51 protein-coding genes and 7 pseudogenes (1 of these 58 running past the window's edge) are annotated in these 57,671 nt (G+C 60.2%); 40 read left to right on the top strand and 18 right to left on the bottom strand.

From position 1 onward, the window contains the following. Both argG and ACV229_RS15720 read left to right on the top strand, forming a co-directional pair. Positions 1-1,074 carry the 3' portion of an argininosuccinate synthase gene (argG, locus tag ACV229_RS15725; RefSeq protein WP_448084030.1) on the top strand. Its footprint begins 261 nt before the window's first position, so only the last 1,074 of its 1,335 coding nucleotides appear in the window; the start codon falls outside the window, past its left edge; its stop codon occupies positions 1,072-1,074. Between the two features lie 204 nt (positions 1,075-1,278). Then, the gene (locus ACV229_RS15720; RefSeq protein WP_448084029.1) at positions 1,279-1,779 is read left to right on the top strand and encodes an Lrp/AsnC family transcriptional regulator; all 501 of its coding nucleotides are present in this window, start codon (positions 1,279-1,281) and stop codon (positions 1,777-1,779) included. A 111-nt stretch (positions 1,780-1,890) separates the two neighbouring features. On the opposite strand, the gene ACV229_RS15715 is transcribed toward ACV229_RS15720, so the two are convergent. The 8 genes from ACV229_RS15715 to ACV229_RS15680 form a co-directional block, all read right to left on the bottom strand. Further along, on the bottom strand, positions 1,891-2,955 hold the full coding sequence (locus tag ACV229_RS15715) for a GlxA family transcriptional regulator (RefSeq protein ID WP_448084028.1): 1,065 nt from the start codon (positions 2,953-2,955) through the stop codon (positions 1,891-1,893). 425 nt (positions 2,956-3,380) lie between these two features. After that, positions 3,381-4,187, bottom strand: a complete 807-nt coding sequence (locus ACV229_RS15710; RefSeq protein WP_448084027.1) for a transporter substrate-binding domain-containing protein — start codon at positions 4,185-4,187, stop codon at positions 3,381-3,383. 644 nt (positions 4,188-4,831) lie between these two features. Beyond that, on the bottom strand, positions 4,832-5,995 hold the full coding sequence (locus tag ACV229_RS15705; RefSeq protein WP_448084026.1) for a pyridoxal phosphate-dependent aminotransferase: 1,164 nt from the start codon (positions 5,993-5,995) through the stop codon (positions 4,832-4,834). A gap of 199 nt (positions 5,996-6,194) precedes the next feature. Further along, entirely contained in the window at positions 6,195-7,118 is a 924-nt protein-coding gene (locus ACV229_RS15700; RefSeq protein WP_448084025.1) for a GlxA family transcriptional regulator, read from the bottom strand. Between the two features lie 446 nt (positions 7,119-7,564). Further along, positions 7,565-8,464 (bottom strand): 4-hydroxy-tetrahydrodipicolinate synthase, encoded by a 900-nt coding sequence (gene dapA / locus ACV229_RS15695; protein WP_448084024.1) that lies wholly within the window; start codon positions 8,462-8,464, stop codon positions 7,565-7,567. Positions 8,465-8,493: 29 nt separating this feature from the next. Further along, positions 8,494-8,844: a RidA family protein gene (locus tag ACV229_RS15690; RefSeq protein WP_448084023.1), complete on the bottom strand. Its 351-nt coding sequence runs from the start codon at positions 8,842-8,844 to the stop codon at positions 8,494-8,496. A 67-nt stretch (positions 8,845-8,911) separates the two neighbouring features. Continuing rightward, positions 8,912-10,219, bottom strand: coding sequence for an NAD(P)/FAD-dependent oxidoreductase (locus ACV229_RS15685; RefSeq protein ID WP_448084022.1), 1,308 nt, complete (start codon positions 10,217-10,219; stop codon positions 8,912-8,914). A 35-nt stretch (positions 10,220-10,254) separates the two neighbouring features. Further along, on the bottom strand, positions 10,255-11,628 hold the full coding sequence (locus ACV229_RS15680) for an MFS transporter (RefSeq protein WP_448084021.1): 1,374 nt from the start codon (positions 11,626-11,628) through the stop codon (positions 10,255-10,257). Between the two features lie 694 nt (positions 11,629-12,322). Between ACV229_RS15680 and ACV229_RS15675 the strand changes: the two genes are divergently transcribed. The 5 genes and pseudogenes from ACV229_RS15675 to ACV229_RS15655 all read left to right on the top strand — a co-directional run. Beyond that, entirely contained in the window at positions 12,323-12,490 is a 168-nt protein-coding gene (locus ACV229_RS15675; RefSeq protein WP_448084020.1) for a hypothetical protein, read from the top strand. A gap of 741 nt (positions 12,491-13,231) precedes the next feature. Further along, positions 13,232-14,779 carry a carboxylesterase/lipase family protein gene (locus tag ACV229_RS15670; RefSeq protein ID WP_448084019.1) on the top strand — a complete coding sequence of 516 codons (1,548 nt, stop codon included), beginning with the start codon at positions 13,232-13,234 and terminating at the stop codon, positions 14,777-14,779. A 251-nt stretch (positions 14,780-15,030) separates the two neighbouring features. Beyond that, entirely contained in the window at positions 15,031-15,909 is an 879-nt protein-coding gene (locus tag ACV229_RS15665) for a tyrosine-type recombinase/integrase (protein WP_448084018.1), read from the top strand. A gap of 8 nt (positions 15,910-15,917) precedes the next feature. Continuing rightward, positions 15,918-17,123 (top strand): IS91 family transposase, encoded by a 1,206-nt coding sequence (locus ACV229_RS15660; protein ID WP_448084017.1) that lies wholly within the window; start codon positions 15,918-15,920, stop codon positions 17,121-17,123. Positions 17,124-17,786: 663 nt separating this feature from the next. Then, a pseudogene (locus tag ACV229_RS15655) lies at positions 17,787-18,002 on the top strand (tyrosine-type recombinase/integrase); the annotation flags it as partial. Here the strand turns inward: ACV229_RS15655 and ACV229_RS15650 are convergent. From ACV229_RS15650 to ACV229_RS15640, 3 genes and pseudogenes are all read right to left on the bottom strand, one after another. Next, positions 18,003-18,697, bottom strand: a pseudogene (locus ACV229_RS15650) (IS66 family transposase); the annotation flags it as partial. Between the two features lie 41 nt (positions 18,698-18,738). Continuing rightward, positions 18,739-18,846, bottom strand: coding sequence for a hypothetical protein (locus ACV229_RS15645; RefSeq protein WP_448084179.1), 108 nt, complete (start codon positions 18,844-18,846; stop codon positions 18,739-18,741). Positions 18,847-19,225: 379 nt separating this feature from the next. Continuing rightward, complete coding sequence (locus tag ACV229_RS15640) at positions 19,226-19,780, bottom strand: hypothetical protein (RefSeq protein ID WP_448084016.1); 555 nt, start codon at positions 19,778-19,780, stop codon at positions 19,226-19,228. Between ACV229_RS15640 and ACV229_RS15635 the strand changes: the two genes are divergently transcribed. From ACV229_RS15635 to ACV229_RS15570, 14 genes and pseudogenes are all read left to right on the top strand, one after another. Then, positions 19,767-20,792, top strand: coding sequence for an IS110 family transposase (locus ACV229_RS15635; RefSeq protein WP_448084015.1), 1,026 nt, complete (start codon positions 19,767-19,769; stop codon positions 20,790-20,792). The genes ACV229_RS15640 and ACV229_RS15635 overlap by 14 nt on opposite strands. A gap of 855 nt (positions 20,793-21,647) precedes the next feature. Next, positions 21,648-22,772, top strand: a complete 1,125-nt coding sequence (locus ACV229_RS15630) for an ABC transporter ATP-binding protein (RefSeq protein WP_448084014.1) — start codon at positions 21,648-21,650, stop codon at positions 22,770-22,772. Next, the gene (locus tag ACV229_RS15625) at positions 22,769-24,562 is read left to right on the top strand and encodes an ABC transporter permease subunit (protein ID WP_448084013.1); all 1,794 of its coding nucleotides are present in this window, start codon (positions 22,769-22,771) and stop codon (positions 24,560-24,562) included. The genes ACV229_RS15630 and ACV229_RS15625 overlap by 4 nt, the downstream gene beginning before the upstream one ends. Next, entirely contained in the window at positions 24,559-25,824 is a 1,266-nt protein-coding gene (locus ACV229_RS15620) for an NAD(P)/FAD-dependent oxidoreductase (RefSeq protein ID WP_448084012.1), read from the top strand. The genes ACV229_RS15625 and ACV229_RS15620 overlap by 4 nt, the downstream gene beginning before the upstream one ends. A gap of 105 nt (positions 25,825-25,929) precedes the next feature. Continuing rightward, a complete protein-coding gene (locus ACV229_RS15615) occupies positions 25,930-26,271 on the top strand; it encodes a RidA family protein (protein ID WP_448084011.1) in 342 nt (113 codons plus the stop codon). 14 nt (positions 26,272-26,285) lie between these two features. Then, positions 26,286-27,068, top strand: coding sequence for an HpcH/HpaI aldolase family protein (locus tag ACV229_RS15610; protein WP_448084010.1), 783 nt, complete (start codon positions 26,286-26,288; stop codon positions 27,066-27,068). A 110-nt stretch (positions 27,069-27,178) separates the two neighbouring features. Then, positions 27,179-28,246, top strand: coding sequence for an ABC transporter substrate-binding protein (locus ACV229_RS15605; protein ID WP_448084009.1), 1,068 nt, complete (start codon positions 27,179-27,181; stop codon positions 28,244-28,246). A 111-nt stretch (positions 28,247-28,357) separates the two neighbouring features. Then, positions 28,358-28,486: pseudogene (locus tag ACV229_RS15600) on the top strand (transposase); the annotation flags it as partial. Positions 28,487-28,545: 59 nt separating this feature from the next. Beyond that, positions 28,546-29,754, top strand: a complete 1,209-nt coding sequence (locus tag ACV229_RS15595; protein ID WP_448084008.1) for an NAD(P)/FAD-dependent oxidoreductase — start codon at positions 28,546-28,548, stop codon at positions 29,752-29,754. A gap of 22 nt (positions 29,755-29,776) precedes the next feature. Continuing rightward, positions 29,777-30,013, top strand: a complete 237-nt coding sequence (locus ACV229_RS15590; protein ID WP_448084007.1) for a 2Fe-2S iron-sulfur cluster-binding protein — start codon at positions 29,777-29,779, stop codon at positions 30,011-30,013. A gap of 1 nt (position 30,014) precedes the next feature. Beyond that, a complete protein-coding gene (locus ACV229_RS15585) occupies positions 30,015-31,373 on the top strand; it encodes an FAD-dependent oxidoreductase (protein WP_448084006.1) in 1,359 nt (452 codons plus the stop codon). 40 nt (positions 31,374-31,413) lie between these two features. Further along, on the top strand, positions 31,414-32,310 hold the full coding sequence (gene dapA, locus ACV229_RS15580) for a 4-hydroxy-tetrahydrodipicolinate synthase (RefSeq protein ID WP_448084005.1): 897 nt from the start codon (positions 31,414-31,416) through the stop codon (positions 32,308-32,310). A 4-nt stretch (positions 32,311-32,314) separates the two neighbouring features. Continuing rightward, complete coding sequence (locus ACV229_RS15575) at positions 32,315-33,043, top strand: aspartate/glutamate racemase family protein (protein WP_448084004.1); 729 nt, start codon at positions 32,315-32,317, stop codon at positions 33,041-33,043. A gap of 363 nt (positions 33,044-33,406) precedes the next feature. Then, complete coding sequence (locus ACV229_RS15570; RefSeq protein ID WP_448084003.1) at positions 33,407-34,327, top strand: LysR family transcriptional regulator; 921 nt, start codon at positions 33,407-33,409, stop codon at positions 34,325-34,327. Positions 34,328-34,846: 519 nt separating this feature from the next. Here the strand turns inward: ACV229_RS15570 and ACV229_RS15565 are convergent. Beyond that, a complete protein-coding gene (locus tag ACV229_RS15565; RefSeq protein WP_448084002.1) occupies positions 34,847-35,590 on the bottom strand; it encodes a type IV toxin-antitoxin system AbiEi family antitoxin domain-containing protein in 744 nt (247 codons plus the stop codon). 876 nt (positions 35,591-36,466) lie between these two features. Between ACV229_RS15565 and ACV229_RS15560 the strand changes: the two are divergent. After that, positions 36,467-36,682: pseudogene (locus tag ACV229_RS15560) on the top strand (nitroreductase); the annotation flags it as partial. 302 nt (positions 36,683-36,984) lie between these two features. Continuing rightward, a pseudogene (locus ACV229_RS15555) lies at positions 36,985-37,632 on the top strand (ISKra4-like element ISBusp5 family transposase); the annotation flags it as partial. Positions 37,633-37,730: 98 nt separating this feature from the next. On the opposite strand, the gene ACV229_RS15550 reads toward ACV229_RS15555, so the two are convergent. Both ACV229_RS15550 and ACV229_RS15545 read right to left on the bottom strand, forming a co-directional pair. Next, on the bottom strand, positions 37,731-38,531 hold the full coding sequence (locus tag ACV229_RS15550) for a GntR family transcriptional regulator (RefSeq protein ID WP_448084001.1): 801 nt from the start codon (positions 38,529-38,531) through the stop codon (positions 37,731-37,733). 405 nt (positions 38,532-38,936) lie between these two features. Next, positions 38,937-39,737: a GntR family transcriptional regulator gene (locus ACV229_RS15545; RefSeq protein WP_448084000.1), complete on the bottom strand. Its 801-nt coding sequence runs from the start codon at positions 39,735-39,737 to the stop codon at positions 38,937-38,939. A gap of 110 nt (positions 39,738-39,847) precedes the next feature. Between ACV229_RS15545 and ACV229_RS15540 the strand changes: the two genes are divergently transcribed. The 15 genes and pseudogenes from ACV229_RS15540 (at position 39,848) to ACV229_RS15470 (ending at position 52,650) form a co-directional block, all read left to right on the top strand. Continuing rightward, positions 39,848-40,069 carry a hypothetical protein gene (locus tag ACV229_RS15540; RefSeq protein ID WP_448083999.1) on the top strand — a complete coding sequence of 74 codons (222 nt, stop codon included), beginning with the start codon at positions 39,848-39,850 and terminating at the stop codon, positions 40,067-40,069. Positions 40,070-40,108: 39 nt separating this feature from the next. Beyond that, positions 40,109-40,621, top strand: a complete 513-nt coding sequence (locus ACV229_RS15535; RefSeq protein ID WP_448083998.1) for a DUF6644 family protein — start codon at positions 40,109-40,111, stop codon at positions 40,619-40,621. Further along, the gene (locus tag ACV229_RS15530) at positions 40,578-41,165 is read left to right on the top strand and encodes a DUF6644 family protein (RefSeq protein ID WP_448083997.1); all 588 of its coding nucleotides are present in this window, start codon (positions 40,578-40,580) and stop codon (positions 41,163-41,165) included. Before ACV229_RS15535 ends, ACV229_RS15530 begins: the two co-directional genes overlap by 44 nt. A gap of 53 nt (positions 41,166-41,218) precedes the next feature. Continuing rightward, on the top strand, positions 41,219-42,445 hold the full coding sequence (locus ACV229_RS15525; protein ID WP_448083996.1) for an MFS transporter: 1,227 nt from the start codon (positions 41,219-41,221) through the stop codon (positions 42,443-42,445). Positions 42,446-42,585: 140 nt separating this feature from the next. Next, positions 42,586-43,152 (top strand): annotated as a pseudogene (locus ACV229_RS15520) (YceI family protein); the annotation flags it as partial. A 145-nt stretch (positions 43,153-43,297) separates the two neighbouring features. Next, on the top strand, positions 43,298-43,933 hold the full coding sequence (locus tag ACV229_RS15515; protein WP_448083995.1) for a hypothetical protein: 636 nt from the start codon (positions 43,298-43,300) through the stop codon (positions 43,931-43,933). A gap of 44 nt (positions 43,934-43,977) precedes the next feature. Further along, positions 43,978-44,433, top strand: coding sequence for a DUF6152 family protein (locus tag ACV229_RS15510; protein WP_448083994.1), 456 nt, complete (start codon positions 43,978-43,980; stop codon positions 44,431-44,433). A 45-nt stretch (positions 44,434-44,478) separates the two neighbouring features. Next, positions 44,479-45,375, top strand: coding sequence for a hypothetical protein (locus ACV229_RS15505; RefSeq protein ID WP_448083993.1), 897 nt, complete (start codon positions 44,479-44,481; stop codon positions 45,373-45,375). Positions 45,376-45,386: 11 nt separating this feature from the next. Next, positions 45,387-46,142: a hypothetical protein gene (locus tag ACV229_RS15500; protein WP_448083992.1), complete on the top strand. Its 756-nt coding sequence runs from the start codon at positions 45,387-45,389 to the stop codon at positions 46,140-46,142. A 151-nt stretch (positions 46,143-46,293) separates the two neighbouring features. Next, complete coding sequence (locus ACV229_RS15495) at positions 46,294-46,551, top strand: carboxymuconolactone decarboxylase family protein (RefSeq protein ID WP_448083991.1); 258 nt, start codon at positions 46,294-46,296, stop codon at positions 46,549-46,551. Between the two features lie 291 nt (positions 46,552-46,842). Next, entirely contained in the window at positions 46,843-49,434 is a 2,592-nt protein-coding gene (locus ACV229_RS15490) for a TonB-dependent receptor (RefSeq protein ID WP_448083990.1), read from the top strand. 602 nt (positions 49,435-50,036) lie between these two features. Next, positions 50,037-50,777, top strand: coding sequence for a hypothetical protein (locus tag ACV229_RS15485; protein ID WP_448083989.1), 741 nt, complete (start codon positions 50,037-50,039; stop codon positions 50,775-50,777). Continuing rightward, positions 50,774-51,514, top strand: a complete 741-nt coding sequence (locus tag ACV229_RS15480) for a hypothetical protein (protein WP_448083988.1) — start codon at positions 50,774-50,776, stop codon at positions 51,512-51,514. Before ACV229_RS15485 ends, ACV229_RS15480 begins: the two co-directional genes overlap by 4 nt. A 21-nt stretch (positions 51,515-51,535) precedes the next feature. Continuing rightward, complete coding sequence (locus tag ACV229_RS15475) at positions 51,536-52,165, top strand: nuclear transport factor 2 family protein (RefSeq protein WP_448083987.1); 630 nt, start codon at positions 51,536-51,538, stop codon at positions 52,163-52,165. A gap of 74 nt (positions 52,166-52,239) precedes the next feature. Next, positions 52,240-52,650 (top strand): carboxymuconolactone decarboxylase family protein, encoded by a 411-nt coding sequence (locus ACV229_RS15470; RefSeq protein ID WP_448083986.1) that lies wholly within the window; start codon positions 52,240-52,242, stop codon positions 52,648-52,650. A 324-nt stretch (positions 52,651-52,974) separates the two neighbouring features. Here the strand turns inward: ACV229_RS15470 and ACV229_RS15465 are convergent. Next, positions 52,975-54,061, bottom strand: a pseudogene (locus ACV229_RS15465) (IS3 family transposase). Here ACV229_RS15465 and ACV229_RS15460 point away from each other — a divergent pair. Further along, the gene (locus ACV229_RS15460; RefSeq protein ID WP_448083985.1) at positions 54,035-54,625 is read left to right on the top strand and encodes an SDR family oxidoreductase; all 591 of its coding nucleotides are present in this window, start codon (positions 54,035-54,037) and stop codon (positions 54,623-54,625) included. The pseudogene ACV229_RS15465 and the gene ACV229_RS15460 overlap by 27 nt on opposite strands. A 35-nt stretch (positions 54,626-54,660) precedes the next feature. On the opposite strand, the gene ACV229_RS15455 is transcribed toward ACV229_RS15460, so the two are convergent. Both ACV229_RS15455 and ACV229_RS15450 read right to left on the bottom strand, forming a co-directional pair. Further along, on the bottom strand, positions 54,661-55,212 hold the full coding sequence (locus tag ACV229_RS15455; RefSeq protein ID WP_448083984.1) for a YceI family protein: 552 nt from the start codon (positions 55,210-55,212) through the stop codon (positions 54,661-54,663). Continuing rightward, entirely contained in the window at positions 55,209-55,811 is a 603-nt protein-coding gene (locus ACV229_RS15450) for a cytochrome b (RefSeq protein WP_448084178.1), read from the bottom strand. Before ACV229_RS15450 ends, ACV229_RS15455 begins: the two co-directional genes overlap by 4 nt. 170 nt (positions 55,812-55,981) lie before the next feature. Between ACV229_RS15450 and ACV229_RS15445 the strand changes: the two genes are divergently transcribed. Continuing rightward, positions 55,982-56,767, top strand: coding sequence for a hypothetical protein (locus tag ACV229_RS15445; RefSeq protein ID WP_448083983.1), 786 nt, complete (start codon positions 55,982-55,984; stop codon positions 56,765-56,767). Between the two features lie 125 nt (positions 56,768-56,892). Here ACV229_RS15445 and ACV229_RS15440 read toward each other — a convergent pair. Next, positions 56,893-57,671 (bottom strand): hypothetical protein (locus ACV229_RS15440; protein WP_448083982.1); only part of this gene is annotated, 779 nt, incomplete at its 5' end.

Genomic DNA, 57,671 nt, shown 5'->3' with positions numbered 1-57,671 from the left:
GGTGCGTTCCATGTTTCGACGGCGGGCACCGTCTATTTCAGCACCACGCCGATCGGCCGCGCCGTGACGGGCACGATGCTCGTCGCCGCGATGAAGGAAGACGGCGTCAACATCTGGGGCGACGGCAGCACGTACAAGGGCAACGACATCGAGCGCTTCTACCGCTACGGCCTGCTCGTGAACCCGGACCTGAAGATCTACAAGCCGTGGCTCGACCAGACATTCATCGACGAGCTCGGCGGCCGCGCGGAAATGTCGGAATTCATGCGCCAGGCGGGCTTCGCGTACAAGATGTCGGCCGAGAAGGCGTATTCGACCGACTCGAACATGCTTGGTGCGACGCACGAGGCGAAGGATCTGGAAAGCCTCGACAGCAGCATCAAGATCGTGAACCCGATCATGGGCGTCGCGTTCTGGCGCGACGACGTGAAGATCGCCGCGGAAGAAGTGACGGTGCGCTTCGAAGCCGGCCAGCCGGTCGCGCTGAACGGCGTCGAGTTCAAGGATCAAGTCGAGCTGCTGCTCGAGGCGAACCGCATCGGCGGCCGCCACGGCCTCGGCATGAGCGACCAGATCGAGAACCGGATCATCGAGGCGAAGAGCCGCGGCATCTACGAAGCCCCGGGGCTCGCGCTGCTGTACATCGCATACGAGCGTCTCGTCACCGGCATCCATAACGAAGACACGATCGAGCAGTACCGCGAGAACGGCCGCCGTCTCGGCCGCCTGCTGTACCAGGGCCGCTGGTTCGATCCGCAGGCGATCATGCTGCGCGAAACGGCGCAGCGCTGGGTCGCGCGCGCGATCACCGGCGAAGTGAAGGTCGAACTGCGCCGCGGCAACGACTACTCGATCCTGAGCACGAAGTCGCCGAACCTCACGTACCAGCCGGAGCGCCTGTCGATGGAGAAGGTTGCGTCGACGTTCTCGCCGCGCGACCGGATCGGCCAGCTCACGATGCGCAACCTCGACATCACCGACACGCGCGACAAGCTGCGTCTGTACACGCAGGTTGGGCTGCTGACGCTGAGTGAATCGTCGGCGCTGCCGCAATTGGCTGGCGACAAAGAGTGATCTCTGCTTGGCGCAGGCGCATATGCCATAGGCCGGCGTGCCTGCGCACCGCATTGACCCTAAATTTTACCGACACGCCGTCGATTTCCAGGATTGGGTATCCGGTTACGCTATAGAGTGACCGACTGATAGCATCTTATGCTAATTTAGGCTCATTCGACATTCCAAACGAAACTGACCACTCTTGGTGCATTGGAGGCTTCCATGACAAAAGCTGCGCCCCTTCAAACTGGACACACACTCGACCGGATAGACCGCAAACTGATTTCCCTTCTCCAGAGGGAAGGGCGCCTTTCGAATGCCGACCTGGCGAAGGCAGTTCACTTGACGCCGACCCCGTGCTTGCGGCGCGTACGTGAGTTGGAAAACAGTCAACTGATTCGCGGATACAAGGCAGTTGTCGATCGGCGCAAGGTCGGGTTTGGATTGCGTGCGTTCGTCGGCATCACGCGCGATCGAGATGTCGAGCCGCATGAGATGTGGAAGCGCATCGAGGTGTTTCCCGAGATTATTGGATGCTATGTCGTAAGCGGCGAGTTTGACTTGCTTCTGGATATCGTGGCCGAGGATCTTGATACCTATTCCAACGTCTTGATCGAGAAACTGCTGTCGATTCCGGGTGTAAAGCAAACCCGAAGCATCTTCGTCCTCCGGGAAATCCGATCGGAAGCACCACTCCCGATCGAAGCGTTGAGATCCTTGTAGAGGTCTCCCGGAGCGGGTGGGCGAACGGCCACCCGGCGCGCATCAAGGAATGGCTGTTGTTCGGAACGCAGATTGAACCTGTCGCAAAGCAAATTGGCCTTTGGCGTAGATCTACCGCTCCTCCGTCGGAACGTGACCAAACCTCGTGCGGTAGACTCGCGCGAAGTGGCTGCTGTTCGTGAAGCCCGTCGCCTTAGCGACTTCAGCAATGGAAAGCTCGCTCTGGCGCAGCAGGGATCTTGCCTGCTCGAGTCTCATCGCCAGATAGTGTTCGTGGACCGATCGGCCGAGTTCCGAACGAAACAGACGTTCGAGCTGCCGCACGGAGAGCTCGACAATCGACGCGATCTCATCACGGCCGATCGGGTCGTCGATATGCTGTTCGACGAGCTCAAGTGCACGCAGGAGTTTTGGATGCTTGACCTGATAGCGTTGTTGCATGCTGAGCCGCTGCGAGCGCTCACCCAAGCGCATTTCCGTTCTCAGGAGCCAGTCGCCGAGCTTGGCAGCAAGAGCATGGCCATGATCTCGTTCGATCATATCGAACAGGAGATCTAGTGCCGCGATTCCTCCCGCGCATGACCAACGGTCACGATCCATCTCGAATAGCGTTCGACGCACGTCTATCTCAGGAAATTCCTCACGAAAGATTGGCAAGTGTTCCCAATGGATCGTGCACCGATATCCTTTGAGCAAACCCGCTCGCGCAAGCATGTATGTGCCGCCTGAAACGCCGCCGATGATTGTCGGTGTATGTGCAAGCCGCCTGAGCCAGTTGTCGAGCTTCTTTTCGTGGAACGCGGCGGGATTGCCGCCGGCGCAAATCAGGAGGATGTCGAGTTCGACGGCGTCGCCGACCTGGAACGTGGCCTCGACCTCTGCACCGGACGAGGATACTGCGTGCTCGCCATCCAACGTTCCGTACTGGACGCTGTACAGGTTCTTTCCCGACAGGCGGTTCGACGCTCGTAGCGCCTCGACTACACAAGCGAACGAGACCATTGGAAAGCCGGGGATCAATAGTAGGCCGACACGTCGCGCGGGAGCGCGGTATTGCGCCTGCCGATTGTCGGGCGCTACCCCAGGGCCGCTCTGTAATATTTTGGTCGGACGGGAGCTGGACGAAGCATTCGGTTTCGAGTGGCCGGAGCGGCGGGGTGGTGTAAGGGCAGACATTCCGGTCGAGTGAAGGTCCTTTTGCTGTGTCAGCAGGCTGCAGGTGCCTCGCGGTATCCTGATCGTCAGCTGCGTCCACGCGAATTGTACGAGTATCGTAGTATTCGCCAAGCAGTTTGCACAGTCTGGATTCGTTCGGCAATTTTGATTCGATCGCCGTCGTAAGTCAGCTGCGCATTTGGGGTTGGTCAACTGTTGACTGTAATAGTGGCACGCCGGTTAGGCGGCGACGGTGGCGGAGCGTCTTCAAGATAAGGGTCGTGCTTTTTACTGAGTTTTCGTGTAGCAACGACCACCAAGTCTGCGCGGGAAGACCTCGTCAAAGCAGACCGGGAAGGTCAGTGATGGCGCAAACGGCATGATGGGCGAGTACGGCTGGGCCGACTCACCCGCCTCCCTGGTCGAGATCGTCTCGGCAGGTATGCTCAGTTGGTCGGCGGCGTGGTGGTATCTACGCCGAACCACTTTATGGCGATCTTCTTCAAGGTGCCGTCTTGTTGCATCGAAGTCAGCGCACCGTCGATCGACGAGGCGAACTTGGGATTGCCCTTGCGGAACGGGAATCCCATCTCGTATCGTCCCTGCGCGAGAGCAACGCCCGGTCGCAGGGGAAGATGCGACGTCCTGATCAAGTATGGAATGACCAAACGATCGTTGATCACCGCGTCGATGCGACCCGAAACCAGGTCGCTCAAGGACGTCGCCGTATCGGGGTAGTTTCTGGCATCCAGACCCGGCTCGCCCTTCGCGATATCTTGAAATGCGCTGCCGGTCACGACACCGACCTTCAATCCCTGGGCTTTCATGTCGGCAAGGGACTTTAAATCCCGCTTGTCGTCCGCTCGCTGGATCAACTGTGCCGACGAATAGACATACGGTTGGCTGAAGTCCACCGATTGCTTGCGCGCCGGCGTAATGGCGACCTCGTTTGCGATCGTGTCGAATTTCCCGGCCTGCAGGCCGCCGAAGATTCCGCTCCACTCGGTGGCGACAAAGTTCGGTTTTACGTGGAGACGATCAGCGACAGCCTTGGCAACGTCGACGTCGAAACCCGCGAGCGCCCCGTCGCTGTCGCGGTATCCGAAGGGCGGGTAAGTACCTTCCAGACCGACCTGAATCACTCCCGCCTGCTTGACAGAATCAAGCAGGTCGGCGGCACTCGCGGAGGCCGCAGTGACGCAGAGCACAGTTGCTGCCAAACCCGCCATGAGAATTGGCTTAAGCGCTTTCATTTTTCATCTCCATCCAGTGAACTCTCGTCTCTCTGATTTCCCCATTAGGGGCCCCGGTACGTGGCATCTCGGAAAGAACTTCTATTAATTAACCCACCGCTGCTTGGCGGTCAGAAGAATTGTTGCCGTCTAAAAATGCCGACGGTCATTCCATTTGCGACCTTCGCTATTCTGGATGCGCGCTCCGGGACGACCGCATTGAGGATCATAGCGACGTCTGGTTGTCGGATAAGCCTGCGTAGTGCGCCCGGTGCCAGCGAGACGGCTTCGCGATACGTTCGGACAGGCGGGTGGGCTGCGGAGTGCGCTGCGAGCTTTCGGCGGAAACGTCGGGATCAACGCACCCTGACGATAACGATGCGGCCGACACGTCATATACCGAGGTTGAGGTCATGCCGCAGTTCCGGCACTGGCAGCGTCGAATCGCGCGTCTTCCTCAGCCAATGATGGAGACTTCCCCTTCGATTTCGCGAGCCAGGCAAAAAAAAAGAACGGAGGGCGTGAGGTCACCCGCAGCGCGGTAACGCTTCCACGGGTGTTGCGCAGGGAAATTGTGCCCTTGGAATATTCGCGCGGGCGCACGCTCTGACACCGCTACTGACCGTGTCGCGGATTGTGGGGATGAGTGTACCGTCTTACTACCGTCAACGAAGGAGCTTGCCGATACGGCGAACGGCTTCCTCTAGTTCGCTCATTCCGGTGCAATAAGAGAGTCGCAACATTTGGTGTCCGCGGCTCGAGTCGCCGAAATCGGTGCCCGGTAACGTGGAGACGCCGGCATCTCGAAGAAGCCGGTAGGCGAAGGTTGCGCTGTCGGTATCCAGGTTTCCGATGTCCGCATAGATATAGAACGCGCCGTCGGGTTTCGCAGGGATCGAGAAACCCAACTCCTCCAACGCCGGCACGAGAAAGTCACGCCGCTTGCGAAAAGCTTCGCGACGATCCGCATAGACGGCCATCGACTCGGGTTCAAAACACGCTAACGCCGCATGTTGCGCCAATGTCGGCGCGCAGATGGCCAGGCACGAAGCAATCGGTTCGATCCGACTGACCATGTCTTCCGGGACGATCATCCATCCGAGACGCCAGCCGGTCATGTGGAAGAATTTGGAGAAGCTATTGATTACGATGATGTCGTCGTCGAGGGTCAGCGCCGACCGCGGGTTCCCATCGTACGAAAGTCCGAGGTAGATCTCGTCCATGATGGTGAACCCTTGCCGTGAGCGCACCTCGGCGAGCAGCGCACGCAACTTCTCGGACTCAATCGACGTTCCGGTCGGGTTGCTCGGAGACGAGATGAGAATGCCGCGGGTGTCTGCGTTCCAGTGTTGTCGCACGTCGTCGGCGGACATCTGAAATCGATTCTCCGCGGTCGTCGGTACGAATGTGGGACGGCCACCACTCGCGATAATGAAGCTGCTGTTGCCGGAGTACGACGGAGCGGGGAGTAGAACTTCAGCTCCGCTGTCGACCAGCGCCGCACATGCCAGGGTCAACGCCCCCGATGCACCGGCGGTGACGATGACGCGCGAGGGGGAGAGTTGGGTTCCGAAGTGCTCATCATAGTACCGCGCGATAGCTTCGCGCAGGGGAGTGATTCCTGCAGGGGCGGTGTAGGCGCTCAATCCCGCTTGTGCGGCACGGCCGAGTGCCTCCAAGACGGCAGGCGGTGCGGTGAAGTCCGGCTCGCCGATACCCATATTGATGATGTGATGCCCCGCCGCGGCTAGTGCGAGTCTTTCCTTGAACAAGGAAACGGAATTGAACTTCGGGAAAGCTTCGGAGCGTTTGGCAAGCCGGGCAGTCATTACACCCACCTATATGAATTGAACGTACGAGGTTTGCAATGTGCGTCTCTGTCGGGGAGGCGCGTATTGTAGATTTTCCTTCAACTACCGATGTGACTGTCACTCCAATTGCGACATTCTTAGTTCCATTTGCGCGATTTTCGCAAAAATGGGGTGCGATATTGCGAGGGATGCATCAGGAGCATCCGAGCGGTGTACTTTATTCGCAAAGAGCTCGCCGCTCGTCGGTGGGGGGGCGGCCGTAGCGCTTGCGATAGACGCGCGAAAAATGGCTGCTGTTCGCGAATCCAGTTGATACCGCCACGTCCGATACCGATGAGGTACCTCGGCGGAGTAACAGCCTGGCTCGCTCCAGCCGCAAAGACAGATAGTGCTCGTGAATCGTCACGCCGAGGTTGGTTCGAAACAGGTGTTCCAACTGCCGAACCGACAGCTCGACGATCATTGCTATTTCTTGGCGACCGATAGGATCAGCTATGTGTTGCTCGATAAGTTCCAGGGCGCGCAAGAGCTTTGGATGACGACATTGATAGCGATGCTCGATGCTTGCTCGTTGCGGAGATGTGCCCTGACGCACTTCAATCTGGAGGAGCCAGTCGCCAGCCGCCACCGCCATGGACGGGCCGTGATCACGTTCGATCATCGCGAACATCAGGTCGAGAGACGAGATTCCACCTGCACACGTCCAACGATCTCGGTCCATCTCGAACAACGTCGCCCGTACGTCCAGATCGGCAAAATCTTCACGAAATCGTGGCAGATGATCCCAGTGAATCGTACATCGATGTCCTTTGAGCAGTCCGGCACGAGCGAGCATGTATGTGCCACCGGAAATGCCTCCGACCGTAACCGACTTTCGGGCTTGGCGACGCAACCATGAGTCCAGTTTCTTGCTATGAAAGTCGGCGGGATTCCCGCCAGCAAGGACGAAGACCACGTCGAGGTCGATCGCTTCTCCAACGCGAAAGGTCGGTCTTATGATCGTGCCAGATGAGGAGACGGCTTTTTCGCCGTCGATGGTTCCGTACTCGACTCGGTACAGTTCCTTTCCCGACAATGTGTTGGCCGCGCGGAGCGGCTCGACCACGCACGCGTAGGACATGACCGTGAACCCGGGGATCATCACTACGCCAATCCGGCGTGGCCGGTCATTGACCGGGAAATCAACACTCGTATCGTTTGTGGATGGCGAATTTGCGCGCATTGGCTAAGCGAGGCTCCAGAAACTTGCAGCTTCTTTGCCGTGTACGTTTGGCAGCAAAGATAGCACGTCGCGTCGTACCGGCTCAATGTGCCGCATTTTCGTGTATGGGCGCGCCACGTAAGCGCTCAATGAGCTCCGAGTCACCGATACTTTACCGCGATCTCGCGACTCTCCGAATCAAGTTCGAACCAACGCACTGTTGCCCACGCAAAACCTTGTTCCTGCACGGAGCTCGATGCAGGCTTCGCTCCGAACCGGGCGCCGCATCGAGCCAACCGACTATTCGCTCGATGTGTCTACGTACTGCGGGTCCGGCTTCCCCGCACAAGACGGTTTCCGCAAGATCGCGGGAAGATTGGGCATGGTCAGGGAAGCAATCCGGCGTCTTGCATCGCGGAGAGGAGGGCGTGGTGGTGCCTTTTCTCGAGTTCCGTGAGAGGTAGCCGGATACCTGCTTCGATTTTCCCGAGGGCTCGTAGCGCCCATTTGACCGGGATCGGGTTGGCTTCGCAGAAGAGCTGGCTATGCAGTGCGAGCAGTTTGAAATGATACCGGCGAGCTGATATTGCATCGCCGTCAAGTGCAGCGCGGCAGAGCCTACTCATTGCGTTGGGCGCGACGTTTGCAGTTACGGAGATATTGCCCTGGCCACCGAGCAACATGAGCGCAATTGCGGTGAGATCGTCACCGCTATAGACGGCGAAGTGTGCGGGCGCATGCTTGATAAGATATGCTGCGCGGTCGATATTGCCAGTCGCGTCCTTCACACCGATGATGCCGGGAATTCCAGCAAGGCGAAAGATGGTCTCGTTGGTGGCGTCCACAACCGTGCGCCCCGGCACGTTGTACAGGATCATCGGCAAGTCGACCGATTCAGCTACTTTTCGGAAGTGCCGATTGATGCCCTCCTGAGAGGGCTTGTTGTAGTATGGAACCACTTGCAAGGTAGCGTCGGCGCCGACTTGCTTCGAGAGCGCCGACAATTCGATCGCTTCGGCCGTAGAGTTCGCGCCGGCACCAGCAATAACGAATATTCGCTTCGCGGCCTGGCGGACCGCCACTTCAACCATCCGAATGTGCTCGTTGACAGTCAGCGTTGTCGACTCGCCACTTGTACCAACAACGACGAGACCATGCGATCCCTGCTCGATGTGCCAGTCGATGAGTTTGCGAAATGCGGGTAGATCGAGGCTGCCGTCCTCGTGCATTGGGGTGACGATAGCTGGAATGCTGCCGCGAATCGGTCTCGCCGTCTCCGTATTCATCTACGTTGGATCCCTATGTTGTTCGGGGCTTAGATAGCCGCGGTAATCATGATTTCGACGAGCAGCCGTGGATCGGCCATTTCGACCTGACCGCAGCACCGGGCGGGTGCGCCGGCGCCCTCGAGCCACGCATCCCAGACAGCGTTCATGGCCGCGTAGTCAGCCATCGTCTTGAGCCAGATCGTCGCGTTCAGAATTTTCTTTCGGTTGGTGCCGGCCAAAGCCAGCAGCCGATCCACCTGTTCGAGAGCTTGTTGCGTCTGAACCGTGACGTCGGCATCACGATCCGTTGGGAGTTGCCCGGCGAGATAGACGGTGTTCCCATGGATTACCGCACGGCTCAGACGTGCGCTCTCTTCAAGACGGATGATGTCGGACATTGTCGTTCCTTTAGATGTTGGAGTTAGAGATAGTGAGCTCCATCGATCAGTGCATTGGGACGGGTGACTAGCGCTCCACGCCCGACGTCGCAGAGTGATAAAGGATGGCCGACATGACGCCTATCCTGCGAAATGGCTCTGGCGGGAGCCAAGTTGGCTTTTCGCTTTCCAGGACGTCGTGAAGCTCGTTCGAGTCGATTCCGAGAGCCAGCTCCCCGAGCAACCTTCCGAACATTGATCCCTTCAGGATGCCGACGCCGTTGCAACCGGCCGAAATATAGAGGTTGGGGCGGAGTTCGCCAAAGAAGGTCGCGCCGTTTCGCGTCAGTGCCGTAACGCCGGCCCAAAGGTGTTCGAAGGAATGATGCGCCATCTCGGGATATCGGCGGCGATAGCTTTCGGTCAGAAGCTTGAGGATGGTGTCGCCGTCGACCTCATGTTCGTATGACAGCGCGCTCCGGATCAGGAGTCGTCCATCAATCGTCTTCCGAAGCGTCGATCCGATGCGGTTAGCGGGGACAACGCCCCATTGAGGAAGTTGTCCGAGTTTGCTGAGTTCCGCAACGTTCAACTGCGGAGTGATCGCCGCGTAGGTGAACATCGTGATTAGGCGATCGCGCAATAATCCCAGTCTTTTGGCAAACCCGTTGTTTGCGACGATGACTTTTTCCGCGACGAATTCACATCGCTTCGTTGTAACGCGGAACGGCGAATGCTCGGAGATGTTGAGAACGGGCGTTTCTTCCACGACGGTGACATTTGGCGGTAGCGTATCGGCCATTCCCCGAATCAGCGCCGCCGGTTGTACAAACACATTCGCCATCGAATGGAATCCGTACCTGTAGTACGAAGTTCCGATCTCCGATTTGAGGCCGTCTCGGTCGTATTCCGTGAACGGGAATCCCCAGTCGCGATATTGGTTGAGAGACGACCTGAGCTTCTGCTCTCCGCCGTCTGTTGCCGCGGCATAGAACTTCCCAACGGGGCTCCACGAGCAATCGATCGAATGCTCACGTACAAGCTTCTCCAGCCACGACAGACCAGCGTTATAGAGTCGGATTTGGCGTTGGGCCGACGCTCGCGCATCGGCATCGTCGCCAAGCTTGATGTTGTGCGGAAGATTGATCACGAAACCGGAGTTCCGGCCCGCCGAACCTTCAGCAATGATTCCGCCCTCGAGGACGAGAATCTGCTGGCCGGGGCGCTCTTCCGCAATGCGTCGAGCAGCAGCAAGACCGGTATATCCGGCACCGACGATAACGACGTCATACGTGCGGTCGAGGGGCAGCTCCGTCGACGGCTTACGCTGGGGAAGAAGAGCATTCCAGCCACTTCGTCTTTGATAGACGGGGTACAAATTTTCAAAGGAGTTCATGCGCGTGAGGGTGGCGCTTGGGTGTCGAGGAGTTGTCAGTGGGTTTGATTCGCACGCTGATTGCTGAGTCGGTCAGATCTCGCGACATGAGTTTCCTGTCGCAGCACCGGTCCACCCAGTTTCTTGTTCCTGGTTTCCGGTGCCAGCATTTGGCAGATAAGGCCACCGAAAGCGAGCGTGCCCACGCAAACGAGAAGAGCAGCTTGAATACTAAGATGTTGGACGGCCAGCGGGAGTAGAAAAGTTGCCGCTGCTGATCCGAACCGACTGCAGGCGATAACGAAGCCCGAGCCGGTCGCTCTAAGTTCCGTTGGGAACAGTTCGGCTGTGTACACGTACTCAAGGTTTGTGGAGGCTGCGAGAATGCAGGCGAAGATTCCAAACAGAGCGATGGTGATGCCTGTCCCCTCACGCATGGTCGCGAGAAGTGCGAGAACGAGCGCGCCGGAGTAAAAGGAGCAGATCAGAAAGGTTCGGCGCGGAATGCGGTCGATCAGCGCGACACCGATCAATGTGCCAGCAATGAGGAGCGCGTTGTAGACGACTGCTCCGAGCGGCCCGTTCTTCACGTGCAAAGCCTGGAGAATCGTCGGTGAAAAGGTGCCCAGAGCGAAGTACGGAATAACCTGACAAGTGAAGAACACGCAACCTACAAACGTGTTCCTGCGAAGCTTCGGAGAGAAGAGCGCTGCCCAGCCACCGTCGGTGCTCTGCGGAGTAGCGCCGCCATAAAAGTCCGTCGTTACATTCTGACCAAAGGTATTCCGGATGATGATCAGAGACTCCTGCGTCCGTCCCTTCTTTGCAAGCCACAACGGCGATTCCGGTATGCCCATCCGAAAAGGGAGAATAAGCAGGGCCGGGAGTCCGCTGAGTGCGAGCATCACGCGCCACGCGCCCGGGGAGATACTGTCAATTGCGAAGCCTGCACAGTACGCGGCGACATAGCCGCCGGCCCACGCGACGGCAAAGAGACTGATCATCCGCCCACGGTGCTGGCGCGGAAGATACTCGATGACCAACGATTTGCCGACGGCGTAGTCTGCGCCGAGAACGATGCCGAGTACGATCCGGAAGGTGAGAAGCTGCCATGGTGAATTGACGAAGAACTGTGCCGCCGAAATCGCCGCGAACACGATCATGTCATAGGCAAAAATTCCGCGTCGGCCAAACCGATCAGCTATCGGTCCCGCAAAGAGACTCCCGAGGAAGAGTCCCGCAAGAGACGCGGCGCCGATCAATCCCATCCATGCAGCATTCAGACCAAGTGGTGTCGCAGCCACGCTCGCTGCGATACCGATGATGCCCATGATGAAGCCGTCGCTGAATTGCCCGCCCGAGCCGGCCATCACCACGCGGAAATGAAATTTCCGGAGGGGCAAGTCCTCCATCAAAGATGTCTCACGCATATAGTTATCCTTAGTATATGGAGATAGTTGCGGAAGGTTCATTCCGAACACAACTTTATGTTGGCCAGATAATCCGGCATTGCGAGTTTCAAAGTTCGGATCGGAACACCGAGCGATCGGCAGGAAGGATTGCTGGAAGAAGCAACTGACTTCCGCCTAACCGGGTTCGACGAGATTCGGACATTCACAATTATTCGCCCTGCATACACGCTTGCGCCTGAAAATAATCTTTTGGAGCCATCGCTGCGTCGAAACAATCTTAGCTTAGACGTCGCGGCACCTTAGACCCAGATGCGACAACCTATCGCCCATTCGCGCGGTCGCGACGAGAGTGCGCGGCCGAACGTCCCAGACGGAGTTCAATCTGTTTCAGGCGACTGCACGTTCGGGAATAGGAGGCGGGCCAACTATGGGCGGTCGAGTGCCCCGAAATGAGGAATCGGACGGTGCCAGCCCATCCGACCACGTCCGATGGACCGCGGCTTCGCTTGAGGTGCAAGCCGTGCATGCCTAAGACGTCCCCTTGATCCGGGGTGGCGATCCGTTATCGCGTCGCTCACAGGGCTACCAGCAACTGCAGCCTGTATCTCGTGCACCAAATGTATGCGCAGATGTTCGCCAGCGCGATCGGCGCGACGACACAGGCGTACCCGAAGGGCTGACGCTCTTTCGCTGTCTCCCCAATCAGATGACGATGCAGACCCGCCGCCATTTCCTCGCGTCCGCTTTCGTGCTCGCGGTGACGAGCGCGGCCAGCATGCCCGGCTTCGCGAGCGACGCCTCCGTTTCCGACGCCGAACTTCGGCGCCAGATGCTCGGCACGCTAACGAACGAACGCGACGACCATCGACGAAATCGGTAACCTGTTCGACACCTTCTTCTCGTGGGCGCCGCTGACCGTCGACGCCGGCCGGACCGGCACGATTGCCCATTCAGATTCGGAGCCGCGCGCCGACGCCCGGCACCGTATCGGTGCCGGGCCCCGTGAACGAAGCGATTGCAGACGCTGTGTTCTCGCTCCGACAGAAGATTGCGGCACCTGGCCCGGCCGCCGATCTCGGTTCAACTTCATTTCCATGTCGAATTCTCGAGCGACCCGTGAATCGCATGGTTGCGCGGCCTGATCTGCGAAATGTTCCATCGACCGCAAGCGTGATCGCGCGGCGCCACGCAATCGAGCGCTTCATTTGACCCTGCATCGCCATCTCACTTCATTGCGCTCGCCGCGCTGTCCTGGCCCGTTTGTCTCTTCCGCACGCGGGGCGTCCATGCTCACACCAACATGAAACCGGTGCATACCGGTCATTATTGGCGTCGATTTGACCGAAGAAAATGACGATCCAATACTGAATCCCGGTTGACGCGCCCGTCTTTCGGACACGTCCCGCCCGTCTGCCGAAGCACAACGACGTTCAACGAATCATTGCGAGACAACCCCATCATGAATATCTTGAAGTACGATATATCTGACAAATCCGGAGCGTGCATTGATCGAATCAGCCTCCTTTCTTCAATACGTTTCGGATTCCTATGGTCATTGACTGCAGCCATCGCATTCTCCATCGCTGGATGTGGGGGGGATGACCCAACCAGCGACGCGACGATGGCAACGATCGATAGCGGCACGCTGCAAGGTGCCGCGACCGACGATGTCGTTTCGTTCAAGGGCATTCCGTATGCTGCTCCGCCTGTCGGCCAATTGCGCTGGCGGCCGCCGCAGCCTGTCGCACGATGGACGGGCGTTCGTCAGGCCACGGCGTTCGGTCACGATTGCATGCAGATGACGTCAACAGGTTCGTCCGCGCTGGGTACGACGCCGTCCGAGGACTGCCTGTATCTGAATGTCTGGCGCCCCAAAACGGCCACCTCCGGATCGAAGCTGCCGGTCATGGTATGGATTTATGGCGGCGCATACGTGGTCGGCGGCACGTCCATGCCGGTCTACGACGGCACCCAATTCGCGAAAGACGGTGTCATCCTCGTCAGTCTCAATTACCGGCTCGGCCGTTTCGGCTTCTTTGCGCATCCAGCGCTGACCGCAGCGCAATCCAGCGAGCAACTGGGCAACTACGGAGTGATGGATCAGATTGCGGCGCTCAAGTGGGTACAGCAGAACATCGGCGCATTCGGCGGCGACCCCGGCAACGTGACCGTGTTTGGCGAATCGGCTGGTGGCGAATCGATCGCCGACCTGCTCACTACGCATCTGACCGACGGACTGTTTCAGAGAGCGTTGATCGAATCGGGTAACGGCCGCGTAAATCAGACCTTCGGCCGATACCTGCAACGCACGTCAAAGAGCGTCGTGGCGTCGGGCGAGGAGCAAGGGACGACATGGGCGCAATCGCACGGTATCACCGGCAGCGATTCGACTGCGCTCGCAAAATTGCGCGCGCTATCGGCAAACGACGTGCTGGACGGGCTCGGCGTTGCCACGATGAGTTCTGCAACAGGCGTCGCAACATTCTCCGGCGGCCCGATGATCGACGGCACCGTGGTGACCGACGAGCCGGAGGTACGCTTCGAGAACGGGAACTTCCAGAAGGTTTCGTTGATGATCGGCACCAACAACAAGGATCTGGGCTTTTCAACCGCCGTCACGTCGAAGGACGACGCATACGCGCTGTTCGGCGCGAGCAATCTCGCGGCCGCCCGCGCGGCGTTCGATCCCAACGGGACAGCGACAGTATCGGACGTGGAGAGCGAGATTTCGCGTGTGATCACGATGTTTGAACCGGCGCGGTTCGTCGCGCGGATGTTCGCTTCGAGCAGCCTTGCCGCATATCAATACCGGTTCTCGTACGTCGCGCAATCCAAGCAGTCGACGTCGATGGGCGCGGTGCACGGCGACGAAATCCCCTATGTGTTCAATACACTTGGCGCGAGTTACGGCACGGCGGTCACCGCTCAAGATCAACAGGTCGCGGATCTCGTGCACGGCTACGTTGTGTCGTTCGCGAAGACGGGGAATCCGAATGGCGGTAATCGCGCAACCTGGGCTGCGTATAACACCGGAAACGACAATCTGCTCGAGTTCACGTCAGCCGCCACCGTCCAGGCACATCAGCCGGATTGGCTCAAATCTCAGCTCGACCTCGTGGAGCCGTTGAACGAAGCCAATACGACGGTGAATCGTCAGTTTGCCCAGTGATCGTGTAGTCGAGGGCAGGACGTGCGCCGCCGATGAGGGGGGAGCCCGGGAATCGTGAATATGCGAAGCTTCGCATATTCACGATTGTACTAAACCGCTGGCGCGGTAGGGGGTGGGGAACGCGCGCCGATGGCTGACGTTCATCGAGGAGGGTGATCTGACGCAGGATCCCAGCGAGGGGATGCGAACGCCTCCAGGAGCAGTATGTGGATGCCCAATCGGGCTTCACCACTGTTTCCAGGAGGTTCCCCATGACGCCACTGCGTCAACGCATGTTGCACGACATGCAGATCAGAAATCTCGCCGAGAATACCCAGAAGTCCTATCTGTATCAGGTTTCGAGTTTCGCCCGGCACTTCCAGCGCTCGCCCGAGCTGCTTGGTGCAGAGGAGATACGAGTCTGGCTCGTCTACCTCTTGGAGGATCGCAAGCTGGCTCCCGCCAGTCTCGGCACGGCGATCGGCGCGCTGCGCTTCCTTTACCGTGTGACGCTCAAACGCGACTGGAGCGACGACGACTTTCCGTTACCGAAGAAACCGGTGAGGTTACCGGTCATCCTGAGCTTCGACGAGGTGGCAACCTTCTTCGACGCCATCCCCAGCCTGAAGCAGCGAACCATACTGATGATTGCCTATGCTGCTGGACTGCGCGTGTCGGAGGTGGTCCACCTGAAGGTCACGGACATCGACAGCAAACGCATGGTCATCCGTGTGAACCAGGGCAAAGGCCGCAAGGATCGCTACGTGATGCTCTCGCCACGGCTGCTGGCGATCCTGCGCACGTACTGGCTCGACGCTCATCCTCGCGACTGGCTTTTTCCCGGCGATATTCCCGGGCATCCCATCAGCCGGTCCGCTGTCGGGCTCGCCTGTAGCCTGGCGCGACGGCGCAGCGGCATCCCGAAGCCAATCACACCCCATTCTTTGAGGCACGCATTCGCCACGCATCTGCTGGAAACCGGTACTGACGTGCGCAGGATCCAGCTGCTCATGGGTCATAGGTCCCTTGCGACTACCTCGAAATACTTACGAATTGCGACCAGCACCGTGTGTGCCACCGCGAGTCCCTTCGACCTGCTCCCGCACCCCGAACCCATCCTGTCTCCGCCCGCTGCGCCCGAGTACTTCTGAACGCAGTCATGCGGCCGGCGCTCGAAGTGGCGGATATCTTTCGCCGCTGCGGCCCGCAGTATCGGCAAACCCATGCCGAGCGGCTCAGTCGTGTCCAACGGCGCGTGATGAGCGCCATCGAGCTGTGTCGTACCGCCGCGCTTGGCGCCCATCTCGAGCAGTGCGACGCGTGCGGCCATCAACGCATCGCCTACGACTCATGTCGCAACAGGCACTGTCCGAAGTGCCAGTCGCTCGCGCGCGCGCAATGGCTCGAACGCCGGCAAGCCGAACTCCTCTCCCCGGTGGAGTATTTCCATGTCGTCTTCACGCTTCCCGAATCCATCGCCGCGCTCGCCTTGCAGAACAAGAGGACGCTCTACGATCTGCTGTTTCGCGCCAGCGCCGAAACGTTGCGCACGATCGCCGCCGATCCGAAGCACCTGGGTGCCGAGATCGGCTTCATCACAATCCTGCATACGTGGGGGCAGAATCTGCAGCATCATCCCCATGTGCATTGCGTCGTGCCGGGCGGCGGCATCGCCCCGGACGGCGAGCGCTGGATCGCCTGCCGTCCCGGCTTCTTCCTGCCCGTGCGGGTCCTGTCACGGCTCTTTCGCCGCCTGTTTCTCGAACAGCTGCGTCGCGCTTACGACGCCGGCGTGCTGCGCTTGCACGGCCAGTTCGAATCCCTGAGGGATCCCAGAGAATTCGCTGCCTGGCTGGTGCCTGTCGCACAGGCGGAGTGGGTGGTCTACGCCAAGCCTCCCTTTGGCGGCGCCGAACACGTGCTCGATTACCTGGGCCGCTACACCCATCGTGTCGCCATCTCCAACAACCGGCTGCTCGCCTTCGACGGGCACACCGTGCAGTTCCGCTGGAAGGACTACCGGCACAAGGCCAGGCAAAGGACCATGACGCTCTCGGCCGACGAGTTCATCCGCCGCTTCCTGCTACACGTGCTGCCTGACGGCTTCAAGCGCATCCGCAGCTACGGGTGGCTCGCCAACTGCCACCGTGCCGACAAGCTCACTACCTGCCGGCAACTGCTCGGTGTCGAGGCTCCCGCCACTGCGCCAGCCGAGCCCAGGGAAGACTACCGTGACCGCTACCAGCGACTGACCGGCAAGTCACTACGCGACTGCCCCGTGTGCGGCAAGGGACACATGCTCCGCATCGAAGAGATGCCCGGCAGCCTCCCACGCGCCCCGCCAGGTTCCGACCATGCGCGCTAGTTGCCATTGCTCCGGTTTCCGGACACGTTTGCCTTTCCCAACGAGGCCAACGCGGCCAGCCACGCGCCTTCGATCCGCAACCGCGCCAGAATATGCCAAAACTGCGGGTTATTTGCCTGTTGACGCTCACTTTCCAGCGTCTTTCGCCCGTGAGGTTTCCCACGATCGCTGGAAATCCGGTTGCGATAGCCCGTGCCGGACATCACAAATTACTGCAGCGGTCATTCAATGCCCATAGCGGCCACCGCCTGTGGAGCGGTTTAGCACAACCATTTTTTTGATTACCGGTCGCGGATTAAGTCCGCGCGGCATGGCGATGCGCTGGCTGCCGCAACCGCTAACCCAAAAAACCTCTGCCGTATGCTCAGCACAGGATTATGCGCGGCCGCGGCCGGAACGCATTGAGTGACGCATGTCTTGGACCGCCAGGCTATCGAAGAACGCCGTTACCTTGGCGGTTGCACTAAAGCCGCGGTACGGACTGTACTGCAGGCTGAAGCCGATTCAGCGCCTTCTTTTCTTCCGTGCGAGATCGGCTTCCATGTAGATGGCGTCGTGTCGAGATGCTCATGGCCGAGCCAAAATGTGATCACGCTCATGTGGACACCCGACTGCAATAAATGCATGGCCATCGTGTGCCGGTTATATTGTTGGGTAGATTATCGGCATACGACCGCGATGCACTTGCTCCAATCAGGCGTCGACATCACGGTCATTGCCCTTTGGCTAGGGCACGAGAGCCCTTTGACGACTCACGGCTATGTTGAAGCGGACCTGGCAATGAAAGAGCGTGCCCTGGCCGCGATCACACCGCTCAAGTCCAGGCGTATCCGGTATCGTCCGCCAGACTCACTCCTCAAGTTCCTGGAGGCGCTTTGATTATGCCCAGCTCGAAGTAGCGAGCCACCGTTGCTGGCGCGGCTCGCTTCGACTACACAACATAATCTCGGAGTGCACATAACGGCGGCCGATCGCCACACCGCGCAAGGCGCGCTCGACTGGCAGGTTATCGATTTCCAGACGCCCGTCGTCACAGTAGCGCGTGAGCGCCTCCCACCGATTCAGCGCATAGAGGATGGCCCGGCTCGTGTCGGATTTGCGCGAGATTGCTTCGAACATGACACTTAGCCACATATGGAGTTGATCGAGCAAGGGGCTGGCATGTGTTCGCTTGTACACCCGTCGTTCATCAGGCGGCTTGCCCCGGATCGCTTCCTCGATCTTGTATAACGCGCCGATACGTTCCAGCGCCTCGGTGTTCAAGGCATTCGGGCGCGAGGCGTGCAGTTCGTAGAACTGCCGCCGGGCATGAACCCAGCAAGCTGCCTCCGTGACGCGCCCGGTTTCGTAGATGACCTGGTAACCACCGTATGCGTCGGCTTGCTGTGTGCCGTTGAACGTTTCGAGGTGTTGCCGCTGATGGATATCATTGCGATCCGGCGTATAGGCGAACCGCATCGCCGGTGGCGTCACGTCGGCCGATGCGCGATCATCGCGCACGTACACCCGCAAGCGGCCGGTTTTCGTGTTGCCGTTGCCCGTGCAAGCACTGGAACTGGTGTGTCGTCGGTGTGTAGTTTCGTTGCCGACATCGCGTGAGCACGCAGTGTTTCAACTAGCGGCCGCAGCAGCGTTCGCCGCGTGACCGACCCACTGCAAGCAGCGAGCGATCACGCTCGACGCCTTCTCGCGCGTACATGACCGACTGCCGGTACAGCGGCACGGGATCTGCGAACTTCGAGACCAGCACGTGCCAGCAGCCCTGAACCGGCGAGACCGCGTTCGATGGGACGACTCGGCGCAGGCACCTAAGAGACGTGGTCGCAACACACGCACGCAAACCTCGGGCGCCCGGGGGGTCTCGATTCACTCGACACAGTCTATCGAGCTAACAGCTCGATCGTCGCAGGCTCGGTTCCGCTTCACGCCCCACCAAGCGTAGCTCACATAACGGCCCCAACAGATTGCAGACGCGGTGATGATCGTCGGTGAGCGTCTCGGATACGCTGGCTGCTTGACTTGCCGGTGGCCTGTCCACGAGGTCGTCAAGCATCTTGCAACATAGTTGGGACGCTCCTGCGCCATACGCTTGCTATCCTGGATCAGTGCCCTGATCTCGAGCAGTTGCTGCCGTTATTCGATAACAGAGCATGCCTACCGGACCGTCGTGCGGTCGTAACCTTCTCAAGGGTTTCAATGAGTGTCGTGGGGCTGCGTCGCGCCGGCGGCATCTTCAGCCATTCGGGAACGCCCATGCCGAAGGTGCCATGCTGCGCAGAGGGCACAGCACCTGCGTGCACCAGCAGCGTTTCCATGACCGTTGCCTCGACAAGTGCGAGCAGACCATGTTCAACGTCCATCCAGATCGAACTGCCGCGATCCGGCAGCTTCCGGTCGGCGGGTATCAGGACGCGGCGCTCATGCAGCCAGGAATGGGCGTGCTGGAGCGGCTCGTCCAGGGGTGAATGATTCGGCGGCGTCCCGTTTCGCAGGTGATTTTTTGACCTCCTGACAACAGTCGGAGCCGATGGCAGCTTTATAAATAAATGCTCTGCGAAGGAACCACCAGATTTTACTGAGATGGACCCGACGCCCCGCTTCGGAGCACACTGACGGACTTCACCGGACGTCTGGAGGTTCATCATGGAAATCGACATGCTCGGTATTGATCTAGCGAAGCAGGTGTTCCAGCTCCACGGCGCCGACCGTCGCGGCCGAGCCGTGCATCGGGCGAAGGTTTCGCGCAGCACGCTGCTCGAATCCGTGCGCATGCTTAAGCCGAGGATGGTGGTCATGGAGGCATGCAGCACCGCCCACCACTGGGCCCGGCGGTTTCAGGCGCTGGGCATCGAAGTCCGGCTGATCAGCCCGCAATACGTTGTACCGTTCGTCAAGACGAACAAGAACGACCGCAACGATGCCGAGGCGATCGTCGAGGCCGCGAGCCGGCCCACCATGCGCTTCGTGACCGTCAAATCGATCGAGCAGCAGGATATCCAGGCGGCGCACCGCATGCGGGCCATCCTGCTGCGCCATCGCACTGCGCTGATCAACCAGATGCGCGGGCTGCTCGGCGAGCGCGGCCTCGCGATCGCTCGGTCTCCCGAGGCTTTCAAACGCGCGATGCCGCAACTGCTGAGCACCAGTGCCGACGAGCTGACGTCGTTTTGCCAGACACTGCTCACCGAGTCGTTGCAGCACCTGAAGGCAATCGAGGAGCGCATCCACTTGATCGAGGCCTCGATCCAGACATTCATGAAGCAATCGTCGCTTTGCAAGAAGATCGCGGCGGTGCCTGGCATCGGTCCGATTACCGCCACGGCCATCGTCGCCGCGATTGGCGATGCCCAGCAGTTCCGTAATGGTCGGCATTTGGCGGCATGGCTGGGCCTCGTGCCCAGACAATATTCATCCGGAGGCAAACCGCGCCTGCAGGGCATCAGTCGGCGTGGCGACACCTATCTGCGAACCTTACTCATCCATGGCGCACGGGCCGTGCTCCGCTACGTGAAAGCGAAGACCGATCCGCAAAGCCTCTGGCTACAGGAGATGATTGCACGACGGGGATACAACTGCACCGCCGTCGCGCCGGCCAACAAGAACGCGCGTGTCGTGCAGGCGCTGCTGAGCGGCGACGAGCCCTACCAACGGTCGAACGCCGCGGCCTGACCGAGTCGCGCAACTCTTTATGCAGAGTGGTACCCACCCTGGTTTTGCGAAGCTTCTCGAAGCGATGACGAAATAGGTTGAACCAGCACCCCGAAGCCTGTCTTTCGTGCCGGCTGCCGCTCGCGGCGAGCCGTGATTTTGCTAAGGACCGGGTGCGCGGATCTCATCGAGGCTGCGGGCGTGCTTCGGCGATCGCCCATCGGGCAAGCCGGATACATGCATGCAGACCGTTTCGACATCACGAAAAAGAAGCTTGCAAAAGGCGTTGGGTCCATACAAGCACGAAAGGACGATCACCCCAATGCGCGGACGAGACGGCAGCGAGGTGTCGGGTGACCTGAATCTGGTAGGCGATTGGATTGCGCACACTTATATCCGTGTATACCCTTGTTCTGCATGAGTGTCTGTCAGAGGACGTCGTACTGGCGAGCAGCGGCGTCAATTTGGCGAACTCCGTCGCCGGCTCATACGCGCCTCCGGTCACTCTGTCTACGGGAGAGGCAGTTCGACGACAGGTTGTACGCTAGAAGACCATCCCTAAGATATAAGAAAACTTCTAACTTAGCGGCATACATTTATATCGATCTTCGAAATATGTATGGATAAGCTGGATTCATCCAATCGACAGCGCCGTGGCGGACAGCGTATCCACTCAACCATCCCGATCACGACGGCGCCATCACAGTGCATCAATCCCAGAGCGGGGATAAGAATGAACCGTAATCACCCAATTGAACACCGACGGTGCCGCGTCCAATGCGCTGAAGGTTGCACCTCGCTTGCGGGAGTCGTGACCCAGGGCGGCAACGTGGTTTCTGATGCCGCGATCGCGTCTGCTAAGGGAGGCGCAGTCAAATGAAAACGCTCTCCGAAGTCGCACCGATCAACGGCGCAAGTCGATCAACGGCGATGGCGAAGCTGCGCGTGGAAGGACTCGCCAAACAGTACGGGGCAGTACACGCGCTACAGCCGACGAGCCTGTCCGTCTGTGATGGTGAATTCTTGACGTTACTAGGGCCGTCGGGCTCTGGAAAAACCACGCTTCTTTCTATGGTGGCCGGCCTGACTCCACCAACAGCGGGCGAGATTTGGATTGAAGGCCGGAACGTCACCAAGGAGCCCTCCTCCAAGCGCGGCCTCGGGATGGTGTTTCAGAACTACGCTCTGTTCCCGCATCTGTCAATCTACGAGAACATTGCGTTTCCCTTGCGGATGCGCGGCATCAGTCGGACGGAAATCGATGCGGCCGTTAGGCGCACGCTTGATCTTGTCAAGTTGCCGCACGTGGCTGACCGACTCCCGCGCGAAATGTCGGGCGGACAACAACAGCGAATTGCACTCGCACGCTGCATCGTCTACAGCCCATCGATCATTCTGATGGATGAACCTTTAGGGGCGCTGGACAAGAACTTGCGCGAACACATGCAACTCGAGATAAAGCGGCTGCATGTTGAACTCGGAATCACGGTGCTCTATGTCACTCACGATCAGGAAGAGGCATTTGCGATGTCTGATCGAATCTGTCTGATGAACAACGCGCAGATCGAACAGATCGGGACGCCACACGACCTTTATTTCCGACCGAACACAACATTCACAGCAAGCTTCTTGGGAGAGTCGAACATCTTCCCGGGCACCCTGTCAGGCTCCAACGATGACCTGGCTCTACATCTTCGGCAAGGTGAGGTAATCCCCATCGGAGCTCGTGCCAACTTCTCCTCAAATAGCACGGTCAACTGGATGGTTCGGCCTGAATCTATTGACATCCGCAATGGAGGCTCGGTCAAGCTTCGAGCCAACGTCCGAAACATCATGTTTGCCGGAGGTGTGACGCGGATCCATCTTGCTCTCTCGGATGGCTCGATGATCGTCGCCAAAGAGCTGACCTCTGGACGCCCATTACCCGAGATCGGCGCCGATATCTCGGTTGGCTGGTCTCGCGATGACGTCATTTTGCTGCCTGAGGGGAGCAATTCATGAACGTGTCGCGAGCATCGAATCCCATTATCGCGTCGTACTGGAGCCGGCTTCGTCATTACGGCCCGATTCTTCCGTTATTCATCTTCCTGGCGACATTTTTTTTCGTACCAGTCGGAAAGATATTGCTTCTGTCGCTCGAAGACAAGGACGGGATACTGTCATTTGTCAACTACGCGAAGTTGCTAAGCGATAGCGTCTACATTGACGTTTTGATTGTCACATTCAAAATTGCTGGCTGGACGACGCTACTCTCGGTTGCGGGCGGGTTCCCGATTGCATATCTCCTCGCCAGCTACCGCGAAGAACGCAGAAATGTCCTCGTCATATGGATTCTTGTTCCGTTCTGGACCAGCTTCTTAGTAAAGACATTTGCGTGGATGATTCTGTTGGGTCGAAATGGCCCGATTAATCAGCTCATCATGCTGCTGCATCTGTCAGACCATCCGATAGCTCTTTCGTACAATTTCACGGCAACGCTCATCGGGATGACTCATGCCATGCTCCCACTGGCAGTCATGACGATGCTTCCGGTCATGCAGAGTATCGATCCGAACTATCTAAAGGCGGCAGATACGTTAGGCGCCGGGCGAGCGCAAACATTTTGGCGTATTCACTTCCCGCAATGCATGCCCGGCATCAGCGCGGCTGCGATGATGGTCTTCATCACCTCGCTCGGCTTCTTCATCACACCAACATTGTTGGGTGGGGCGCGCGAAACCATGCTGAGTCAGGTGATCATCACCCAAATACAGGAGCTTCTGAACTGGCGATTTGCCAGCGCCCTTTCCGTTGGACTGCTGCTGGCGTCGCTGACAGTCTTTGCGATATTCGACTACCTGATGGGCCTGTCGACTATCACTGGTCAATCTGCTGACCGGACCTCCACTTCATCAGGCGCTGTTCGTCGGGGGATTGGTGCGCTCGGCCGCGGATTCGTCAATCTGGCAGGTACCGTTACTGCAGCGATTGGTCGTCCAGTTGCCAAGGTGGTTCCTGCACGCGCGCTCAGTCTCGCGGGGCCGGGATCACTTTGGTTAATCTTCGTCGTGATCGTCGGCTTTCTGGTGCTCCCTGCCATCTTTGTCATTCCTGCTTCTTTAACGGCTGGCCGTTCTGTGACGTTCATTCCTCAGGGTGTTTCGCTCCGTTGGTACGATGCTTTCCTGGGCTCGGACGATTGGATCAGTGCGATTGTGAATTCGTTACTGATCGCCGTGTCTTCTGGGCTGTTTGCGATGGTTCTTGGAACCATGGCGGCATTCGTTCTAAGTCGCCGCGCGATGCCGGGGAAGACGGCCATCCTGGCACTGATCCTTTCGCCCTTGATCGTTCCTCGTGTCGTCATCGCTGTTGCGCTGTTCTATCTGTACTCGCACATCGGCCTTGTCGGCACCTTAACTGGCGTGGCACTCGGGCACACGATTCTTGCCATCCCCTATGTGGTCATCACCGTCATGGCGGTCTTGAGCACGCATGATCAGCGCCTGGAGCACGCCGCCGCAACGCTCGGCGCCGGCCGCGCGCAGACGTTCCTGCGCATCACGCTTCCGCTGATCAAGGCAGGCATCACTTCGGCGTTCCTATTTGCCTTCGTGACCTCTTTCGATGACCTGACGATCGCGCTTTTCGTCACGGGAGGATCCATTAACACTCTCCCCCGTCAAATGTGGTCAGACCTACTGCTTCAAATCAATCCGACTCTCGCCGCAGTTTCGACTGTCATTTTGTTCTTCATGATCGCCCTCCTGTTCATCAACGAGACGCTGCGTCGTCGACTTCGGAGGCGATGACGATGGCAAAGCACATTGTCGTTGTGGGTGCCGGCATCATTGGATCTTGTACCGCGCTGGAGCTTCTTACCCAAGGCCACCGAGTTACGATTCTTGACCCGTGCGTCCCTGGGGGCCCTCAATCCGCGAGCTATGGTAACGGCACGTGGATTAGTCCTGGATCGATCATCCCTGTCGTAACACCGGGGTTATGGAGGCAGGTCCCCGCGCTATTGTTGGACCGCAATGGACCTCTGGTCGTTCGGAAGGCACAGCTTGTCAGCCATTTGCCCTGGCTCGTGCGCGTTCTCTTGGCCAACGCGACGAAGGCGAAGGTCGCAGCCACGGCTGGGGCGCTTGGATTCCTTCTTGTCGACGCCCCCGACCGCTATCGCCATCTCGCCGCAACGATAGGTCGGACCGACTTGATGTTGAATAAAGGCCTCCTGCTTGCATATTCAGATCGTCAGGCCTTTGAGGCAGAAGCATTCTTCTGGCAACTTCGTCGTGAATCGGGTCTTCGCTGGACCGAGCTTGATCAGTTTGCGCTCCGGCAGAGAGAGCCATTTTTATCCGATGACTATCGCTTCGGAATCCTGGTTGACGATGGGAATCAGTGCATTAATCCGGGCGAGTTCGTGTCAGAAGTCGTCTCTGCCGCCGTCGAGGCAGGCGCGACGCACGACATGCGAGAGGCTATCGGACTGGATATCGACTCAAACGGCCGCGTGTCCGTTCGTACGAGGAGCGGAGAAATCTTGTGCGACTACGTCGTAATTGCAGCGGGAGTTCATTCCAAGATGCTTGCTGCACAGGCAGGCGACAAGATCCCGATGATGAGTGAGCGCGGCTACCACGCTGTCATTAAGAACCCTAAGGTTTGGCCGCACAGCGCATTGATGGCTCTCGATAGCAAGATGTCGATCAACACGACACCATCCGGGCTTCGTCTCGCTGGACAAGTAGAGATAGCCGGGTTAACTGCGCCGCCGGATTGGAACCGAGTGGAATTAATGATCGACCGAGCACGCAAGATTTTTCCAGGCCTTGGCGTGCGTGAGGACATGGACGTGGAGCGATGGATGGGGCACCGACCATCCACCAGCGACGGCCTTCCAGTTATAGGAGCCTCGCGCCGCTCAAAGAACGTTCTCTATGCTTTCGGGCATGGACATATCGGCCTGACCGCTGCACCTAAGACAGCAAGCATTGTGGCCAACCTGGTCGCCGGCCATCACCACACACAAGCCACAAGAGCATTCGATCCGGAGCGCTTTCGCTAGCCGATGAGGAGCGGTATGTAGCAATCAAAAGGCAAGTTTGACAAGCAATCGTTATTGGTTTTCCCACTTAATCGCCGCGTTGCGGCCAAGAATGAAGGAATTAAAATGAAGAGATTGGATCAGAACTCCCGCAGAAGCCGGGCCATCATTGCCAATGGCACGATTTTCTTTGCCGGCCAGGTTGCCGATGACAAGAGCGCCGGAATCGAAGTTCAGGCTCAACAAGCATTTACCAAGATCGACAAGCTCCTTGAGGAAGCAGGTTCGAGCCGCGAAAAGGTCGTCAGCATCACGATCTGGCTGAAGACGATGGATGACTACGATGGCTTCAACAAGGTATGGGACGCTTGGGTTGTTCAAGGCTCCACCCCCACGCGTGCTTGCGCAGAGGTACGGATGGCAGACGAAGGATATCGCGTCGAGCTTTTGCCGGTCGCCATCCTTTGAATGGAGACACGCTGATGATCGTCTCAAAAGACCTTCGTTCAATGCTATCGGAGAAGGAGCAAGGGCTCCTTGGATGGTCAGAGGTTGCGGATCCGGTGGTCGTTGGGATGCTCGGCCGTGCGGGATTTGACGCCGTTCTGCTTGACGCTCAGCATGGCCTCCATGACTGGAACTCGCTGCAGGCCGGGATTACCGAGGCAACTCTGTGCGGGATTCCATCGCTAGTTCGAGTCGGCGTGGGAGCCACAGCGCTGGCGGCGCGCGCCTTGGATATGGGGGCCGCAGGCGTGGTCGCACCGATGATCAACTCTGCCGAGGAAGCTCAGCGGTTCGTCGACGAGGTCAAATATCCGCCTGTGGGTCGCCGCAGTTGGGGGCCGAGTCGAGCGATGCAACTTGCCGGGATTGATCATGGAACGACCTTTCTCGCCGGCGCCAATGATCGGACGGCTTTGATCGCCATGGTTGAGACCCGCGGCGCCCTGGAGAATCTGGCCGATATTTTGGCCGTTCCAGGTCTCGATGGAATCCTGGTGGGGCCGGGTGACTTGTCGATTGCTTTGTCAAACGGAACGCTAGACCCAAATGGGAGCGCCGTGCGGAGCGCCATGAAGGAAATCGTTCAAAAGACGCGTCAACATGGAAAGATTGCGTGCGCTTACGCAGCAAACCCGGTGCGAGCGTCTGAGCTGCTGGCCGATGGATTTCATCTGGTCTCGGCGGGATACGACGGATCGCTCATCGAAAATGCCTTCCGGCAAGCCGCCGCTGCTGCTCGAAACCCGGTAGCCGGTTGATCGCTTATTGGAAGTAGAAAGTACGTCGCCGGCGAAGCCGCCGGCGGTGTGTGGAGTCTTCCCAGGTTGTATGTCCTCGCTCTTCCTATAGGGTTGGAAAGGAAATCGATATGTCGGAGTATCTTCGGATTCTGAATAGCCCGTCTCGTCGTCGCATTTTGGCGAACGGTCTTGGCATAGTTGGGGCTTCACTGATTGGTGGTCGATTTGCATGGGCTGCAGACAAGATCACAGTGGCTGATCCCGGCGGCGTTTATACCATTGGCTTCGGTAAGGCCTTCTATGCGCCGTTCCGAAAGACGGGAGCGGAACTGGTCACGGTGTCGCGCGACGCAGAGCCGAGCAGCCAGATGAAGGCGCAAGTAGAGGCTCACTCCTATATTTGGGACGTGGTCTCGCTTTCATTGAACTCCCGCCGGCTTCTGTCTACGGCTGGACTGCTCGAACCGTTGAATCTGTCCGGTCCCGAGTGGAATCAACTCATTCCTCAAGCGCGCCAGAACGACTGGATGGGGACGAACGTGTATGGCAGCATCCTTGCCTACCGCACCGATACCATGAAGACGCGTCCGTCGAGCTGGGCCGACTTCTTTGACCTCAAGAAGCATCCCGGCCGCCGCGCGATGCCTAGAAATCCAATTCAATCACTTGAAGGCGCTCTGCTTGCGGACGGCGTCGACCCAAAAAAGCTCTACCCACTGGATGTCGACCGCGCGTTCCGAAAGCTTGACACCATTAAGAAGGATGTCGCGGTGTGGTGGACAAGTTTCACCCAAACGACACAGTTGCTTCAAAGTGGCGAGGTGGATATTCTGCCAACCAGTAATGCGCGCGCGCAGGCAGCCATTGACAATGGAGCTCCAGTAGAGATTATCTGGAACGGTGGCCAGTATGGCCTAGAGGGCTGGGCAATTCCTCGCGGGAATCCGCGTGCTGAGCAAGCGAAGAAGTTCATTAGCTTCTGCGCCAACGGGGCGCTCCAGGCACTGTACACGGACGATCTTGCTTACGGGCCGACCAATTCGTCGGCCTACAAGTCCATTAATGCCGCTCGTGCGAAACAGCTTCCTACATATCCGAGCAATTTCGCCAAAATGATTCAACTGGATGATGCCTGGTGGGGGGCCAACAAGGACGCCATGTATGCGCGCTTCAACGCCTGGCTGTTGAAGGGTTGATTTTGTGGCGTGAGCTCGCCGTTAAGGTTAAGTCTGAGGCTAGTTGTTCCCAGATGTGCAGTTGATCCGCGAAAACGGACACCTATTCTTTTTTTAAGAGGAGGCCCCGAAATGGGCAAGACTCGTACGTCGTACCCAGCGGAATTTCGGGCGCATATGGTGGAACTGGTCGGGGCCGGACGCACACCGCAAGAGCTTGCGCGCGAGTTCGAGCCGACTGCGCAGACTATCGTCAACTGGGAGTGAGGCTGCCCGGATAAGCTTGAGTCACCATGGATGGAGGCTAACGGGCACACGGAATGGCAAGAGCAATGAGATCAGGCGTACACGTCATCGTGATAGGAGCTGGAATCGTTGGAGCGTCTGCAGCCTACTTTCTGAGCCAGGCGGGACATGCGGTGACGGTGCTCGATGCGGAGACGCCAATGGCAGGCGCGTCCGGTGCCTCCGACGGCGCTGTCTCTGTCGGCAGCAAAAAGCCTGGCTTTTTGATGGATGTGGCGCAACGCGCACGAGACTTCTATGTTGAGCTCGAACGCACTGGGGTTCTTTCGGGTCTCTTTCACAGGCGCCCGGCGTTCCTCTTTGCGCGCAACGACCTCGAGGCGGAAGTCCTGTCGCTGCACGCGACTGATCTACTCAACTCGGGGGTGCGGGTTGATCGGCTGGATGTCGACGACCTGGCCCGGGTGATTCCCGGTCTTGGAAGAAGCTCGATCGTGTCGGCCGTCTCCGTGCCAGATGACGGGCACGCGATCGGATACCGGATCGTGGATCAAATAATGAGCCTCTCGGGTGCGCGCGTGATTCGCGACGCGGTTGCGCGCAAGATTCGCGTGGAACAGGGGAGGGCAGTTGGTGTGGAACTGGATACGGGATTCCTCGGGGCCAACTCTGTCCTGGTTGCGGCAGGTCTGGGCTCGAAAGACCTGGTTGGACTCGGCGAGATCCTCCGGCCGAGAAAGGGGCAAATCGTCATCACGGATCGAGCGACCGACAACCAGCCTGCGTTCTCTGGGTCGCTGATGTCTGCGGCGTACCTCGCTGCCAAGCGCGACGTCTCGGCATCCAAACGTGCCCCGGTCAGTCTGGTCATCGATCCGCTATATACCGGACAATTCCTCATCGGCGGAACACGCGAAGATGGACTCGGGGACCGCGAGACTACGGTCAACCACGTTTCGACAATACTGAAGCAAGCATTAGCTGTCTATCCACCGCTTGCACGGCGCAGGGTCATCCGCACGTTTTCCGGAGTACGGACCGCGAGTGTCGACGGTATGCCAATCGTCGGCACCCATCCGTCAATTGAAGGACTCACCATCGCAACGGGCTTTGAGGGTGACGGTATCTGTCTCGGACCTCTTATGGGGCAAATTGCTGCCGGAATCGTTCTGGGCGAGACCTGCCCGCTTGATATCAGTCAGTTGTCTCCGGCACGCTTTGCCAATCTGGCTAACGAAAACCCAAACTGGGCCACGACGCATTCACCCGTACGACACCTGTAGCTAACACAAGCGGATAGATGCAATGAGCTTCTTCTATTGGTACAAAACGCGGGTCGAATATAAGGATGGCGAAACGTTTTCCGTTGCGCTCGGACGCGCTGGTGTCACGGACTTTGGTCCGACGCCAAACGGTGGTGCAGCACGCTTCTTCTGTGGAATCGGTCAATGCCAAGGATGTTTGGTATCCGTAAACGGGGCCTCGCAGGTCGAGTCTTGCCTGACACCCGCCACACCTTCCACTGTGACCTCTGGTTTTTGAGATGAAGATGTCCTCTGTATATGACGTTCTTGTCGTAGGCGCCGGACCGGCCGGTACCGCTGCCGCGATCGAATTGGCGTATCGAGGCGCCAGGGTGCTTCTTGTGGAGCAACGACCAACGGCCGGAGGTGCCATTCATCGGGCCGCGCATGACGGTGGCTCCAGCACGGTCAGGATGCCGGCCAGGCACAAAAGGAACTGGGCTCGCCTAAAGGGCGAGCTTGAAAGGCTCGCGGGCCGGATTCGTCTACTCACCGAAGCGGTCTGTCTCGGAATCGACGGGGATGGCATCTGCCTTGTGGATCATCGACCGACCCATCAGGTAAAACTGGTCAAGACTGGGGCGATACTTTTTGCAACGGGTGCCACGGAGCGTGTGCCTCACGTTCCAGGATGGAATTTCCCTGGCGTGGTAACGGCGGGTGGTCTCCAGGTGCAGATGAAGGAAAGCGGGGAGGCGCCGCGTGGACGGATTCTCATCGCTGCCAGTCGGCCGCTGCCAATCGCTCTGGGAGCGCAGTTGGTGGAACTCGGGAACGCGCCAGTCGCCATTCTGGAGGCCGCACGACCGTTCCACAACGTGCTGACAAGTCCGGCAGCGGTCCTTGGCTTGGCCACGGGGCAGAAGCAGATCGTTGAAGCGCTTGGCTACTTCGGGACGTTGTGGAACGCCCGCGTCCCCTATCGGACAGGAATCCGGGCAAAGACGGTGCGCCGCGAAAAGGGGCAGCTTGTCGTCCAGACGACCGACGGCGGGCTGAAGGACGCTGAATATGTTGTGGACGTTTTGGTGCTGCATGATGGTCTTGTCAGGAACGATCGCGAGATCCCGACAAGCGACGTGCATGGACTGGTTGTCGCCCGGGTGGGAGACTGTAACCGGGTACTGGGTGCCGATGCCGCCATCAAAGAGGGGCGGAAGGCGGCACGATTGATACTGGAAAGGATGTCCGGTGTCGTCCGTAGAGAACCTCCTGCGCAGCATGACTTCGCGGGACTCTTCCAGCGCTCGCTCTGGCGGTTGTTCGAAAAGCCGTCGGTGCAGATCACCGAAGATACGGTTATCTGCCGATGCGAGAGGGTGAGCGGAGGGGATCTCACAACAATGAACTTGCAATCGCTACGCGAATTGCGGCTCGTCGGGCGCGTCGGGATGGGGCTATGTCAGGGCCGCTTCTGCGCTCACGCGGCAGGCCGGGCGACTCCCGAGAGGAGCGCCTGCTTTTCGCCTTCCGAGATTGACGGGACGTCTCTGCGATGGCCCATTAGGCCCGTTTCCGTCATGGCGCTAGCCGCGGCTGAAGAACTGGATCCGGACGGTCTGGCGACAATTGCTTCTGCCGGCCGCAGATCTAGTTGACATCAGATATCCGGACACTGAATCGTGCTAAAGGGCGATCATGGAACAGAGCTGGAAAGTGAAGTTCGCCGGCGTATTCACCGACCTGGTCACACCTTTCAAGGAGAGAAGACTTGATACACATGCGCTCGAGGCGCATGTTGAACGCCTCCTCGACTTCGGAGTGCACGGGGTTGTGCCAGCCGGTGCGAGCGGAGAGGCTGCGACACTGACAGAATCCGAGACCGCAGAGGCGATTCGCGTGGCGGTTCGGAGCGCTAAGGGGCGCGCCTTCGTTTTGGCTTCCATCGACTCTAACGACACCATGCAGGCGATCTACCGGGCAAAGTTGGCGGCAGACCTTGGAGTCGACGGTCTGCTTGTGGCGACACCCTACTACAACAGGCCGGCGCAGGACGGACTATTCGAACACTTCGCTGCGGTTGCGTCTGCGGCTCGCCTACCCGTCATGGTGAATTGCGTTTGCAGGCATGCCGGTACAGAACTTGCCCCAGAGACTGCGGCGCGTCTTGTAGCTCAGTACCCCAACATCGTTGGCATCAAGGAGATCAGCGGAAAATTGAACAGGGTGACGGAGCTGCGGCTGAAATGCGGAAATGACTTTGTGGTTCATTGTGGCGACGATAGTCTTGCATTGGCTTTCTACGCGGTCGGCGCTGATGGCGTAGTTAGCGTAGCCTCGAATCTCATTCCTCGGGAGCTGCTGGAGTTGTACGCGGCGTGGCGACAGGGAGACATGGAACGGGCCTTGATGCTGCATGAGCGTATGTTTGAACTCATCCAAGCGCTGGGTGCCGAAAGCAGCCCGGTTTCGCTGAAGGTAGCGCTTGCTTTGTCTGGTTTCATGGAAGACGAAGTCAGACTGCCGCTTGCTCGTCTCAGCAGCGAATCGCAATCGACACTGTTGCAGTGTCTGGAACTCTATTCCGTGAGCTAAATCTATGAACAACAGTCACCACGCCGTAAAACGGCCAGTCGTACACGGGCTGACCCTTGGGGTCCTGATGTTGGATACGCGATTTATGCGGTTTCCCGGGGAGATCGGCAACGGTGTGACTTGGTCGATTCCTCTTCAGTTCAAGATCGTACGTGGTGCGACGCCGGGTCGTGTTATCGATGACGAGGGCAGGGGGCTGCTTAAATCGTTCATAGAGGCCGCGCATGAGCTGATTGACCTGGGTGTGCGGGGGATCACCACGAGCTGTGGGTTTCTCGCCCTGTTCCAGCAGGAACTAGCGGAGGCGCTCCCGGTGCCAGTAGCAACCAGCTCGCTCCTGCAGGTTCCATTCGTGGATCGAATGCTGCCGAAGGGTAAGCGCGTTGGCATATTGACCTTCAACAAGGGGGCACTGAGCGAGCGTCACCTCGCCGCCGTAGGCGTCGACCCAAAGACGCCCATCGTGGGTATGCCGGAAGACAGCCTTTTCAGAAAGATTTATACGGACCTTGCGTCACCATCCGAGTCGGATTTTTTCGCTCTCGAGGAAGAAATGGTGAATGCAGCAAAGGCGCTGACGGTGGCCCATCCGGATGTGGGGGCCATCGTTCTTGAATGTACAAACATGCCACCCTTCGCCCACGCGATCCGCGCCGCAACTGGCTTGCCGGTATTCGATGTCGTTGGAATGATCCGATGGTTCTCCGCCGCCATCCAGGCGCAATCGATCTAAACTTGTGGCATCCGCACGGTGACATTGCTCTGACGCAAACGATTGGCGACATCGCTGGTCGCAAGGTGTGACGCCTATCGTGGGGCCACCTCCCGCACAATCGACGGCGGACCGGACCTTGGGTCGCGGTGGTTTCACCTGCAGATAGCCGCGAATCCGTAAGCCGTGTGGGCCACTTGGGGTGGCTTCCGATGCGGTATGATCCATGGAGGGCTTCACGGTGGTTGAGTCCGGCTTGCCCTGATTCGCAGATAGAACAATGACGACGCAATTGCCATTGTGACGTCCCATTCTCTCTCACGATACCGATCAACCGCCGTTCAGTACGGTTCGAATGGTTAGATTGATCAGGAATGGCATAACATGCGTGAGGTTAGTCTTAGTCTGACCCAGACATTCTTCCTCGTGGCAAGAGAAGGGACCTATTCTGCAGCGGCGCGGATGCTAAATCTCTCCTACCAATCCGTTGCAAATCACGTGCGTCGCCTGGAGCAACTGGTCGGAGAGCGACTTGTTGTCGCGCAGCGAGGAAGCAAGGCAATCAAGTTGACCGCACGCGGGGTCAGCCTCTACCAGCTTCTGGAGCCCGAGTTCGACGTGATGCTTGCGCGGCTGAGCAGCCTTATCGACAAGGAGCGTCCCGTCGTGCGCGTAGGCATGCCGCACGCAATATTTTACTATCTGATGCCGAATGTGCTGCGTGACTTCCGGGAGTTGCATCCCGCCGTTGAGATTATCTGTTATGAGAGAGACACCGCGCTTGCCGACCTTGTAAAGGAAGGGCGGCTTGATGCGTTTCTGACAGAGCGTTATTTCGGTGAGCAGGCAGTACCGCAGCACATGATATGTAGCTACGAGCCCGCACTCGTATATCCAACAAGATGGGACGGTCCGACTGATGAGGCACAGATTGCAAAGTGGGCCGAAGGGCGCCCCTTTGTAACGCACGAGCCAGGGCAATTACTACGTAACGTTGCGATCGACCTCCTCACGAGCGAGGGACGGCCACCAGAGGTGGCTATATCAACCTCTGCAAGCTCAAGCGTAATGAGATGCGTCGAAGAAGGGCTGGGCTTCGCGGTCATTCCTTCCTGGTGTTATACGAAAAGTAATCGTCGTGTTTCGATACAGCGCCTTCCTTCGGCACCCAAGATCCCGATTTACTTCGGCGAAGCGCTCTTTCTCCGGACAAACCCGTTCGTCCGGTCGCTGCATAAACTATGTGCGAAGGCCATCCTCGCAAAAATCGCTGAACTTTCTGAAGCTGCGAGTGAGCAGGCCTGACCGGGGCGGAGGATTTCAAAGGGCGGGCATTCATCGAGGAATCTTGGCGCGGCGCCCAAAGTTCGCGCACTGGCCGTAGATTACTCGGATGCAATGAATTATCGACGTCCCTCAGAGTCAGCGAAGACCTCCAATCGATACAAAAGCGCCACGGCGTACAGATTTATTCAGCTTGCGCTGCGACTACTATCTCCGGGGGGCTTGCAGTTTCGCGTGTGGCCGAATCTATCCGTGGTGGGTGGGGGCGATGGCCTAGTTTTCGATTGTGAATCGGATTAGCACTGGATTTGCCCCCCGTACTTCCGGACACCGCGACGAGGAATACTTCTTCCTAAAGATCCGCGCCGCGTTCCCCGGAATTCCGCGATGAACCAAAAAAATGCGGTCGTTGGCGGCGCCGCCTTTGACCGCCGAGCGGGGTGTGTGAAATCCGTCTGGGCGGTCGCCAGCACAAAGGGAACGACAGCAACATATCGGTCGTTTGTTGGGACAGGCGCAGCTGCTGAAGTAACACGCTCGTCAGGCTTTCAGGTTGAGTCGGGGGCCGCCCTTGCGGCTGCTTGTCCAGCGCCTGCCGACCCCGAGCCGGTCGACATGTCGTTGCAGATTGCGGCCCCAAGGAAATCCACTGGCCTCACCCAGGTCACGCACCAGCTTGACCACTTTTACGCGCGTACAGCTCGAAAGCAGTCCGTCGAGAACGTCCGGGCGGAGATTGGGCAGCGATGACGCGATATGGATGGCTTCCTCCAGCGACTGCCCCTTCTCGCGCCGCTTGCCTACGTCACTCGCGAGTTCGAGCAGGGCGCGCTCGGGCTCGGAAACAAGAATCGAGGGATCGAGATCGGGGAGTGTCGACAGCCCCGTTCCTTGCGACAGGCTCATCTCGAACAAGCGCGTCGTCTGCAGCGTATAGGGCATGTGTTCGTCTACCCAGTCAGGCATCACATACGGGCGGTCGGCCCAAAGAACGACGTGTTCCCGAAAATTCAGGTTGTGGTGCACGCCGTGCCAATCCAGGGCCGTCTTGCCACCGACATGCAGTCCGTGAACCCGTCGGCTCAGATAAGCCAGGATCCCGTCACGCGTGGGCGCGTCGCCTGTCAACAGATAAGCCCCTTTCGACAGGCGTTGCAGCCATCCGGCATTGACCAGATACGTGGTCAGTTGGGCGCTCATGCCGCTGTCGCGCAGCATCTGAGGATCAAGCGGCTCTCCGCGTCGAGCGTCTTCCATGAGGCGCTGGAGTGTCTTGCTGGCCATTCTGTCACGCGTCCATCATTTTTCCAGGGCTCAGAGCGGTTGCCGGGGAGGCAGTCTGACATGATTTCATAGTCAGAATTATCGCATTCTTTGTATTTGGAGAGAATAATGAATGAAATGTGGCGCTGCCCCCCGGTTGCGACGATGTGAACCAACGCTCGGCAACGCGTTTCGATGACGCGTGGCTGACCGAGAGCCGCCCGTCGACGCTGCTCGTACCTTCTGAGGCCGCAGCGGCGGAATGGAGCGCGCTCACCAATCCCGAGCATCCGCCGCAGCACGAATTACAATCGCACCGGCCCAGCCGGTGCGGTGGGGCAACCGCCTCCTCGGGCATTGATTGTGCGCGTCCACGCACAGCGGGCGATGCAGTCGAATGCGTAGGCCCATTCGTTTCGAGCGTTGAGAAACGCGCGATGCTGTATGGGCCTCCAGCAGGAATGCAGTAACGTAGTCAAGGTTTCACAACATGTGCCTCGTGGATCTCCTGAATGACGGACACCTTCGAATTGATTGCCATCTCCTTGCCTCCCGACGTCGCACCGGAGGCATTGCCGGCGACTGTGAAGTCGATGGTCGCCGACTGCTGGCCGGGAATGAGTCGAGGGCAACTCATCGCCCGCGCACGTCGACATGCGCTGCGACTCTCGTTGCGTGCGCGCGGGGCGTGCGCCCCGGGTGAGATTGGACAGTTTTGTTTGCTACTGACAGCAGACGGTGAATCCGTGCGGCTCGTCGCGCACCTGCGACGCATTTCGCGGCGCCGCGGGGCGGCGCGGTCCGGGAAAGCAGTGAGAAATGCTCGCGCACCTGCACGGGATCCGCGTCAGGCTTCGCTGTTTTGATCAATTCGCCGATGAGGTGAGCGATGAATAGTCGAGGGCGGCTGATGATCCGGATCTGGACGGCCCCGACTGGCACTGCTTCGTGGTCGATCGAGAAAAGTCCAATGAGGTGCACGAAATGTCCAGTTCGTCGTCGAAAGCCGATCTGGACAATACGCGAGCGACATTGCTGAAATGGCTGGACGAGAACTACCTGCATCATCGCGATCCGTTTCCTTATTGGACAGATTGCGAACGTGCATCGTAGATCTGCATGGTGATTCGACTGTGGCGAGTTCGACGAACGAGTGCAGGCATCTCCCGCCCACCCTGTTGGCGTGGCCCCCATGCGGATCGTGTCCACGATCACGGCGCCGTTGATGGCGTTGGGCGTCATGATCGACCCACCGATAGGGGGCGCGCGAGACTGCTCGATGACGATAAATCTCCGGTCGCGATGTACATCGACGCGAAGATGCCGGTGTTCGTCGACAGGGACGAGGTCGGAGCGCAGGCACAGCTGCCCACGCTGGCGAAGGCATTGGCTGGCGACCACGAGAGGCACATTAAATTGCGAGGTTCTTGGAGGGCGTCGGCTACAGCGATTCTAACGACGTCTGCGTTCTGACCGATGGGGCATTGGATCTGGCCGGTGTTGCAAACGACCTTCCGTTCGATACCGAATGGGTGCTCGACTGGGCACATATCGGACGAATGTTGCGATCCGCCGACCAAACTCTCGCGCCTTTGGCATATGGGCGGCTCACGAGCACTGGATCGGTATTCGAACTGCGGGACCTTTTTGTTTGCTTCTGTAGTCTCGTCTGGACCGGACAAACGGTGGATTGGCAACGACTCGGAGAACAGCTATTTCGGCTCCTTGAGCTGCGCGAGAAGCTCGGCCCAATTTCGAGTCACCGAGCCAGTCAAGCGCGCTACAGGCCCACGGGCGTGATCACGTACCTTGGTGCAATCTTGAGTCGCTGTTCGACTATCGCGTATGGCAGAGCGTTGGGCGGCGAATCTCCACCGGACTTGTCGAGTCGTCGATCAATCGGATAATTGGCCGTCGAATGGGCAAAAGCCAACATTTGCGCTGGAGTCGCGGGGGCACGCGGTGTCGTTCAACTTCGCGTTGCCCTCTTGAACCAGGAATTTAACGAACTCGCTCGGCGGCAGTTTCCACGGATTGGACAGCGACGCGTCTCGTGGCGCTAGCAAAGCACATCCCGGGTCTTTTGACGGCCTCCCTCAACGCCAGCCGGCCGCCCTCGTGTTCGGCCGGGGCGGGCCGCCCGGCGTGCAATGAGCGACGCCTACGAAGATTTCCTTTTCGATGGCGTGGCCGTACGGCGCGTTGCCGGCGCCTTGGCGGCCAGGGGCGCCTTGCCCCGGCTGGCGCGCGACCCCGTTGCAGCACGCTTGGGCGAGGCGACGGTGGGGGCCGTGGGCAACGTACTGTCCGACAACGCGCGGATGATGCCTTCGGTCGTGCGGTTGATGTGATCGTGCATCAGGCGTGCGGCGGCGGTGACGTCCCGGGCGATCGCGGCCTCGGCGAGCTGGCGATGTTCGTCGTCGGTGTCGCGGTCTCTGTGCGGAACGCTGAGTTCGAGGCGACGGTAGCGCTCGGTCTGCTCATGGAGGATGGTGCGGATCTGCAATAGCCTCGGGCTGCCACAGGTACTTACGAGCGCGGCGTGAAAGGCGGAATGCGCGTCGATGCGCTGCTGGCGATCGAGCTCGCGCGCGGAATTGATGAGACGGTGCGTCGCCGCGACGATGTTGGATTCCCACTCGAGGTTGCCGTTCTCGATAGCCCAGACGAGGCATTGCGTCTCGACGACGATACGCACCCGCGAGAGGTCGGTGACGTCCTCGACCGAAATCGGCGACACGACGTAGCCGCGGTGCGCTTCCGCCTGGGTCAGGCCCTCCGCAGTTAGCTGGGACAGCGCCTCGCGCAACGAACTGAGACTGGTGTCGTATTCCTTCGTCAGCACGTTTGTGCGAAGGCGAGACCCTGCAGGCAAGTCGCCCCACAGGATCGCATTGCGCAGGGCCTGGTAGGTCTCGCTCGTCTTGGTAATCACCTTACCGTTGCTGGGTACTTTCATGTCCGTTCTTCTGAGTGTTATCGGGGTAAGTCCTAGGTTGCCTTACATTCTACTACCGCTAAGTCTGCAAGATAAACGATTAATTCAAAAACAATAGATTTTTAGGCGAAAGGTCTGTCCGAGTTGTGCATCGCTCTGGATTGCGACCAGGGCCCCGGGGCAGTCGGCATCCACATGTCACCATCGCGGCTCCTGATGGCGAGCGCTTTTGCCGGTGCGCACGGGCGCCGGTCGGGCGACGAGTGGCGGTTGCTGCAGTTCCAGGCGACGGGGCTGGCGGCGGCGTAGCTAGCCCAAGAGGGGCCGGATCGTCGTCGCACGGCGAACGCGGCACTCTCAGGTGTCTCGCATCTCAGGGCGCGGCTCGGCGCGCCAGCCGGCCGCCCGGCGTGCAATGAGCGACGCCTACGGAGATTTCTTTTTCGATGGCGTGGCCGTACGGCGCGTTGCCGGTGCCTTGGCGGCGAGGGGCGCCTTGCCCCGGCTGGTGTGCGATCCCGTTGCAGCACGCTTGGGCGAGGCGACGGTGGGGGCCGTGAGCAACGCACTGTCCGACAACGCGCGGATGATGCCTTCGGTCGTGCGGTTGATGTGATCGTGCATCAGGCGTGCGGCGACGGTGACGTCCCGGGCGATCGCGGCCTCGGCGAGCTGGCGATGTTCGTTGTGGGTGTCGCGGTTTCTGTGCGGAACGCTGAGTTCGAGGCGACGGTAGCGCTCGGCCTGCTCATTGAGGATGGCGCGGATCTGCAATAGCCGTGGGCTGCCGCAGGTACTTACGAGCGCGTCGTGAAAGGCGGAATGCGCGTCGATGCGCTGCTGGCGATCGAGCTCGCGCGCGGAATTGATGAGACGGTGCGTCGCCGCGACGATGTTGGATTCCCACTCGAGGTTGCCGTTCTCGATAGCCCAGACGAGGCATTGCGTCTCGACGACGATACGCACCCGCGAGAGGTCGGTGACGTCCTCGACCGAAATCGGCGACACGACGTAGCCGCGGTGCGCTTCCGCCTGGGTCAGGCCCTCCGCAGTTAGCTGGGACAGCGCCTCGCGCAACGAACTGAGACTGGTGTCGTATTCCTTCGTCAGCACGTTTGTGCGAAGGCGAGACCCTGCAGGCAAGTCGCCCCACAGGATCGCATTGCGCAGGGCCTGGTAGGTCTCGCTCGTCTTGGTAATCACCTTACCGTTGCTGGGTACTTTCATGTCCGTTCTTCCGAGTGTCTCCGGGGTAAATCCCGGGTTCCTTTCCGTTTCTTACCGTTTCTTTCCGCTCCTTTCCATTCTACAGCTCTACCGCTGCGGTCGTGCAAATCATGTTGAGGTACCTGCCAAAAACGATTAAATTAAAAACAATAGATTCTTACGCAAAAGATCTGTTAGAGTTGTTCATCGCACCGGATTGCGACCGGGGCAGTCGGCATCCTCATGTCGCCATCGCGGTTCCTGAGGGCGCGGGCGAAGTGGTGCGCTGCGAAATCGACGGTTTGGGGCGCATCAAGAACACCACCCGCTCGGAATGGGCAGGGAATATTTAGTTGAGCTTCGCAAGGCGAGACAAAAGGAGAGAGACCGCAATGCACGACTTGCTGACGGAACTGGGAAACTGGATCGCTTCGAGCCGGCTTAGCCTGCTGTTTCAGACCACGGATGGTCTCATTGCGGCGTCGCAGTCGACGCACATCCTGGCCATTTCGGTGGTCTTCGGCAGTGCCTTGATGATCAGCCTGCGGCTGCTGGGGGTCGGTGCCACTGGGCGGACCGTTTCGTGCCTCGCCTCGTCCTTGTTGCCCTGGATGTATTCGGCCCTCGGGGTGTTGCTGCTAACGGGCCTGGTGCAGACCATTGCGGAACCCATTCGCCAGCTCCTTACTCCGGCCTTCTGGTGGAAGATGGGCATGCTCATCTGCGTGATCGCGCTCACCGTATGGTTCGGGAAGACCGTGCGTGACAGGGCTGAGGTTTGGGACGACCCGGCCAGCCGGCCTGCGAGCGCACGCGTGTTCGCGGTCGCTTCACTGGTCCTTTGGGTGGCGATCGTCGTCTGTGGCCGGCTCATTGCCTACACCTGGCAGTTGCAGTCTTCGTGATCGCCGCCCCGAACCCAACTACGACGCCCACGAACTCTTTGACATGACCATCATGACCATCGATCCATTGCTCAAGCTGATCGAACACACCAACCTCGCGACGATTGTCCGCCAGGGCGACTGGTGGTTCCCGCTCGATGAATGCCTGCACGTGCTGTCGATCGTGACGGTGTTCGGCTCCATCATCATGATGGATTTGCGCCTGCTGGGCCTCGCCTCGCGCGACAGCGCCGTCACGAAGCTTTCCAAGGAAGTGCTGCCCTACACGTGGGTCGCGTTCGTCTGCGCGGTGATCACCGGAACCATCATGTTCATCTCGAGGGCGCATGTGTACTGGCACAACACGCAGTTCGACTACAAGTTTCTGTTCATGTTCCTCGCCGGGGTGAACATGCTGGCCTTCCATTTCGGTGCGTTCCGCCGCGTCGCGGACTGGGACGAGACCGTGCCGCCTCCGCCGGCGGCGCGGCGCGCCGGCGGGCTGTCGATCGCGCTCTGGATCACCGTCATCTTCTTCGGTCGCTGGATCGGCTTCACGTTGTGATCACGCTGCTGCCAGGACATGCCGAGCCGGACTCGAGAACAACAGGAGACAAAATGAACGACACGACTGCGATGACCGCGTCGATGGGCGCGAAGAAGGCAGGCACCCTGCAGGCGGTGCTGCTGTTGCTGCCGATAACGATGGCGGTGATGGGGCTGATCGTCCTGGTACCCGTCGTGCCCCAGATGATGCAGCACTTCGGGGCAGTCCCGGGCGTGCAGTTCCTGATCCCGCTCGTGCTGACGCTGCCCGCGTTGTGCGTCGCGCTGCTCGCACCGGTGGCGGGCGTGGTGGTCGACCGGATCGGGCGTCGCCGCACGCTGATCGGCGCGCTCGTGCTCTACGCCATCGCCGGCATCATGCCGCTGTTCCTCGACAACCTCGGCGCGATCATCGTGAGCCGCGTCTTTGTCGGGGCGATGGAGTCGGCCGTGGTCACGGCAAGCACGACACTCATCAGCGACTATTTCCACGGCGAAGCGCGTGAGAAGTGGCTCGCCAACCAGACGGCGCTGGCGTCGATCTCATCGATCTTCCTCGCGCTGCTGGGCGGCGTGCTCGGCAACGTCAGCTGGCGCGCCCCGTTCGCCGCCTACGGCATCAGCGTCCTGTACGCCGTCGGGCTGCTGCTGTGGACCTGGGAGCCGGTGAAGGCCGAACAGCCCAAGGACGAGATCGCGGGCGAGGGCGCCGGCTTCCCCTGGAGCGCGCTGATGCCGCTCGCGGGCGTTGCGGTCTTCGGCGGCATCATGTTCTTCCTGATGCAGATCCAGGTGACGAACGTGCTCGCCGAGGTCTACGACATCCGCTCGCCCGGCCAGCTCGGCATGTTCACCGGCACCGCGGGGCTCTCGGTGGCCGTCGGCACCGTGCTGTTCCGTCGCCTCGCCCGCGCAGGGGCGGCAACTCAGCTGATGGTCGCCTTCGGGCTGATCGGCATCAGCTACGTGATGATGAACCATTCTCCCGCCGTGTCGATGTTCACGGGTTGGCTCGTGGTCAACCAGCTCGGTTGCGGCATCCTGCTGCCCTCGCTGGTCGTGGCCACCATGGCGTCCCTGCCGTTCGAGGTGCGCGGGCGCGGCACGGGGGTCTTCATGACCGCCTGGTGGCTGGGCCAGCCCCTGAGCGCACAGCTCGCACCCTGGGTGCGCAACCTGCAGGGAGGCAGCCTGCCGGCTGCGCTCCAGGTGTTCGGCGTGATCTGCATCGTTGCGGCAGTCATCACGGCGAGTCGACGGCGAACGCGTGGAGGGCCGTCCGCGGCGGGCGAAGCGTAGGCGCGCCGAGCATGATCGGCGACGACCGCCGATCGATGCGACGTGAATGGGCCGAAGCAGTATTTTTTGTATCAACCGTCGTCGGGGCGATCCTGCCCTGGATGCAGACTTCCGACGGCGATCGACACGAAAGGATGGAAATGCAATCGATAAGCAAGCGGCTGGCACTCGCGACATGCGCCGTGCTGCCGGCATTGGCCTGGGCCGCCCCGCAGGAGTATACGGTCGAGCCCGGCCACACGTACCCGAGTTTCGAGACCTCGCACATGGGAGTTTCGTTCTGGCGCGGCAAGTTTGATCACTCGAGCGGAAAGATCTGGCTCGATCGCCCCGCGAAGACGGGCAAGGTCGACATCGTCATCGACGTCAACTCCGTGAACTTCGGACTCCCGATGATGGACACGAGGGCCAAGGGCGAGCACTTTTTCGACACGGCGAAATATCCGACCGCCACCTATCAAAGCGACTCCATCACGTTCGAGGGCGATGTTCCCGTCGCCGTGAACGGCCAGCTTACGCTGCATGGGGTCACGAAGCCCGTTCCGCTGAAGATCGTCTACTTCAAGTGCATGATGCATCCGATGTTCAAGCGGGAGATCTGCGGCGCGGATGCGCGTGCGGAGTTCGACCGGCGCGAGTTCGGATTGACGAACGACATCGTCCCGACGGACCCCAATGTGCGGCTCGCGATCCAGGTCGAGGCACTGAACGGCGCGCTTCCGGCGATGCCTCCGCCAGGGTCCGCGCCCCCGCCGGGGATGGGCGACAAGGCTCCCCCTCCGGGCGGCGCACTGCCGCCGTCGGCTGACGCCGCCCCGAAGAAGTAAAGACACCCAAGTTTATGGAGACAACATGAACACCCAGAAGAACTGGAAGAACGTCCTCCTCGCGGGCGCATTGAGCGCCGGCTTCGCCATGTCGGCACAGGCCGCGACGTATACGCCGCAGGAGGAGGCCAACGTTAAGCTGGTCGCGGATTTCTTCGCGGCACTCGATGGCGCAGACGCCCACGGCGACATGAAGCAGCGGATCCGCTCCGTTGCAGAGAAGTACGTACGAGTCGATTACATCCAGCATATGGAAATCGGGAAGAAATTCGGGCAGGGACGAGAGGGTTTGATTCGCCTGTTCGAGCAGTCGCCTCCCATGTCGGCGCCTGGCGCGGGCGCTCCTCCTGCCGGCATGGCGTCTGGCCCGGGAATGACACCGCCTGCCGGCGCACCGCCCCAGGCTGGTATGGCTCCGCCCCCTGGGAAGGGGGCGATGCCTGCACCGCCTGCGCCGCAGGTTCTCGCGTTGGTCGCCAATGGGGATATCGTGATCCGGGTGTCGTCCAGGACCATGCCAGCCCGTCCGGGGGCGGAATCCAGCCCCAGCTTCATGTTCGACATGTTCCGCATCAAGGACGGTCAGCTTGCCGAGCACTGGGACGGGTCTTCGAACGCCGGCATGGGACCGCCGCCGTCTACCCCGACTCCAGGCCGCTGAGCCGAAATCAGTCCATTCCCAGTACATAGCAAACGAGGAACATCATGAAACGCCTCCAACCCGTGGCGCTCGCATTTTTCTTTGCCCTGTCGGGCATCGCCACGTCGCCGGCACACGCGCACCATTCGTTCGCGGCTTACGACCAGACTGTCACCAAGTCCGTGACCGGAACGCTCAAGGAATTCGACTGGAATGCGCCGCATTCGTCGATGACCGTCGCCTATGTCGATTCGACCGGAAAGGCGGACGAAGTGTCGGTCACGACCGGCGCGCCGGCAACGATCTCCAGCCAGGGGTTCAAGCCCAATGACTTCAAGGTGGGGCAGAAGGTCACCTTGAACTGGCACCCGAACCGCAACGGCCTGCCCGGCGGCGAGATGACCGATTTCACGCTCGCGGACGGACGGGTCCTCCACGGTGGCTTCGGCGCGCCTCCGGGCGCCGGCGGCGCCTCCGCCGGTGCGCCTCCGGTGCCGGGTGCAGCCCCCGCGGTGAAGTGATCGCCGAGGTCGTCACGGCATTCCATGGACCGAGGAGAAGAAAGTATGAAGACTATGCGTTGCCTTGCAACGAACGCTGCCGCCTGCCTGCTTGCCACCGTGCTTGTGGGTTCGGCGCTGGCCCAGACGCCGCCCGCGGGGGCGCCTTCGGGCGCTCCCGCGGGCGGCGCGCCCGGCGGTCCGCCCGGGGCTCCGACTGGGCCTGATGGCAAAGCGCCGCCAATTCCAGCCATTCCTCCGGTGCCCGCGAATGCGCCCAAGGCGTCTGCCGACTCGCGCAATTTCGAAGGCACCTGGTACCACGAGCAGATGCTCGTGTGGCGAAACACGGTGGACATGTACGGCAGTCCGCTGCCCTTCAACGACAGGGGCAAGCGCCTGATGGATCGCCGGGTGAAGGCGACCTACATCGACAAGTCGCCCGTTGCGAATGCTTCGGCCGAGTGCCTGCCGCCCGGGCAGCCCTGGCAGATGGACCTGAATTTTCCGTTCCAGGTCTACCAGAACAAGGATGGCCTGTCGCTGCTGTTCCAGGAGTACCACGGCGCCTGGCACATCCGCCTGAATGGGCAGCACCGCAAGGACGGCGCACGCGAGTATTTCGGCGACTCGGTCGCCCACTGGGAAGGGGACACGCTCGTCGTCGACACGACCAACTACCGTCGCTCCCTGTGGATGGACGTCGATGGCACGCCCGTCTCGGTGAACGCCCACCTGGTGTTCCGAATCCGCAAGATCAACTACGGCGACCCCAAGCTCGAGATCGTTGTGACCGTCGACGACCCGACCTACTACTCGCGGCCGTGGTCGCTCGTGCGGCTGTTCGCGTGGCGGCCGGACATGGCGAATTTCTCTGAGTACAACTGCGAATACCAGGTCGGCGCGCCCGGCGGCGTATCCCGCTATGGCCTCGTGCCGGAAGCCCCGGAAGAAACCCCGTGAGGAACCCACAAGTGCAAAAACCCATTCGTTTCGGGTGCGTTGCGCCCATGCGCCGGACCTTGGTTGCGGCGATGCTGATCGCCGCAGGTGCCGCTAACGCCACCGGGCATACCGCCCTCGATGGCGTATGGAAGCTCGAGCGGCCGCAGTCGGAATTCGTCCCGGTCCAGGGTGCGATTCCGTTCACGGACGATGGCCGAAAGGCTTACGAGGCCAACAAGGCATCCGCCGCAAAGAAGGATTTCACCTTCGACCGCACGGAAACGCGTTGCTCGTCGCCGGGCCTGCCGCGGCTGATGCTCACGCCCAAGTTGATCGCCATCCACGATCGGCCGCAGATGGTGGCGATGGAATTCGAATGGAACCGCCTGATGCGGCAGATCGATCTTCGCCAGGGCGCAGACAAGCTGGCGAATCCGATGAAGGACGGCGGTTTCACCGGCGGAGCCGACGTTCCCACGATGAAGGGCGAGACCAGCGGCCACTGGGAGGGGAACGTCCTGGTGGCCCACACCAAGAAGCTGTCCGACCACAAGCTGCTCGATTCCCTTCTTCCCAACAGCGAGGACCTGGAGCTGACCGAGCACATCCGCCTGCGCGACGCGAACACGCTGGAAGACCGGATCACGATCCAGGATCCGCAGAACTTCACGAAACCCTGGGATACCGTGCTGGTCTTCAAGCGCCAGCCCGGGACGGCATCGCAATTCCGCGAGGACATCTGCCTCGAACGCCGGGATTCAGGGGAACTGCCGCTGCCGAGGTGACTCGCGGGCCGGGCGGTCGAACGTGAACGCATGCCGTGGGAGCCCTGAGCGATAGCGATCTCTACCAAGCGCGGCGACGCTGTGTGCCGCGAGTTGCTGGGCGAGGACGCGCTACCAGCGCAACAACCGGAACACCGATAGGGATCCGGTCGTGCGCAAGTTCATGGACGTCTTCACCGAGTCCGTGTTCGGCGGGCTCTGGGCCCGTCCGGGGCTCGATTTCAAGACGAGGCCGCTGATCGGCGTCGTCTCCGACACCTGCTTCGGTTGTGAACCCGAACTGGCGATCCACCTCCGCTTCGCGCTACGCCAGGGCTGGACGGAAGAGGAGCTGGCCGAAGTGCTCCTCCACGTGGCGGGATACTTCGGAGTTCCTCTCGCGCGAAGCGCGCTGCTCGTTCATCTGTAACGCGGGGGCTGCCCTGCGTTGTCGCGCCCGTCAGATCTCCCGCTCCTTATTGGTCTGCATAACTAAATTTAAGCGGCAAACCGAAGTGTGTGAATCCCCATGTGGATCAGATCAATGCCGGCTACTCGTCGAAGAACTCGACGACCGCCAATTCGGTCGCTCACATTCTGCACAAGTTTGCGGCCGAAGTCGATGCCGACGAACCGCCGCACTCTCGAATGACGCGTCCTTGCTCGCAGCGTTGATGCGTGAGAACAACGGCAGTCAATGCATCTAGCGCCGGTGATTGACTTGTTCATTTTTGCTCTCTATGATCGATTCAGAATACGACAATCGATTCTTTTGTTGTTTGTCGAAATCACTGATGTTGGCCCATTCCATCAACACGCGGAGTCCGCGATTAGCGAGAACTCCGCTGAGGAGACACTAGCCTTGTCAAATCGGAACCGCGAATCCACCAAGCTCGGTCTGCTGATGGGGACAGCCCTTCTGGGCGCGTCACTCACGACCGCCCAAACCGCGAGGGCGCAGAGCGCGCCGAACCCGCCCACAGCGGCGTCCGCGGCCGACACAGCCCAAACCGCGAAGGCCAAGAAGAGCGCGCCGAACCCGGCCGCAGCGGCGTCCGCGGCCGGCACCGCAAAAACCGCGAAGGCCCAGAGCGCGCCGAACCCCGCCCCAGCCGCGGCCGCGTCCGACACCGCCGTGGAGGAGGTGGTCATCACCGCGGAGCGCCGCAGCACGAGTGCCCAGAAGACGGCTGGTTCGGTCACCGTGCGCGATGGTGATTCGCTGCGGGAGCAGGGGAAGGTTTCCGCTCAGCAGATCCTCCAGGACGTGGTGGGCGTCACTCTCACCCCCGCGGTGCAAGCGGCGTCGCAATTCAACGCGGGCGCGGACAATATTGGCAACAGCATCGCGATTCGCGGCATCAAGGCCAGCGACTCCGTCCAGGCCATTTCTGCGCCGCCTACGACTGCGGTCTATGTCGATGGTGTCTACGAAGGCATGGGTAGCAACTTCGACGTCGATCGGGTCGAGGTACTGCGCGGGCCGCAGGGCACGCTGTATGGTCGTAGCGCCACCGCCGGCGTCGTCGCGTTCCACACCAAGGACCCGGAACTGGACGGGCTTACCGGCGACGCCTTGGCCGAGGTGGGGAGTTACGGACTACAGCACTACTCGGCAGCGGTGAATGTGCCGGTCGGGGAGAAGTTCGCCTTTCGCGTCGCCGCCGATCACTATCAGCGTAACGGGTTCGACGATACCCAGGGTGGCAAACAGATTACCAATGCGGGTCGCATCAAGGCCTTGTGGGAGCCGACCAGCAAATTGAAGATCACTGCCGGATTCGAAGGTCAGAACAGTGACATCAATACCGGCGGAGATACGTATGTCCTCACGGCTCCGAACAGCTACAAGAAGGTGAGCGGGTTGCCGGTTGGTACCGTCAGGAACGAGACCACGCAAGCCTGGTTGAATGTCGACTGGGACCTCGGATTCGGCATCCTGTCGTACCTTCCCTCGTATCGGCACTTCACCCAGCACGGCACGATGATTGGCTTGGGCCCGGATAACACCGGCAAGAGCGCGGTCGCGCCCAGCTACAACAATCTGAGCACGCCCGAAAACAATACCGTCACGCACGAACTTCGGCTGCACGCCAAACCGGATAGCTTGATTCAATGGCAGGCGGGTACCTTCTGGTACCGCAACGACGTGCACACGATCGAGTCGCTTTCCATCCCGGGTTTCCCCGTCAACCCTCTCAATTCGTCGGATACCAGCCGGACGACCCGCGACCAGGGGTATTTCGGCGAGGCAACCATTCCTCTCAACCAGCGCCTGCGGCTGACCGGTGGTCTGCGCTACGACGTCACGTCCGTGGATACCACTGAGACCTTCACCAACTTGTCGCAGGGCGGGCTGCCATCGAGCTTGCCCTCGAACTGCGCCTTCGCGGCTCCCTACGTCAAGTGTTCGCTGGTCTCGCCTGACGGCAAGAGTACTTTCAGAAACTGGACTTACAAGACGCGCCTCGAGTACGACCTCACCAAGGAAAACATGCTGTACGGGATGGTTTCCACCGGATTCGTTCCTGGTGACGTCCAGATCGTGAATGACACCCAGGGGATCCCCCATGCCGTTCGGTATTCGGAGGAAAAACTAACCGCGTTTGAAGTCGGTTCCAAGAACCGGTTCCTGGACAACACCCTGCAGGTCAATGCCGACGCCTTCTACTACGAGTACGGCGGCTACCAAATGCTGGTCAATTACCCCACCGGCGGCCCGAATCCGGGCAGCAGGATCATCAATGAGCCGGCCCGCGTGTTGGGAGCCGAACTCGAGACGACCTGGCGCATCACGCCGCGCGATCGATTCCAGCTGGCTTACAGCTATTCGCATGCCACGTTCCATCGGGAAGCCGGTGACGGGCTGTCGCAGCTGGAACAGCTCACGGGTTCAACGTTGGCCGACACCCATCATGTTCCCGGCATCATCCCGCAGCAGCTGACGGCATCGCTCGAACACAAGTTCGACGCGCCGCGAGGCTCGACCTTCATTGCTCGCGTGCAAGGACGGTTTCAGTCGGGATACACGCTCGGGGGATACACCACGAACATTAACGCTCCCTTCTTCAACGGAGGGTCTGTAGCCGCGGGCAGCCACGTCGGCCCGCAAGCGACCATGGATCTGAACTTCACCTGGCTTTCAGCCTCGCATGCCTATTCGGTTTCCGCCTATGTCAATAACGTGACAAACAATCGGTACAAAACTTCGGTCAACTACCTGACTACCGGCGCCGGCTATCCGAATGGATACCCTGCGGTGACGCTCTCTGACCCGATCACGGTCGGTGTCGTTTTCCAGGCGCATATGTGAGCTGCCTCAAGCGCTCCCTGGAGGTGCGGGCTTCTTCCGGAGCCCGCTCCGATTCACTTCGGGAATCCATGCTCTCCTCAAAACTTCACCCGTCCGTGGGAAGCCGGGCTGGCCTTTCGGCGCCGGAGGGACAACAGTCCCTTTCCCTAGGAAATTTGCATGGTTCGCCGCGACGCCAGCCAACTGCCGCTGCCGCGCTGAGCGCGCAGCGCAGGCGCGCATCCGGCCCGCCGTCCCCAAAAGCTGGTAGCCACTGAACCGTCAACTCGACTAGGAAGATCATGAACCCTTACAACGGTCGCTTGGGCAAGTCCGGACGTGCCGGTACCGCAGCCCTGCTGCTTGGTGCGTGCGCGCTTGCCCACGCGCAGGTCCCGACGCAGAACCCGGCACCCGCCCAGGCGCTACCCGCGTCTGCCCCCGCTGGCATTCCTGCAGGAATGCCAGCGGGGATGCCTCCCGGCGTGCCGCCGGGCGCTTCGCCTCCCCCCGGAATACCTTCCGGAGCGTTGCCCGGGGCCCTGGGCGCTGGAGGCATGCCCGGACTGCCACCGGGTGGCGCGGCTTCTGGTCCTCCCATGGGCGATCCACCCGACGGGGCCATGGAGCACATCCTGCGCGAAAAGAGCCCGCCTGCCACTGTTGCACTGCCGCCCCCGCCGGCGGACCCGCGCAACTTCGAAGGCACGTGGCTCGCCGACGTCTGGATGCCGCTGCGGGTGACCAAGGACATGTACGGCAGCAAGGTACCGCTTACCGACAAGGCGAAGCGCATCCTCGAGCGTCGCGCCAAGGCGACCTATGTCGAGAACCAACCGTACCTCAATGCGGCCGCGGCGTGCCGTCCGGCAGGCCAGCATTGGCAACTGGGCATGATCTACCCCTTCACCATCTTCCAGACCCGCAACTCCATGACGTGGATCTTCTCGGAGATGCATACGGTCTGGGGCATCCAGATGGGCAAGCCACGCAAGGAGGCAAACGGAACCGCGGACAAGGCCTACATGGGCACATCAACCGCCCACTGGGACGGCAACACCCTGGTGGTCGAGACCGATGACTATCGCCAGCCGCTGTGGCTGGACGCCGATGGCACGCCCTCGTCGACCAAGGTGCACGTGACCCATCGAATCCGCCGGATCGACTACGGCGGTCCCAAGCTCGAGGTCGTTACGACCACCACTGATCCGGAAATGTTCACGCACCCGTGGACCATTTCACGCACCTATGCCTGGCGCCCGGACTTCGCCCAGTTCCAGGAATACAACTGCGAAAAGAAGGCCGGCGGCGATAGCAATATGACGCTCTACGGCTACCGCAAAGAAGAGGCAGATCTCAAATGAACCACGCAAACGCGAAGAACACGATGGTGGTTGCGCGCTTTGCTGCCCCGCTGGCGGCCATGCTCCTGACGGCCAGCATTGCCGCACAGGCTGCCACAACGCTCGACGGTGTCTGGCGCATTGCCCACCCACAGACCCAACTCGCGCCAGCCGACGGCAAGCCGATCCCTTTCAATGCCGAAGGACGCAAGGCCTTTGACGAGAACGAGGCGGCTGCAGCGAAGGGCGACTACGCATTCGACCTCACCATGAGCAAGTGCGATTCGCCCGGCCAGCCCCGGCTGATGGTCACGCCGTTACCCTTCGCCGTATACCAGCGCGGCAGCATGGTGACCATCGTCTACCAGTGGAACCGTCTGTTCCGCCAGATCAACATCGGCAATCCCCTGACCAACCCCATCGTGGGAGACGGCTGGAAGGACTTTCGCACCAAACAGGGCCTCTCCGAAGGTCACTGGGAGGGTGACACCTTGGTGGTGAAGACCACCGGCCTCTCGGGCGAAACCTTGCTCGACAATCGCCTGCCGACCAGCGACGAACTCACGCTTACGGAGCACCTTCGTCTGCGCGGCGAGAACGCGCTGGAGGACCGGATCACCATCAACGATCCGCAGCACTTCACGCGCCCCTGGGACACCGTCGTCACCTACCAGCGCCAGTCGGAAGACCTGCTGCCGTTCCGCGAGGACGTGTGCCTGGATCACCTGCAGGCGCACCAGTCCCCGCTGCCCAAATAACCCCTGAAGGAGCACAACGTCATGACGAGCCTTGCCCGTTCCCTGTTGTCGACCCTGGTGTCGTCCCTGGCCCTGTCCGGCGCCACGGCGGCCCTGGCGGCTGACGCGCCCCCGCTACCGCCCCCGCCGGGCGCCGCGGCTCCGGCACCGGTGCTCTCGACCTGCTCGCGCGAGCAGGAGTTGGCGAACAAGAAACTGGTCGAAAGCCTGGGCATGCCTACGCCCCAGGATTACCTGCGGGTGATGCACCCGGACTACATCCAGCACAACCCCGATGCCGCGCGCTTTGCCGAGATCAACCATCTGAAGGGGCGCGAGGCCATGGAAAAGCTGCTCGAAGCCATGAACAAGGTCGGCTACCGCCCGGGGCCGCCCAAGTCCGTACCCGGCGCCGCGATGCCCCCGAAGCCTGACATGCACAATCAGGTGATTGCAGAGTGCGACCAGGTCATGGTCCTTCACCAGACCTGGGAGCCCGACCCTCAACACCAAGGCCAGTTCTACGCGGTCTACGGCTTCGACCTGTATCGCATCAAGGACGGCAAGCTCTACGAGCATTGGGACGGAATGCGCATCGACAATCCCCCGCGCCCTTACCTGGCTGCACCGCTCGAGGAGTTGAAGCCCGCAGGCGCGCCCGCCGCGCGCTGAAACGAAGTTTGAGGGGATATCGAACATGAATCGCGACACTGCAGCCACGCGCGGACTCGAGCGAGGGGGAGATCATGAGTGACAACGAGCTCTACAAGAAGGGCGACGCGCTGCGCCGCCAGCTCCTGGGTGAGGAGGCCTATCACCGCAACAACCAGAACTACACCGACCCGGTGATGAAGAAGTTTCTGGATGTTTGCACCGAGAATTTGTTCGGCGGGCTGTGGGCCCGGCCCGGCCTGGACCTCAAAATCCGCTCGCTGGTGTGCGTGATCTCGGACGCCGTCATGGGCGCTGAGGCGGAGCTGGCGATCCACCTGCGTTTCGCCTTGGGGCAGGGCTGGACCGAGGAGGAGCTCACCGAGGCGCTCCTGCACCTCCTGGGCTATGCCGGCGCGCCGTTGACCCGCGAAGCCATGCTGGTGGCGAAGCGCACCTTCGAGCAGATCCGCAACGAGAAATGCGCCGGCGGGGAGAACCCGTGACGGGGGGCCGGCATCCTAGCTGGATGTAGCAGGGATGGCCCGGGATCGTGTGCGCGCTGGCGATCCTCGGGTCCCCATCCCAGTCCAGAGCTGCGATGCGGCAACGTCAACGCCCACGACAAGCCTGACCCGTACCCATGTGCACATCGCGTTCACGCAACGGTGCCGCACTGGTGGACTTGGTAAGGACACTTGGCCCCGCGGCTTCGCGGGTCACCCTTCACACGGTGGATCTGTCGACTGACGACGGCATTGCGCAACTTGTGCAGCGCTTCGGCGATCCCAGACATCCTGGTGAACAGCGCCGGTGACCTGCCCCCGGTTTTAGTCCGGACTGTGGCTAGAGTCCGAGGTTAAAAACTGCGACGTTACTTCATGCGCCCGGGCGAACTGCTCGGGTGCGAGGTAGCCGAGTGAGCTGTGAGGCCGTTCGGTGTTGTACTCGATACGCCAGTCCTCAATAAGCTGCTTAGCGTGGCGCATTGAGACGAACCAGTGCTCGTTCTGGCATTCATCGCGGAACCGCCCGTTGAAACTTTCGACGTAGGCATTCTCCACCGGCTTGCCGGGCCGAATGAACGACAGCGTGACACCGGCTTCGTAGGCCCATGCATCCAGCACCTTACCAGCGAACTCCGGCCCGTTGTCCACCGTGATGGACCCGGGCAAGCCTCGCATCTCCTTCAGCCGCTCAAGTACTTGCTTCACTCGCAAGCCCGGCAGCGAGGTGTCAACCTCGATGGCCAGGCACTCGCGCGTGTAATCGTCGACCACGTTCAGGCATCGAAATCGCCGACCATAGGCCAGCCCGTCGGTAACGGCAGTGGCGTACGTTCGACAGCCGCAATACGCTTGCGTCGCCGCTTGCGAACGCTCAGTCCCGCCTTGCTGTACAGCCGCCAGACGCGCTTGTGGTTTGCCAGCCAGCCTTCCCGTTGCAGCAGCACATGAATCCGGCGATAGCCGTAGCGGCGCTTCTGCGCGGCGATAGCCATCATCCGATCAGTGAGCGCTTCGTCGTCAACTCGGCGGCGTGATTCGTAGTGGAACAGCGAGCGCGAAATCCCCACCAGCCCGCAGGCACGGGTGACACCCATGGCGCGTTCGGTCATCAATATCCGGACCGCTTCGCGCTTGGCCTGCGGGCTTGCTACTTTCGAGACAGCAGGTCCTTCAGCGCGGCGTTGTCGAGCATCGATTCGGCCAGCAGGCGCTTGAGCTTGTTGTTCTCCTGCTCCAAATTCTTCAGGCGCTGCGCTTCGGAGACCGTCATCCCGCCGAACTTGGCTTTCCAGTTGTAGTAGGTCGCTTCTGAGATGCCGTACTTGCGGCACAGCTCTGCTGGCTTCAGGCCCGCCTCGGCTTCCTTCAAGATGCCGATGATTTGTTCTTCGGTGAATCGCTTTTTCATTGCCGTTCCTCTCTGGAACGGACTCTACACCGTTACCGTACTAAACGCGGGGAGCAGGTCACCGGTGCCATTCAGAGCGGGGATCTCGAGAAGATCGACGATGAGACCTGGTTCAATGCCTGGAATCTCAAGGTGTTCGGCTCCAACGGCCTGGCCCGCGCGCTGCTGCCCGGCATGTATGCGCGCAGCTCAGGCGTGACCCTGAACATCATCGGCATGGCGGGTCTGGGGCACGATTACAACTACATCTGCGGTTCGCCCGGCAATGCCGCACTCGTCGCCTTCACCGACGCACTGGGTGCGCGCAGCACGGACAAGGGTGTCCGGATCGTCGGCATCAATCCATGGGGAACAAAGACCGAGCGGTTCGAGCGCCTCGAGCGCAATGAAGCCGAGCGCAAGCTCGGCGACTCGGAGCGGCGCGAGCTGCTCACCGAGCTGCCCTTCGGACGGCTGCTCGAGTCCCAGGAGATCGCCAACCTGGCGTTGTTCCTGGTCTCCGACCAAGCGTCCTACTTGAGCGGCACGGTGGTCAACTGCGACGGCGGAGGCTTCTTCAGGTAAGCCCAGGGCGGCTGTCGATCGGTTCCCGGGGCGTCTTACTGGACCAGATGAAATTTGACCCGCACATTGTCCTCGAGGACTTCGTCCCACTGCGGATCGTTGATGGCGAAGGCTTTGCGCGACAGGTCGAAAACGCCATCGAATTGCGTCAGTTGCCCGGCCTGGCTCACCGTGACGAGCACCGTCACGGGTGCCGTCTTGCCCTTGAGCGTCAGGTTGCCCGTGGCCTGGATCTTGTTGGTTCCCTTGGAGACGACCGCAGTCGAGACGAATGTGGCCTTGGGAAAGTGCGCGGTATCGAACCACTTCTTGCCCTGAACCTCTGTGTTGTAGTCGCTCGAACCGATGTCCAGGCTAGCCGTCTGGATCTCGAGAGAAGCCTTCGATGCGGTTGGGCTGGCTGCGTTGTAGTCGATCCGACCGGTGAAGCTGTGGAAGGGCGCTTCGACCGGGACCTTCTCCTGGACGAAGGTCGCGGTGAGGGTGCTCTTGGTCGGATCGATTCCACGATTGGACGCCGCGAGCGCGGCAAAGCTCATGGCAACACACAGCGCTGCGGCGCCGAAGCGAGATGACCGAAAGTTCATTTGCGATTTCCTTGGGAGCTCCGCCACGCCAGCATGCGCTTGAGCGTTGCGTCGCGATCGATGAAATGGTGCTTGAGGGCCGCGACGACATGCAGTGCCACGACGCAAGACAGACCCCAGGCCAGCGACTTGTGCGCGGCCTTCAGAGTTTCCGCGAGTTCCCTGTTCTTGGAGACCAGATCGGGCAACTGCCAGAGTTTCAGATAGACCACCGGAAATCCGGCAGCAGATGTGTACATCCAGCCGACCAAAGGTATGGCCATGATGAGCACGTAGAGCAGCGCGTGCGTCACGCGCGCCGCGAACTGCTGCCAGCCGGGCATGGGCAGCTCGCGCGGAGCTGCGTGCGTCGCGCGCCAGGCAACGCGCACGCCGGCGAGCGCGAGCACGGTGATGCCGATCCACTTGTGATATGCGAATACCTTCGCCTTTTGCGGGCTCAGGGGCAGGTCGATCATCGTCGCACCGACTGCGAAACCGATGGCGATCAGCACGGCAATCAGCCAGTGCAGGAGCACGGCGGTGCGGGTGTAGCTTCCGGAATTATCCGCGGCGCCACGATCGGCCGGCGCAACGCGGGCTGGCGGATGACGAGATATCAAAAGCTGGCCCCTGAAGACGAAAAGATGGACTAAGAGGGGTGCCCGCGTCCACGCGGTGCACCGGCTATAAATCGTTACTATGCAGAATAATCGATTGTGATGCTAAAATCAAACGTGGCTCAACGATGATCGATTGAGACACCAAAAAAATCGGAGGATGACATAGCATGCGAAATTCAATTGTACGGATCAGGTCATTGCGGGCCGGCGGTCTGATTGGCGCGACGCTCACGGCGGCATCGCTATTCCTGTTCATCGCCAGCGCAGACGCCGCAGGGCCGGAAAAAGCCTCCGGTACCAAGCCTGATGTACACAAGATCGCAGTCCCACCGCAGCTCGCCATAACAGCGACGTTCCAGGAAATCATGGACGCCGAAATGGATCCCGCGAGCGAGAAGGTCTGGAAGGCTGTCGGTGTCACGAACGACGCAACCGGAACACACCAGAAGGCGCCGTCCACACCGGCCGAGTGGCAGGAACTTCGCCGCCAGTCGATCCGGCTCGCTGAGGCTGCAAACTTGATCATGCTTCCGGGCCGCCACGTTGCAGCAGGAAGTACGACGATCAAGAGCATGGAGCCGCTGGATGTTGCGGCGATCCAAAAGCGCCTTGCCGCCAATCCAGTCGTGCTCGCCGCCTTCGCGGAATCATTCCGGGGAGTTGCCTTGCAGCTGGTTGACGCGGTGGACAAGCGCGACGCAGCGGCGTTCTCGAAGGCCGGGGAGGCGCTCGACGGAGTCTGCGAGGGCTGCCACAAGACCTTCTGGTATCCAGACGAGAACAAAATCTCTCGACGCTTGCAAGGAGATGCGCCGTTCGGAGATTCCTCGCGCCAATGGCAGGATCGGTTGCGTGCGGTCGAGCGCCCGGATCTGGCTCCTCTCATTGCTTCGGACTACGACACTAGACGCATCTTGCAGATGCTGGCCGGCGGCGTGCGTCCAGGCGCTTGAAGTACACCGTCATAGTGACGCCGAAGCAATTCACCACCCACCGCCAGGGAGCCGGTCATGTAGCTCGTAAGAGCAGGTGCCGGCTCCGCCTGTCCAATCATCTCGAGCCTTCATGGCGGACAAGATCAGTGGCTCGGCTGAAAGAGCTTTTCCTGAAATCCGGTGACACTGACTTTCAAAGTGACCGGTGCGCTGCCCCGGTTGACCCAGTACCAGCCGTGCACACCAGCGAATGGCGCCGTCAGGCTTCCGGCGCCCTCGCGCTGAGCCCCTCCGATCCAGTAGCTGGTGTATTCGTCTATGGCCGATGGCTGCTCTCCATGCATGTCAACGTCGACATCGCCGGTTGCTGACCACTGAAACACCAGGCTGTCGCCGGCAGCCATCACCGCCTTGACCTCCGAACCCTCGCCGGCTGGCAGGGTGATGGTCATCGATTCTGTCTTTGGCGCTGCCGCGTGCCACACGGCAGCGCTTGCATTGAAGCTTTGGCCCGGCTGAACCCCGAAGACCGCCGCAGCGTTGGCCCTTAGCGCGTCCAAACCAGCCGCAGGAGTTGCAACTGCGGATGCGGAGGGCAGGGAGCTGGCTTTTGCGGCCTGCGCCGTACGGGCCAACGCATGCAGGCCCAGGCGCTTGCCGATGCCTGTGGGATCAATGCCGTATTCGGCCGGCAAGACCGTGACCACCAATAGAGCGGTCGTAACCAGGACGGCCAAGCCCGTGGCCTTGAACAGTGGGTGCGAAGAGGGCAAGGAATTCATGTCGTGAAGTGTCACGGGGATAGCCCGGTTCAGGCGGCCACGAAATAGCTGGTCATCTGGAAGCTGATCAGCACGAAGCCGGCTGTCATCAGCAGCTTGCAAGCGTCGAGAGGTTTTGTCTGCGCACTTCAGACTCACGA

The sequence above is a fragment of the Burkholderia sp. MR1-5-21 genome, assembly GCF_053427715.1.
This window is presented reverse-complemented; position numbering and strand designations above follow the sequence as displayed.

What these genes read in the sequence shown, in the direction of transcription:
- ACV229_RS15720 (WP_448084029.1), top strand. Translation starts at nt 1,279, where the DNA reads ATGACAAAAGCTGCGCCCCTTCAAACTGGACACACACTCGACCGGATA.
- ACV229_RS15715 (WP_448084028.1), bottom strand. Translation starts at nt 2,955, where the DNA reads ATGTCTGCCCTTACACCACCCCGCCGCTCCGGCCACTCGAAACCGAAT.
- ACV229_RS15710 (WP_448084027.1), bottom strand. Translation starts at nt 4,187, where the DNA reads ATGAAAGCGCTTAAGCCAATTCTCATGGCGGGTTTGGCAGCAACTGTG.
- ACV229_RS15705 (WP_448084026.1), bottom strand. Translation starts at nt 5,995, where the DNA reads ATGACTGCCCGGCTTGCCAAACGCTCCGAAGCTTTCCCGAAGTTCAAT.
- ACV229_RS15700 (WP_448084025.1), bottom strand. Translation starts at nt 7,118, where the DNA reads ATGATCCCCGGGTTCACGGTCATGTCCTACGCGTGCGTGGTCGAGCCG.
- dapA (WP_448084024.1), bottom strand. Translation starts at nt 8,464, where the DNA reads ATGAATACGGAGACGGCGAGACCGATTCGCGGCAGCATTCCAGCTATC.
- ACV229_RS15690 (WP_448084023.1), bottom strand. Translation starts at nt 8,844, where the DNA reads ATGTCCGACATCATCCGTCTTGAAGAGAGCGCACGTCTGAGCCGTGCG.
- ACV229_RS15685 (WP_448084022.1), bottom strand. Translation starts at nt 10,219, where the DNA reads ATGAACTCCTTTGAAAATTTGTACCCCGTCTATCAAAGACGAAGTGGC.
- ACV229_RS15680 (WP_448084021.1), bottom strand. Translation starts at nt 11,628, where the DNA reads ATGCGTGAGACATCTTTGATGGAGGACTTGCCCCTCCGGAAATTTCAT.
- ACV229_RS15675 (WP_448084020.1), top strand. Translation starts at nt 12,323, where the DNA reads ATGCAGACCCGCCGCCATTTCCTCGCGTCCGCTTTCGTGCTCGCGGTG.
- ACV229_RS15670 (WP_448084019.1), top strand. Translation starts at nt 13,232, where the DNA reads ATGGCAACGATCGATAGCGGCACGCTGCAAGGTGCCGCGACCGACGAT.
- ACV229_RS15665 (WP_448084018.1), top strand. Translation starts at nt 15,031, where the DNA reads ATGACGCCACTGCGTCAACGCATGTTGCACGACATGCAGATCAGAAAT.
- ACV229_RS15660 (WP_448084017.1), top strand. Translation starts at nt 15,918, where the DNA reads ATGCGGCCGGCGCTCGAAGTGGCGGATATCTTTCGCCGCTGCGGCCCG.
- ACV229_RS15635 (WP_448084015.1), top strand. Translation starts at nt 19,767, where the DNA reads ATGGAAATCGACATGCTCGGTATTGATCTAGCGAAGCAGGTGTTCCAG.
- ACV229_RS15640 (WP_448084016.1), bottom strand. Translation starts at nt 19,780, where the DNA reads ATGTCGATTTCCATGATGAACCTCCAGACGTCCGGTGAAGTCCGTCAG.
- ACV229_RS15630 (WP_448084014.1), top strand. Translation starts at nt 21,648, where the DNA reads ATGAAAACGCTCTCCGAAGTCGCACCGATCAACGGCGCAAGTCGATCA.
- ACV229_RS15625 (WP_448084013.1), top strand. Translation starts at nt 22,769, where the DNA reads ATGAACGTGTCGCGAGCATCGAATCCCATTATCGCGTCGTACTGGAGC.
- ACV229_RS15620 (WP_448084012.1), top strand. Translation starts at nt 24,559, where the DNA reads ATGACGATGGCAAAGCACATTGTCGTTGTGGGTGCCGGCATCATTGGA.
- ACV229_RS15615 (WP_448084011.1), top strand. Translation starts at nt 25,930, where the DNA reads ATGAAGAGATTGGATCAGAACTCCCGCAGAAGCCGGGCCATCATTGCC.
- ACV229_RS15610 (WP_448084010.1), top strand. Translation starts at nt 26,286, where the DNA reads ATGATCGTCTCAAAAGACCTTCGTTCAATGCTATCGGAGAAGGAGCAA.
- ACV229_RS15605 (WP_448084009.1), top strand. Translation starts at nt 27,179, where the DNA reads ATGTCGGAGTATCTTCGGATTCTGAATAGCCCGTCTCGTCGTCGCATT.
- ACV229_RS15595 (WP_448084008.1), top strand. Translation starts at nt 28,546, where the DNA reads ATGGCAAGAGCAATGAGATCAGGCGTACACGTCATCGTGATAGGAGCT.
- ACV229_RS15590 (WP_448084007.1), top strand. Translation starts at nt 29,777, where the DNA reads ATGAGCTTCTTCTATTGGTACAAAACGCGGGTCGAATATAAGGATGGC.
- ACV229_RS15585 (WP_448084006.1), top strand. Translation starts at nt 30,015, where the DNA reads ATGAAGATGTCCTCTGTATATGACGTTCTTGTCGTAGGCGCCGGACCG.
- dapA (WP_448084005.1), top strand. Translation starts at nt 31,414, where the DNA reads ATGGAACAGAGCTGGAAAGTGAAGTTCGCCGGCGTATTCACCGACCTG.
- ACV229_RS15575 (WP_448084004.1), top strand. Translation starts at nt 32,315, where the DNA reads ATGAACAACAGTCACCACGCCGTAAAACGGCCAGTCGTACACGGGCTG.
- ACV229_RS15570 (WP_448084003.1), top strand. Translation starts at nt 33,407, where the DNA reads ATGCGTGAGGTTAGTCTTAGTCTGACCCAGACATTCTTCCTCGTGGCA.
- ACV229_RS15565 (WP_448084002.1), bottom strand. Translation starts at nt 35,590, where the DNA reads ATGGCCAGCAAGACACTCCAGCGCCTCATGGAAGACGCTCGACGCGGA.
- ACV229_RS15550 (WP_448084001.1), bottom strand. Translation starts at nt 38,531, where the DNA reads ATGAAAGTACCCAGCAACGGTAAGGTGATTACCAAGACGAGCGAGACC.
- ACV229_RS15545 (WP_448084000.1), bottom strand. Translation starts at nt 39,737, where the DNA reads ATGAAAGTACCCAGCAACGGTAAGGTGATTACCAAGACGAGCGAGACC.
- ACV229_RS15540 (WP_448083999.1), top strand. Translation starts at nt 39,848, where the DNA reads ATGTTGAGGTACCTGCCAAAAACGATTAAATTAAAAACAATAGATTCT.
- ACV229_RS15535 (WP_448083998.1), top strand. Translation starts at nt 40,109, where the DNA reads ATGCACGACTTGCTGACGGAACTGGGAAACTGGATCGCTTCGAGCCGG.
- ACV229_RS15525 (WP_448083996.1), top strand. Translation starts at nt 41,219, where the DNA reads ATGAACGACACGACTGCGATGACCGCGTCGATGGGCGCGAAGAAGGCA.
- ACV229_RS15515 (WP_448083995.1), top strand. Translation starts at nt 43,298, where the DNA reads ATGAACACCCAGAAGAACTGGAAGAACGTCCTCCTCGCGGGCGCATTG.
- ACV229_RS15510 (WP_448083994.1), top strand. Translation starts at nt 43,978, where the DNA reads ATGAAACGCCTCCAACCCGTGGCGCTCGCATTTTTCTTTGCCCTGTCG.
- ACV229_RS15505 (WP_448083993.1), top strand. Translation starts at nt 44,479, where the DNA reads ATGAAGACTATGCGTTGCCTTGCAACGAACGCTGCCGCCTGCCTGCTT.
- ACV229_RS15485 (WP_448083989.1), top strand. Translation starts at nt 50,037, where the DNA reads ATGGAGCACATCCTGCGCGAAAAGAGCCCGCCTGCCACTGTTGCACTG.
- ACV229_RS15480 (WP_448083988.1), top strand. Translation starts at nt 50,774, where the DNA reads ATGAACCACGCAAACGCGAAGAACACGATGGTGGTTGCGCGCTTTGCT.
- ACV229_RS15475 (WP_448083987.1), top strand. Translation starts at nt 51,536, where the DNA reads ATGACGAGCCTTGCCCGTTCCCTGTTGTCGACCCTGGTGTCGTCCCTG.
- ACV229_RS15470 (WP_448083986.1), top strand. Translation starts at nt 52,240, where the DNA reads ATGAGTGACAACGAGCTCTACAAGAAGGGCGACGCGCTGCGCCGCCAG.
- ACV229_RS15455 (WP_448083984.1), bottom strand. Translation starts at nt 55,212, where the DNA reads ATGAACTTTCGGTCATCTCGCTTCGGCGCCGCAGCGCTGTGTGTTGCC.
- ACV229_RS15445 (WP_448083983.1), top strand. Translation starts at nt 55,982, where the DNA reads ATGCGAAATTCAATTGTACGGATCAGGTCATTGCGGGCCGGCGGTCTG.